The organism is Pseudomonas sp. GW821-FHT03C07 (assembly GCF_059420925.1).
This window is the reverse complement of sequence record NZ_JBWKUQ010000029.1, coordinates 1-56,115: the sequence shown is the minus strand read 5'-3', so window position 1 is coordinate 56,115 and position 56,115 is coordinate 1. Positions and strand designations below refer to the sequence as shown.

General features: G+C 60.6%; 51 protein-coding genes and 2 pseudogenes (1 of these 53 only partly in view). 21 read left to right on the top strand and 32 right to left on the bottom strand.

Translation table 11 applies throughout. The features are described from left to right. On the top strand, positions 1–611 hold the 3' portion of the coding sequence (locus tag AC07VG_RS31710) for a DMT family transporter (RefSeq protein ID WP_495001740.1). Its footprint begins 283 nt before the window's first position; only the last 611 of its 894 coding nucleotides appear in the window; its start codon lies off the left edge, out of view; its stop codon occupies positions 609–611. Between the two features lie 196 nt (positions 612–807). Here AC07VG_RS31710 and AC07VG_RS31705 read toward each other — a convergent pair whose 3' ends face one another. Beyond that, positions 808–1,596, bottom strand: a complete 789-nt coding sequence (locus AC07VG_RS31705) for an SDR family NAD(P)-dependent oxidoreductase (protein ID WP_495022462.1) — start codon at positions 1,594–1,596, stop codon at positions 808–810. Between the two features lie 102 nt (positions 1,597–1,698). Between AC07VG_RS31705 and AC07VG_RS31700 the strand changes: the two genes are divergently transcribed. Then, complete coding sequence (locus AC07VG_RS31700; RefSeq protein ID WP_495001742.1) at positions 1,699–2,259, top strand: TetR/AcrR family transcriptional regulator; 561 nt, start codon at positions 1,699–1,701, stop codon at positions 2,257–2,259. A 28-nt stretch (positions 2,260–2,287) separates the two neighbouring features. On the opposite strand, the pseudogene AC07VG_RS31695 reads toward AC07VG_RS31700, so the two are convergent. The 3 genes and pseudogenes from AC07VG_RS31695 to AC07VG_RS31685 form a co-directional block, all read right to left on the bottom strand. After that, positions 2,288–2,650: pseudogene (locus AC07VG_RS31695) on the bottom strand (AEC family transporter); the annotation flags it as partial. A 51-nt stretch (positions 2,651–2,701) separates the two neighbouring features. After that, the gene (gene ada / locus AC07VG_RS31690; RefSeq protein WP_495001743.1) at positions 2,702–3,766 is read right to left on the bottom strand and encodes a bifunctional DNA-binding transcriptional regulator/O6-methylguanine-DNA methyltransferase Ada; all 1,065 of its coding nucleotides are present in this window, start codon (positions 3,764–3,766) and stop codon (positions 2,702–2,704) included. Between the two features lie 105 nt (positions 3,767–3,871). Then, positions 3,872–4,573, bottom strand: coding sequence for a 2OG-Fe(II) oxygenase (locus AC07VG_RS31685; RefSeq protein ID WP_495022461.1), 702 nt, complete (start codon positions 4,571–4,573; stop codon positions 3,872–3,874). Between the two features lie 199 nt (positions 4,574–4,772). Here AC07VG_RS31685 and AC07VG_RS31680 point away from each other — a divergent pair, with 199 nt between their 5' ends. After that, entirely contained in the window at positions 4,773–5,372 is a 600-nt protein-coding gene (locus AC07VG_RS31680; RefSeq protein WP_495001745.1) for a flavin reductase family protein, read from the top strand. 1 nt (position 5,373) lies between these two features. Here the strand turns inward: AC07VG_RS31680 and AC07VG_RS31675 are convergent, their stop codons facing one another. Together AC07VG_RS31675 and ftrA are read right to left on the bottom strand one after the other, a co-directional pair. Next, positions 5,374–6,015 carry a LysE family translocator gene (locus AC07VG_RS31675; protein ID WP_495001746.1) on the bottom strand — a complete coding sequence of 214 codons (642 nt, stop codon included), beginning with the start codon at positions 6,013–6,015 and terminating at the stop codon, positions 5,374–5,376. Between the two features lie 22 nt (positions 6,016–6,037). Beyond that, a complete protein-coding gene (ftrA, locus tag AC07VG_RS31670) occupies positions 6,038–7,006 on the bottom strand; it encodes a transcriptional regulator FtrA (protein ID WP_495001747.1) in 969 nt (322 codons plus the stop codon). A 99-nt stretch (positions 7,007–7,105) separates the two neighbouring features. Between ftrA and AC07VG_RS31665 the strand changes: the two genes are divergently transcribed. Beyond that, positions 7,106–7,540: a rhodanese-like domain-containing protein gene (locus tag AC07VG_RS31665; protein ID WP_495022460.1), complete on the top strand. Its 435-nt coding sequence runs from the start codon at positions 7,106–7,108 to the stop codon at positions 7,538–7,540. A gap of 142 nt (positions 7,541–7,682) precedes the next feature. Here the strand turns inward: AC07VG_RS31665 and AC07VG_RS31660 are convergent, their stop codons facing one another. From AC07VG_RS31660 to AC07VG_RS31620, 9 genes are all read right to left on the bottom strand, one after another. Beyond that, positions 7,683–7,994 (bottom strand): hypothetical protein, encoded by a 312-nt coding sequence (locus tag AC07VG_RS31660; RefSeq protein WP_495022459.1) that lies wholly within the window; start codon positions 7,992–7,994, stop codon positions 7,683–7,685. Positions 7,995–8,173: 179 nt separating this feature from the next. Then, positions 8,174–8,557 carry a hypothetical protein gene (locus tag AC07VG_RS31655; protein ID WP_495001750.1) on the bottom strand — a complete coding sequence of 128 codons (384 nt, stop codon included), beginning with the start codon at positions 8,555–8,557 and terminating at the stop codon, positions 8,174–8,176. Further along, complete coding sequence (locus AC07VG_RS31650; RefSeq protein ID WP_495022458.1) at positions 8,554–13,194, bottom strand: RHS repeat-associated core domain-containing protein; 4,641 nt, start codon at positions 13,192–13,194, stop codon at positions 8,554–8,556. Before AC07VG_RS31650 ends, AC07VG_RS31655 begins: the two co-directional genes overlap by 4 nt. Beyond that, positions 13,191–13,961, bottom strand: a complete 771-nt coding sequence (locus AC07VG_RS31645; protein ID WP_495022457.1) for a DUF4123 domain-containing protein — start codon at positions 13,959–13,961, stop codon at positions 13,191–13,193. Before AC07VG_RS31645 ends, AC07VG_RS31650 begins: the two co-directional genes overlap by 4 nt. Continuing rightward, positions 13,951–15,981 (bottom strand): type VI secretion system Vgr family protein, encoded by a 2,031-nt coding sequence (locus AC07VG_RS31640; protein WP_495022456.1) that lies wholly within the window; start codon positions 15,979–15,981, stop codon positions 13,951–13,953. Before AC07VG_RS31640 ends, AC07VG_RS31645 begins: the two co-directional genes overlap by 11 nt. 140 nt (positions 15,982–16,121) lie before the next feature. Then, the gene (locus tag AC07VG_RS31635; RefSeq protein WP_495001754.1) at positions 16,122–16,637 is read right to left on the bottom strand and encodes an Hcp family type VI secretion system effector; all 516 of its coding nucleotides are present in this window, start codon (positions 16,635–16,637) and stop codon (positions 16,122–16,124) included. Positions 16,638–17,022: 385 nt separating this feature from the next. Beyond that, positions 17,023–18,441: an efflux transporter outer membrane subunit gene (locus AC07VG_RS31630; RefSeq protein WP_495001755.1), complete on the bottom strand. Its 1,419-nt coding sequence runs from the start codon at positions 18,439–18,441 to the stop codon at positions 17,023–17,025. Continuing rightward, positions 18,425–19,588 carry an efflux RND transporter periplasmic adaptor subunit gene (locus AC07VG_RS31625; RefSeq protein WP_495022455.1) on the bottom strand — a complete coding sequence of 388 codons (1,164 nt, stop codon included), beginning with the start codon at positions 19,586–19,588 and terminating at the stop codon, positions 18,425–18,427. The genes AC07VG_RS31630 and AC07VG_RS31625 overlap by 17 nt, the downstream gene beginning before the upstream one ends. Next, entirely contained in the window at positions 19,581–22,799 is a 3,219-nt protein-coding gene (locus AC07VG_RS31620) for an efflux RND transporter permease subunit (RefSeq protein ID WP_495022454.1), read from the bottom strand. Before AC07VG_RS31620 ends, AC07VG_RS31625 begins: the two co-directional genes overlap by 8 nt. A 219-nt stretch (positions 22,800–23,018) precedes the next feature. Here AC07VG_RS31620 and AC07VG_RS31615 point away from each other — a divergent pair, with 219 nt between their 5' ends. Together AC07VG_RS31615 and AC07VG_RS31610 are read left to right on the top strand one after the other, a co-directional pair. Further along, the gene (locus AC07VG_RS31615; RefSeq protein WP_495022453.1) at positions 23,019–23,423 is read left to right on the top strand and encodes a PA0061/PA0062 family lipoprotein; all 405 of its coding nucleotides are present in this window, start codon (positions 23,019–23,021) and stop codon (positions 23,421–23,423) included. 37 nt (positions 23,424–23,460) lie between these two features. After that, positions 23,461–23,871, top strand: a complete 411-nt coding sequence (locus tag AC07VG_RS31610; RefSeq protein WP_495022452.1) for a PA0061/PA0062 family lipoprotein — start codon at positions 23,461–23,463, stop codon at positions 23,869–23,871. A gap of 208 nt (positions 23,872–24,079) precedes the next feature. Here AC07VG_RS31610 and AC07VG_RS31605 read toward each other — a convergent pair whose 3' ends face one another. From AC07VG_RS31605 to AC07VG_RS31595, 3 genes are read right to left on the bottom strand one after another with little or no spacing between them, the layout of a single operon-like run. Then, positions 24,080–26,092 (bottom strand): hypothetical protein, encoded by a 2,013-nt coding sequence (locus AC07VG_RS31605; protein ID WP_495022451.1) that lies wholly within the window; start codon positions 26,090–26,092, stop codon positions 24,080–24,082. Positions 26,093–26,108: 16 nt separating this feature from the next. Next, positions 26,109–27,788: an alpha-keto acid decarboxylase family protein gene (locus AC07VG_RS31600; RefSeq protein WP_495022450.1), complete on the bottom strand. Its 1,680-nt coding sequence runs from the start codon at positions 27,786–27,788 to the stop codon at positions 26,109–26,111. Then, positions 27,775–29,532, bottom strand: coding sequence for a flavin monoamine oxidase family protein (locus AC07VG_RS31595; protein WP_495022449.1), 1,758 nt, complete (start codon positions 29,530–29,532; stop codon positions 27,775–27,777). Before AC07VG_RS31595 ends, AC07VG_RS31600 begins: the two co-directional genes overlap by 14 nt. A 355-nt stretch (positions 29,533–29,887) precedes the next feature. On the opposite strand from AC07VG_RS31595, the gene AC07VG_RS31590 reads away from it, so the two are divergent. Next, positions 29,888–30,514 (top strand): hypothetical protein, encoded by a 627-nt coding sequence (locus AC07VG_RS31590; protein WP_495001763.1) that lies wholly within the window; start codon positions 29,888–29,890, stop codon positions 30,512–30,514. A gap of 16 nt (positions 30,515–30,530) precedes the next feature. On the opposite strand, the gene AC07VG_RS31585 is transcribed toward AC07VG_RS31590, so the two are convergent. Both AC07VG_RS31585 and AC07VG_RS31580 read right to left on the bottom strand, forming a co-directional pair. Then, on the bottom strand, positions 30,531–31,232 hold the full coding sequence (locus AC07VG_RS31585) for an autoinducer binding domain-containing protein (RefSeq protein WP_495022448.1): 702 nt from the start codon (positions 31,230–31,232) through the stop codon (positions 30,531–30,533). 300 nt (positions 31,233–31,532) lie between these two features. Beyond that, on the bottom strand, positions 31,533–32,138 hold the full coding sequence (locus AC07VG_RS31580) for a glutathione S-transferase (protein ID WP_495001765.1): 606 nt from the start codon (positions 32,136–32,138) through the stop codon (positions 31,533–31,535). A 140-nt stretch (positions 32,139–32,278) separates the two neighbouring features. Here AC07VG_RS31580 and AC07VG_RS31575 point away from each other — a divergent pair, with 140 nt between their 5' ends. Continuing rightward, a complete protein-coding gene (locus AC07VG_RS31575) occupies positions 32,279–33,154 on the top strand; it encodes a patatin-like phospholipase family protein (RefSeq protein ID WP_495001766.1) in 876 nt (291 codons plus the stop codon). A 176-nt stretch (positions 33,155–33,330) separates the two neighbouring features. Further along, positions 33,331–34,977 carry a phospholipase D-like domain-containing protein gene (locus AC07VG_RS31570; protein ID WP_495022447.1) on the top strand — a complete coding sequence of 549 codons (1,647 nt, stop codon included), beginning with the start codon at positions 33,331–33,333 and terminating at the stop codon, positions 34,975–34,977. 144 nt (positions 34,978–35,121) lie between these two features. On the opposite strand, the gene AC07VG_RS31565 is transcribed toward AC07VG_RS31570, so the two are convergent. Continuing rightward, a complete protein-coding gene (locus AC07VG_RS31565; RefSeq protein ID WP_495001768.1) occupies positions 35,122–36,354 on the bottom strand; it encodes an NADH:flavin oxidoreductase/NADH oxidase family protein in 1,233 nt (410 codons plus the stop codon). A 78-nt stretch (positions 36,355–36,432) separates the two neighbouring features. On the opposite strand from AC07VG_RS31565, the gene AC07VG_RS31560 reads away from it, so the two are divergent. Further along, the gene (locus tag AC07VG_RS31560; protein WP_495001769.1) at positions 36,433–36,858 is read left to right on the top strand and encodes a MerR family transcriptional regulator; all 426 of its coding nucleotides are present in this window, start codon (positions 36,433–36,435) and stop codon (positions 36,856–36,858) included. Between the two features lie 70 nt (positions 36,859–36,928). Here AC07VG_RS31560 and AC07VG_RS31555 read toward each other — a convergent pair whose 3' ends face one another. Next, on the bottom strand, positions 36,929–38,467 hold the full coding sequence (locus AC07VG_RS31555) for an MFS transporter (protein WP_495001770.1): 1,539 nt from the start codon (positions 38,465–38,467) through the stop codon (positions 36,929–36,931). Next, on the bottom strand, positions 38,464–38,634 hold the full coding sequence (locus AC07VG_RS31550) for a hypothetical protein (protein WP_495001771.1): 171 nt from the start codon (positions 38,632–38,634) through the stop codon (positions 38,464–38,466). The genes AC07VG_RS31555 and AC07VG_RS31550 overlap by 4 nt, the downstream gene beginning before the upstream one ends. A gap of 103 nt (positions 38,635–38,737) precedes the next feature. On the opposite strand from AC07VG_RS31550, the gene AC07VG_RS31545 reads away from it, so the two are divergent. Together AC07VG_RS31545 and AC07VG_RS31540 are read left to right on the top strand one after the other, a co-directional pair. Further along, entirely contained in the window at positions 38,738–39,622 is an 885-nt protein-coding gene (locus AC07VG_RS31545; protein WP_495001772.1) for a LysR family transcriptional regulator, read from the top strand. A 276-nt stretch (positions 39,623–39,898) separates the two neighbouring features. Further along, complete coding sequence (locus AC07VG_RS31540) at positions 39,899–41,980, top strand: putative bifunctional diguanylate cyclase/phosphodiesterase (protein WP_495001773.1); 2,082 nt, start codon at positions 39,899–39,901, stop codon at positions 41,978–41,980. On the opposite strand, the gene AC07VG_RS31535 is transcribed toward AC07VG_RS31540, so the two are convergent. The 3 genes from AC07VG_RS31535 to AC07VG_RS31525 all read right to left on the bottom strand — a co-directional run bounded on the left by AC07VG_RS31535 (position 41,977) and on the right by AC07VG_RS31525 (position 44,186). Then, entirely contained in the window at positions 41,977–43,422 is a 1,446-nt protein-coding gene (locus AC07VG_RS31535) for a DHA2 family efflux MFS transporter permease subunit (protein WP_495001774.1), read from the bottom strand. The genes AC07VG_RS31540 and AC07VG_RS31535 overlap by 4 nt on opposite strands. A gap of 88 nt (positions 43,423–43,510) precedes the next feature. Continuing rightward, positions 43,511–43,693, bottom strand: coding sequence for an ATP-binding protein (locus tag AC07VG_RS31530; protein ID WP_495022446.1), 183 nt, complete (start codon positions 43,691–43,693; stop codon positions 43,511–43,513). A 22-nt stretch (positions 43,694–43,715) separates the two neighbouring features. Then, positions 43,716–44,186 (bottom strand): FAD/FMN-containing dehydrogenase, encoded by a 471-nt coding sequence (locus AC07VG_RS31525; protein ID WP_495001776.1) that lies wholly within the window; start codon positions 44,184–44,186, stop codon positions 43,716–43,718. Positions 44,187–44,724: 538 nt separating this feature from the next. On the opposite strand from AC07VG_RS31525, the gene AC07VG_RS31520 reads away from it, so the two are divergent. The 5 genes from AC07VG_RS31520 to AC07VG_RS31500 all read left to right on the top strand — a co-directional run bounded on the left by AC07VG_RS31520 (position 44,725) and on the right by AC07VG_RS31500 (position 48,959). Beyond that, positions 44,725–44,979, top strand: coding sequence for a hypothetical protein (locus AC07VG_RS31520; RefSeq protein WP_495022445.1), 255 nt, complete (start codon positions 44,725–44,727; stop codon positions 44,977–44,979). Further along, a complete protein-coding gene (locus AC07VG_RS31515) occupies positions 44,960–46,654 on the top strand; it encodes a ParB family protein (protein WP_495022444.1) in 1,695 nt (564 codons plus the stop codon). Before AC07VG_RS31520 ends, AC07VG_RS31515 begins: the two co-directional genes overlap by 20 nt. Before the next feature lie 486 nt (positions 46,655–47,140). Continuing rightward, a complete protein-coding gene (locus AC07VG_RS31510) occupies positions 47,141–47,980 on the top strand; it encodes a PFL_4669 family integrating conjugative element protein (protein WP_495001779.1) in 840 nt (279 codons plus the stop codon). Continuing rightward, positions 47,977–48,549 carry a DUF3158 family protein gene (locus AC07VG_RS31505; protein WP_495001780.1) on the top strand — a complete coding sequence of 191 codons (573 nt, stop codon included), beginning with the start codon at positions 47,977–47,979 and terminating at the stop codon, positions 48,547–48,549. Before AC07VG_RS31510 ends, AC07VG_RS31505 begins: the two co-directional genes overlap by 4 nt. 2 nt (positions 48,550–48,551) lie before the next feature. After that, positions 48,552–48,959, top strand: coding sequence for a single-stranded DNA-binding protein (locus AC07VG_RS31500; protein ID WP_495022443.1), 408 nt, complete (start codon positions 48,552–48,554; stop codon positions 48,957–48,959). Between the two features lie 130 nt (positions 48,960–49,089). Here the strand turns inward: AC07VG_RS31500 and AC07VG_RS31495 are convergent, their stop codons facing one another. After that, positions 49,090–49,647 (bottom strand): DUF4347 domain-containing protein, encoded by a 558-nt coding sequence (locus AC07VG_RS31495; RefSeq protein WP_495001782.1) that lies wholly within the window; start codon positions 49,645–49,647, stop codon positions 49,090–49,092. A gap of 283 nt (positions 49,648–49,930) precedes the next feature. Between AC07VG_RS31495 and AC07VG_RS31490 the strand changes: the two genes are divergently transcribed. The 4 genes from AC07VG_RS31490 (at position 49,931) to AC07VG_RS31475 (ending at position 52,089) form a co-directional block, all read left to right on the top strand. Continuing rightward, positions 49,931–50,722, top strand: a complete 792-nt coding sequence (locus tag AC07VG_RS31490) for a DNA/RNA non-specific endonuclease (RefSeq protein ID WP_495022442.1) — start codon at positions 49,931–49,933, stop codon at positions 50,720–50,722. Positions 50,723–50,872: 150 nt separating this feature from the next. Next, positions 50,873–51,262, top strand: a complete 390-nt coding sequence (locus AC07VG_RS31485; RefSeq protein WP_495022441.1) for a hypothetical protein — start codon at positions 50,873–50,875, stop codon at positions 51,260–51,262. A 38-nt stretch (positions 51,263–51,300) separates the two neighbouring features. Then, on the top strand, positions 51,301–51,510 hold the full coding sequence (locus tag AC07VG_RS31480) for a tyrosine-type recombinase/integrase (protein ID WP_495022440.1): 210 nt from the start codon (positions 51,301–51,303) through the stop codon (positions 51,508–51,510). A 312-nt stretch (positions 51,511–51,822) separates the two neighbouring features. Further along, on the top strand, positions 51,823–52,089 hold the full coding sequence (locus AC07VG_RS31475) for a hypothetical protein (protein ID WP_495022439.1): 267 nt from the start codon (positions 51,823–51,825) through the stop codon (positions 52,087–52,089). A gap of 19 nt (positions 52,090–52,108) precedes the next feature. On the opposite strand, the gene AC07VG_RS31470 is transcribed toward AC07VG_RS31475, so the two are convergent. The 5 genes and pseudogenes from AC07VG_RS31470 to AC07VG_RS31450 all read right to left on the bottom strand — a co-directional run. Further along, a complete protein-coding gene (locus AC07VG_RS31470) occupies positions 52,109–52,843 on the bottom strand; it encodes a hypothetical protein (protein WP_495022438.1) in 735 nt (244 codons plus the stop codon). Positions 52,844–53,002: 159 nt separating this feature from the next. Further along, entirely contained in the window at positions 53,003–53,680 is a 678-nt protein-coding gene (locus AC07VG_RS31465) for an HNH endonuclease (RefSeq protein ID WP_495022437.1), read from the bottom strand. A 322-nt stretch (positions 53,681–54,002) separates the two neighbouring features. Beyond that, a complete protein-coding gene (locus AC07VG_RS31460) occupies positions 54,003–54,692 on the bottom strand; it encodes an SOS response-associated peptidase family protein (RefSeq protein ID WP_495022436.1) in 690 nt (229 codons plus the stop codon). Positions 54,693–54,901: 209 nt separating this feature from the next. Next, entirely contained in the window at positions 54,902–55,195 is a 294-nt protein-coding gene (locus AC07VG_RS31455) for a hypothetical protein (RefSeq protein WP_495022435.1), read from the bottom strand. Between the two features lie 160 nt (positions 55,196–55,355). Continuing rightward, positions 55,356–55,799, bottom strand: a pseudogene (locus AC07VG_RS31450) (GNAT family N-acetyltransferase); the annotation flags it as partial. Between the last annotated feature and the right edge of the window lie 316 nt (positions 55,800–56,115).

Here is a 56,115-nt window from a genome sequence, read left to right as displayed (position 1 = left end):
CCATCGGCACGGCGGTCTACAACGTCCAGCCGTTTATGCTGGTGGGCCTGGCGGCGCTGTTTCTCGGCGAGAAGATCACTGCGCAGAAACTGTTCTGGTTGGGCCTGGCCTTTGTCGGGATGCTGGCGATTGTCAGTGCCCACGGGCAGCCGGGAGAGCACGGTGGCGAGTATCTGCTGGGCATCGGCCTGGCATTGGGGGCGGCGTTGTTGTACGCCATTGCCGCTCTGATCATCAAACGCCTGACGGGCACGCCACCGCACCTGATTGCCCTGGTCCAGGTCTGCACCGGGGTGTTGTTACTGGCGCCCTGGGCGCATATTTCGGCGTTCCCGCAACAGGTGAGTGCCTGGGGTAGCCTGCTGACCTTGGGGCTGGTCCATACCGGCGTGATGTATGTGCTGTTGTACGGTGCGATCCAGAAACTGCCAACGGCGATGACCGGGGCGTTGTCCTTTATCTACCCGATTGCGGCGATCTTCGTCGACTGGTTCGCCTTCGGTCATCAGTTGGTGTTGGTGCAGTGGCTCGGGGTGATTGCCATCCTGCTGGCCGCGGCGGGGATGCAGCAGGGCTGGACGCTGGGTTTCAAGCGGGTGCTGGTGCGCTGATGTTGCAGGAGCCGCAGTTCACCAGGCTCAGGTTTGACGCCGCACTGTAGGAGCCAGCTTGCTGGCGATGACGTCAGCAAGAGCGGTGCAAGGCTTGCGGGCCTCATCGCCAGCAAGCTGGCTCCTGCCATGAGCGTGTTGGCCGCAGTGGCCGGGTCAGGGTCAAAACGCTCTCTATTGCGCAGAGACATTGACCTCAGACGCCATTGCGATAACGCGCCGCCGACAGCACCTGCAGGTAGTTCGGCAGCATTGCCAGGCGAGCGGCTTCAAAGGCTTGCCACTGACCTTCATCGGGCAGCGGTGGAATGGTCACGGTTTCACGACGATCAAAGCCCACCAGCGCCGCATCCACCAGGTCATCGACTTCCATGACCGCCGACAGATCCTCGATCCGTTTGCCCGAGCGCTCCCAGATTTCGGTGCGGGTGGCGGCCGGGAGGACGGCCTGCACATACAAACCCTTGGCGCCGAGTTCGATATTCAGCCCTTGGCTGAAGAACAGCACAAAGGACTTGGTCGCCCCATAGACCGCCATCTGCAGTTCCGGCGCCAGGCCCACCACCGAGGCGATGTTGATGATCGAGCCCGTGCCGGCCTGGACCAGGCGTGGCGTGATGGCACTGGTCAGGCGGGCGAGGGCGGTGATGTTGAGGTTGATGACCTGGCTCACCGCATCCGGTGTCTGTTCCAGGAAAGTCCCGGCTCCGGCCATCCCTGCGTTATTGATCAGAATGCCGATAGTCGCATCGTCGCGAACCCGCGCCTCGATACGGGCCAGATCAGCGGCGTTGGTCAGGTCGGCCTGGAGCACATCCACCGAAACCCCGGTTTCCCGCCGCAGCCGTTCGGCCAGGCTGTCCATGCGCGCTTTATCCCGGGCCACCAGCACCAGAGCATGACCGCGCTTGGCGAAGCGGTCGGCATAAACGGCACCGATACCGGTGGAAGCGCCGGTGATCAGAACGGTGGGTTTGACTGTCATGACGGTAATCCTCAGCGGGTTGATTTATTCATGACAATTGTCATGTTTAACAAATATGATGGCTGTCATGTATACTGTCAAGCCTATTAGCGGAGGTTTCCAATGAAGGTCAGTCGCGAGCAGGTGGCAGAGAACCGGCGCAATATCCTTGAAGCCGCCGGTCGGCTGTTTCGGGCCAAGGGTTATGAGGCGGTCACGGTGTCGGAGGTGATGAAGGCGGCCGGGCTGACCCATGGCGGCTTCTACGGGTATTTCGCCTCGAAGGATGATCTCGTGGCTCAGTCCCTGGCCCATGTGTTTTCGACGGCGGTGCCGGCGGGCGCCGACCTGACTGCTTATGTCACGCAGTATCTGAGTGCCGCGCACCTGAAGGACTGTGCCGGCGGCTGTCCGATGGCCGGGTTGGCATCGGAAACCAGCCGCCAGGCCCCCGAGGCACGGGCGCAGATGACCGGGAGCATTCGTCGTCAGATCGAGCGCTTGGGCCAGCATATGCCCGGTGCCACGGCCGAGGAAAAGCGCCGCGCCGCCACTGGCAGTTGGGCTGCGATGGTCGGAGCCATGGTGCTGGCGCGGGTCTGTGATGACCCACTGTTGGCCGATGAGCTGCTCAGTGACACGCGCAAGTGGCTATTGGCGCAGGATGTGGCGTCCGGGGATTAGGACCTCAGTTGCCGATCACGTACAGACAGATCGACAGCGTCACCAGTGATCCCAGCGTGGAAAACAAGATGGTGCTCGACACCACCGAGAGCGCCGGTTCCAGGCCATTCTGACCGAGCACCATCACGCATAACGGAATCCCGATATAGCCGGTATTGGCGTAGGACGCGCTGAGGGCATCGATGCTTGCGTCGGCGAAATGCCCGGCCTTGCGCCAACGCAGCAACAAGGTCAGGACAAACATCGCCAAGGTGCTGAGGGTAAAGGCCAGGACAAAGCCCGGGTGCCGGATCTGTTCCCAGGTCGCCGTGGCCTTGAACAGCAATGCTGGCAGGCACAGCCAGACCACCATGCGATTGATTTCCGAGGCCGCGTTGGGTCCCAGGCGGTTCAACACACCGTGTTACCTGAGGGGGCGCCGCACACCCTGTATGGTTGCGAACTAGTGTGCCTCCCGATCAAGCAACTGCCGTTTGCGCTCAACGCCCCAGCGATACCCTGAGAGGTTACCGTCGCTGCGCACCACCCGATGACAGGGAATCGCCACGGCCAGGCAGTTGGCGCCACAGGCCTGAGCCACGGCGCGGAAGGATTTCGGCGCACCGATCATCTGCGCGATATCGGCATAACTCGCGGTACTGCCTACCGGAATATTGCGCAATGCCTGCCAGACCCGTTCCTGAAAGGCCGTGCCGCGCAGGTCCAGCGGCAGATCCAGGCCAATGGCCGGGGCTTCGATAAAGCCCACTACCTTGGCGATCAGTTGCTCGAAATCGGTGTCGCCGCCGATGAAATGGGCCTGTGGGAATTTGTCCTGCAGGTCCTTGGCCAGCACATCCGGATCATCACCGAGCAGGATCGCGCAGACACCTCGATCACTCTGGGCCACCAGGATCGCCCCCAGCGAGCACTGGCCGATGGCGAAGCGAATATCGGTGTTGGTGCCGCCGGCGCGATAGTCGCTGGGTTTCATGCCCAGAACGCCATCGGACGCTTCGTAGAAGCGGCTACTGGCGTTGAACCCGGCTTCGTACAAGGCCTCGGTGACCGAGCCGCCGCGTGCCAGCTGCGCCCGTAGTTTGCCGGCGCGGTGGGCCGTCGCGTAGGCCTTGGGCGTCAGACCGGTGACGGCCTTGAAGACCCGATGGAAGTGGAAGGGGCTCAGCCCCAGTTGTTCGGCCAGGGGATTGAGCGAGGGCGAGGTTTCAGACGCATCGATAAGCTGACAGGCCCGAGTCACCAGGGCCACGTGTTGCTCATTGATCGAGGTCTGGTCGGCGGCGGCCCGCCGGCTTGGCCGGTAACCGGCGGCCTCAGCTTGCTCGGAGGTCTCGAAGAATTCGACATTTTCCGGATTGGGCCGACGCGCGCCACTGCTCGGGCGGCAATACACACCTGTGGTCCTGACGCCGTAGACAAAGCTCCCATCGGCGCTGGCGTCTCGCGCCAGTACCGCTTGCCAGCGCGGATCATTTTCCACGGGTTGTCCCTGGAGCGAAGTTTTCATGGTGTTCTCCTGTCGGAAGATTCAGTTCTCGCTCAGCTTATGCGGGTGGCGAGACGGGAAAACTCCGAGTCTTGCGGTTGAATTCTACCGACTGTGAGCGGGATGTCAGGTGGCGTCATGAAAGATGATGCCCAGGGTATGCCGTTGGCCTGTATGCACGCGGCTGACGCCATGGCGCATATTCACGCGATAGGACCCCCGCGTGCCGTGAACCGGGCGTTGGGACACGGCAAAAATCACGGCGTCGTCTTGTTTCAGCGGGACCACCTGGGGGCGACTCTGCATACGCGGGCGCTGCTCGGTGAGAACGAACTCGCCGCCGGTAAAATCTTCTCCCGGTTGTGACAGCAGAATGGCGACTTGCAATGGAAACACCTGTTCGCCGTACAGGTCCTGGTGCAGGCAGTTGTAGTCGCCGGCTGCGTACTGCAGCAGCAAGGGCGTGGGGCGTTGCTGGCCGGCGTCATGACAACGCTGGAGCAGGGCCTGGTGTGTCTCGGGAAACGATCCGGCTATATGCATGCGCTCGTTCCAGTCATTGGCAATCGTTGCCAGAGGTGGGTAGAGCGTGGTGCGCAACTGTTGAACCAGCGCCGGGAGCGGGTAGGCGAAGTATTGGTATTCACCCTGACCGAAACCGTGGCGGGCCATGACGACCCGGGAGCGGAAAGACTCTTTGCGCGGGTACAGGGCGGCGAGTTCCAGGCATTCTTCGGGGTTTAGCAGATTGGGCAACAGGGCATTGCCTTGCTGGTCCAGGTCGCGACGGATCGCCGGCCAATCCAGTGATTGTATTCGGGTGTGCATGAGACTGCCTCCAGGCGTATCCGGTAAGGCGTGCAGTCTAGAAAGGCCGCCGAGCGCGAACACTCCGACTCTTGCGGTTGAATTGTTCAGGCAGCGGCAGACACGAAACGATGCAGTTTCTTTGGCCGAGGGGGGCTGTGTTTCCCTGGTGTGCTCCCCTAGGATGTTCCTTTTGTATTTTTGTCAGGAAACATTGCTTATGTCCGCCGTCCATCGTCTTGCCGTGCCCTTGTCCAAAGCCTATCGCCTGCTCAATCACGGTCCTACGGTGCTGGTCAGCGCTGCTCACGATGGCCAGCGCAATATCATGGCGGCGGCCTGGGCCATGCCTCTGGATTTCGACCCGCCGAAGATTGCAGTGGTGATCGACAAGTCCACCTGGACACGGCGTTTGCTGGAAGCCTCGGGGACCTTCGTGGTCAACGTGCCTTGTGTGGCCCAGGCCGATGTCGTGCAAACCGTCGGCACAACCTCCGGCCTTGAGCTGACCCAGAGTCATAGCCGTGACAAGTTCGATGCCTATGGCCTGGAAACCTTCAAGGGCGAGAAGATCGATGCGCCAATGCTGGAGGGCTGTGTTGCCTGGTTGGAGTGCCGCTTGCTGCCGGAGCCGCATAATCATGAGCAGTACGATCTGTTCCTGGCCGAAGTTATTTCAGCCCAGGCTGATTCGCGGGTATTTAGCGAAGGGCGCTGGCATTTTGCGGGGCACGATGAGTTGCGTACCTTGCACCACGTGGCCGGCGGGCACTTCTTGAAAATCGGCGACGCGGTGGACGGTGAAATCCTGCGTCCTTGACTCAGCGATTCGCCATCAGATGAGCGCCGAACAGCAGGTAGCAAGTCCCGGCAAAGCGATCCAGGCCTTTGCGGCAGCGGCTGTAGAAGGCTGACATCCGTGTACTGGCAAACACCAGGGCCACGCTGGTGTACCAGCAGAAGGACAGACCGCTCATGATCGCGACGGCCATGGCCAGCAGCGGGGCGGGTGGGGAACTGGGCATGGTGGTGGCGAAGATGGTCGCGACGAACAGTGCGGACTTGGGGTTGGTCATATTGCCCAGCAGGCCTCGGCTATAGGCCGAGAGCAGGCTGCGTTTGGGTTCGTGGAGTGTGGGTTGCTGGCCGGGATTGGTGGGTTGTTTGCGCACGAACAGCTTGATGCCGAGGTAGATCAGGTAAGCGCCACCGGCGATCTTCAGCGCCAGGTACAGCGATGGTGCGGCGGTAAACAGCGACTTGATCCCCAACCCGCCGGCCAGGCCCCAGAGAATAGTCCCGGTGGCGACACCCAGTGCGCAGACCACGCCATGCTTGCGCGAGTTACCGGCGGCGAGCTGGGCGGTGGTGAAAAAATTGGGGCCTGGCGTGACCACCGCGACGGCCCAGAGCAGGGCGAGGGAGATCAAGGGGCCTGCGTACATCAAGTTCTGGGTATCCATGGGGGAGGTGCCTCACTGGTCTTCAATGTCTGTGTGCTTGCCCGAAGCGTTCGCGATAAACCGAAGGTGGCAAACCGACCAGGCTGCGAAACGCAACCCGAAAGCTTTCGACGGAGCGATAACCGCATTGTTCGGCGATACGGTCGCTGCTTTCATTGCCACTTTCCAGTAATTCTCGGGCTCTGGCCAGTCGTTCGTGTTGCAACCAGGCTTTGGGGGTGATGCCGGTTGCCTCGCTGAAGCGTCGCAGGAAGGTACGCTCGCTCATGGCGGCTTGGCTGGCGAGTTGGCGGACCTCCAGCGGTTCATGCAGGCGTTCCCGGGCCCATTGCATGACCCGTGACAGATCATTGCGTGGCGTACGACCGACCGGCGCCGGAATGAATTGCGCCTGGCCACCGGTGCGCTGAGGCGACATGACCAGTCGCCGGGCCACGGTATTGGCTACCTGGGTGCCGAAGTCACGAGCGACCAGATGCAGGCAGGCATCGATACCGGCCGCGCTGCCAGCTGAGGTGATGATTTGCCCAGCGTCGACATACAACACATCGGGATTCACCTCGATAGCAGGGAAGCGCTCGGCGAGTTCTTCTGTGTAACGCCAATGGGTGGTCGCCTGTCGGCCATTCAACAGGCCGGCTGCAGCCAGTACGAACACCCCCGAACAAATGGAAACGATCCGCGCACCTCGGGCATGAGCCTGTTGCAAGGCCTCGATGAGTTGCGCAGGAGGTGGCTCGGTACGGCTGCGCCAGCCGGGAACGATGAGGGTTCGTGCGTCTTCAAGTTGTTCCAACCCTCCGTCGGTCAGCACCTGGATACCGCCCATGGCCCGCATCGGTCCGGGATCGACACCGACGATACGGTGCTCATACCAGGGAAAGTCGAACTCAGGGCGCGGCAAGCCGAAGATCTCCACGGCGATGCCGAATTCGAAAGTGCAGAGGCCATCGTATGCCAGGATCGCGACCAGACCGGGAAAGGAATTCATATGGCGGAAACTTACCAGTAAGTGTCTTGTGCGCCACTGTAGCGATAATGATGAACTGGATAAAGTCCTTTCACCCCCACTGATTGGAGCACCCACACCATGGTAAGCCTGGTTCGTCGTATCCCTGCCGCCCATTCGGCGATTGCCTTGAAGCATTTCAGTCTCCGCCTGACCTTGGAAACTGATTGTTCCGACGTGCATGCCAGCCAGCAGGATGGCGCGCTGGATTTCGTGCTGGTGGATGTGCGGGGTGAGTCGGCCTTTGCACAGGGGCATGTGCCCGGGGCGATCAATATGCCCCATCGGTTGATGACCGCCGAGTACCTGGCGCAATACCCGCGCGATACCTTGTTTGTGGTCTATTGCGCGGGCCCGCATTGCAACGGCGCCCACCGTGCGGCGGTGAAACTGGCTGCGCTCGAGTATCCGGTGAAGGAGATGATGGGCGGGGTGATGGGATGGCTGGATGAGGGCTTCGGCCTGGCAGGTGAGCAGGCGCTGCAACGGGAGTTAGGGGTTGCTTGTGCGTGTTGAGATTTTGGTTTGTAGTTGATGTGTGGTCCCGGTGAGCAGTCATCGGGATTTTTGCTGAGGAGTCTTTTCTGGTGCCAAATTAGTTGCAGTTATATTTTCTTGTTTTTGTGACCGAAAAATAAAATATCATCGATTTTAAATTTCAAGATTTTGGTGTCTCGCGCCATTTCATATAGAAGGCTTCCTGTTCTTCTCGGCTGTTGGTGAGGTCGTTTTCCTCGTAGTCAAAAATGTCTACTAAATCTTTTGGTGAAGACGGTTTTCCTAGTGTCAATTCATACGCTTTTATTCCAAGGGGCATTTGTGATGACATGCTCGATGGGCGAACATTTATTTTTGAGCCCTTGCAGAGAAAAGTTATATTTTGATGTTCTTTTCTGATTTTTACGAGGCATTCATAGAAATCGTCGGCGATGTAGGTTTCTTCTGGGGTGCTATTTATGATGAGTTTCATGGATGTTGTTTTGGTGTCGCATACTAAAGTTGCTATCTGCTTTTTATTGTTGATAAGTATTATGATTTTTATGATGTTCAATGTGTTTGGTGTTCAATTGAGTAAAAGGTGAGGTGTTTTTACTGATAATTCAGCCCTGCGTGGAAATGGTGCTGGCGGGCTGCTTGCCAGCAGCATGCCTAGAATGCAATTGGGTAAAGAGTGATGTGTTTTGCCGATAGTTCAACTCTCTGTGGTAGTGGAAGCGGTGAGGAGTTGGCTTCTATTAGTATTATGGACTGCTGTATTTCTAGAGCAAGGCTGTTTTCTTCGTTTGATATTATGTTCGCGGTGATTTTGGTGGTGTCACCGAAAATTTCAAATTTGTCTTTTTTTTCAATAGTCGGGTTTATGCTGGTGCCCCATATGAGGTCGTCACCTATGTCGAACTCTACGTCATATTCATCGTTTTCCTTAAGCAACTCATCAGCCCACAAAGCTATGCCGCAGCCGGCTGACGTAGAAAATGAAATCTTTTTTAGTGCTCCGTCGTGGGGCAGAATTTTTATTACTTTTATTTTCATTTTTTAGGAGCCTGAAATTGAATTCTAATCGCAGTGTTGTCGACATTCATCACGTTTTTTGATTTTTCGAGGGTCCAGGTTTCCTCATGGTAATGATGCTTGCTTGGTTTGCTATTCATTTCATGGGACCCGTATCGAATACTGCGTAGGCCATCGGATGAGACTAGCCGATCCTGATCTAGGACTCCTGTTCGAGGGTTGATATTTGTATATGGTGGTTCTCCTAGGAAGTGTTCCCACTCGGTTGTCACATCTTGAGGTTTAATTGCCTTGTTGGCAAAGACCTCCTTTACATAGCCCCTAGCGGGAGGAGTTGTCGATGTTTCGGGAACTCCAGGCTCACCTATGTTTACTGTGGTTTTTGTTAAATTATTTGTGGACTTTTGGTTCCCCTCACCAGGACAGTCACAACTCAACCCCAACGGATCCACCCACCCCGTAGGGTTGGGCGCGTACTGGTAGCTGTTCAGCCCGCCGGCCAGTTTGATCGGGTCGGGGGTGAGGTAGCGGCCGGTTTCGGGATTGTAGTAGCGATGCCGGTTGTAGTGTAAGCCGGTTTCTGTATCGAAATACTGGCCCTGGAAACGCAGCGGGTTGTCGATATCCGCTCGATCGAGGTGGGCTATCCGGCCATAGGCGTGGTAGCGCGCCGCCCAGCGGATATTGCCGGCTTCGTCCGTCAGCTCCTGCGGTGTGCCCAGGTGGTCGAGTTGGTAATGGAACGCCTCGACCTGCTCCGGCCCCTCGCCATTGAGCAGGGCCAGGGGCCGAAAGCTGTCCGGTTCGTACAGGTAGCTGCGGTAATGCGCCGGGCCGCTTTCGGCAATCAGCCGATCACCTTGCCAGAGGTATTCGGTGGTCCGGCCCGCGCAGGTCTTGGCAATCCGCCGGCCAAAGGCGTCGTAGCGGTAGCTGACCGTGCCGCCATCCGGCAGGCTGACGCCGGTCAGTCGGTGCTGACAGTCATAACGGTATTCGGTAACGAGCTGTGGCTCGGTTCCGTTGCGTTCACGGATCAGATTGCCAAAGGCGTCGTAGTCGAAATGGCTATGACCGCGGAACAGCAGGCGATTACCACGGGTGCGCGCCATGCGCGGACTGTCGCCCAGCAGGTTGCCGGCGGGGTCGTGAACGAAACGTTCGCAAGGATCGCCACGGACTTCGCTCAGTCGATCCAGCGGGTCGTACTGGTAACGGCGCAGGCCGTGGCGGCTGTCGTCGATACTCGCCAGATTGCCGTTGGCTTCATAGGCGTAGAAACGCTGGTAACGCCCGCTATTGTCCTGGCTGAGGTTGTGTTTCAGCAGCCGCCCTTGTTCGTCGTAACGGTAATGGCTGAGCAGTTGGCCCTGTTGGCGCAGGCGCTCGCGTCCGGCTTCGAAGCGGTGGCGGGTCAGGTGTCGGCCATTGAGGTCGACGCCGATCAATCGACCACCCGGCAGGTAGCGATAATCGATCAGGTTGCCGTCCGGCAAACGGCAGTGAATCAACTGGCCTACGGCATCGTAGCGATAGCGCTGGGTTGCCCAGCCCTGGTGCTCGCTGGTCAGGTGGTCCTGGTTGTCGTAGCCGTAGGTCAGCGGCCAGTGTCCGTCATCGACACTGACCAGACGGCCCAGTCCATCGTAGTGATAGTGGACCTTGCTACCATCGGCGAGGTTCTTGAGCAGCAGGCGTCCGGCGCTGTCGCGCTGGTAGGCGGTGACGAGCTCACTGCCGTCGTCGCCGAACTCTTTTTTCTCCAGCAGGTGGCCGTTAAGGTCGTAGGTGTAGCCGGTGCGCCGCCCGTCGAAGCCGGTTTCCTCGCGGATCAGGCCATTGGCGTAATAGTCGAGACGGTAATGCTCGCCACGCTCGTTTTCGATTTCGCTGAGCAGCAGCCGGGCATTGTCATAGCGATAGCGCAGTTGGCTGCCGTCGGGGTTAAGGCGCCGACTGACCTGGTGCAAGTCGTCCGCGTATTCATAACGGGTCACCCGTCCCAGCTCATCGATCTCGGCAGTGATCTTGCCGTAGGCGTTGTAGCTGAAGCGGCGCCTGGCCCCGCCGGGCATTTCAACCTGGGTCAGGCGGCCAATGGCGTCCCACGTGTAGTGGGTGATGGCGCCGTCCGCTGCCTGGCGGCTGGTTTGTCGGCCTTGCTCGTCGTAGCCGTATTTCAGCAGGCTGCCGTCGGGCAGTCGTTCCTCCAGCAGATGGCCGAGTCGGTCCCAGGTGAGGGTGTGTCGGCTGCCATCCGGATGACGGATCTCGCTCAGCAGGCCCCGGCGGCCGTATTCATACTCGGTGACGTGGCCAGAAGGGTCGGTGGAGCGGGTGATATCGCCCTGGGGATTGCGCGCATATTTCCAGCGCGCCGGGCCACGTTGCACGTTGCACAGGTGACCGTTGTGATACTCGTAGAAGGTCGGCTCGTCTTCGGGCGGAATAACGGCCAGCAGCCGGCCGGCGTCGCTGTAGCGATATTCGGTGACAGCGCCCAGGGCGTCCTTTTCGACAATCAGACGACCTTGGGCGTCATAGGCCTTGTGTTGCTCGGCGCCATCGGCATCGACCTTGCGGATCAGCCGCGCCCGCTCATCGTGGGCAAAGATTTCTTCGCTACCATCGATGTGATGGGCGGTAACACTGCCGTCGTCGTCCCAGGTGTAGCGGCTGTCCATCTGCGCAAAACTGGCCCAGTGGCGTACGCAGCGGGCCAGCTTGCCCACGCCTTGCCACTCCCAGTAGAACGCGGCTCCGCCGGCCAACTGACGTTCGCGAATGACGTGATGTTCGTCATAGGCATAGCGCTCGCACTCGTCGACGGCATTGGCGGCTTCGATCAGGCGCCCCTGGTCGTCGTAGCGATAGCGCACCAGCGTGCGCAACGTCTGCCAGCCCTCGGCGAGATAAGTGGCGGCCTGTTCCTGCTGGTACTCGATCGCGACGATACGGCTACGGTCGTAACGCAACAGCAGGGCGCGTCCGAGGCCGTTGTCCAGGCGCTGGATACGGCCTTCGGCGTCATGGCTGATGCTCAGCCGATTGCCATATCGGTCACTGAGGGAGAACAGCCGGGCGCCGTGGCGGTCGTACCTGAAGTGATAGAACCAGGGCGTGTCGCCGGCCTGGGTCAGGATCAGTTCATCGGGCGCATCGCCCAGGTAGATCGCCGCTTCGCTCAGGCTGTTGTGGATGGCCGGCCGTTGGGTACTGGGGCGAGGGAAGCGTATGGAGCGGTTTTCCTGGTCGGTCCAGATAACCTCGTCGTCGTCGAACCTCAGGCTGTGGGCCAACCCATGGCTCCAGCCCGGACCGAGGCCCTGGCGGGTTTCAACGGCACTGGTGCGATACAGCCGGCTCCAGGAAAACGACAGCGGCCCGTCCAGCTCGCCATCGACCAGGGTCAGCAGTTCTTCGCCGGTGACCATCGACACCGGGCAACCGTGGGTCTGGGTCTTGTCCGCGCGTTCGGCGCTCTGGCCATTGGGATTACCGGCTTGCCGAGGAACGTCGTCGAGGTGTTCGGTCTGGCGCAGCGTGGCGTTCTTGCGCCCGTCCCAGCGCATTTGCAGGACACCCTGTTTCTGCGCGCCCGCCACACCTCGAGCCGCCACGGCCTTGTAACGACCGACATAACCCATGAAGTTATCGAGCAGGCTGAAGAGGCCCTGGATGAACCGGGTGCCGGCTTCCACCATCTGGCTGCCGTACTTCTTCAGGCGCAGCGCCAGATAGGCAACGCCAGCGCCCGCCGCCGCGACGGTAAGCACCAACCCCAGAAGCAAGTCGATCAGCACGGAGACCAGGGTGCTCGCCACGACATGCGCGGTGTCCCCGGCCAGCTGGCTCGGCGGCAGCGCCGCGAGCCAGATCGCGGCGCTGCGTAACAGCAGAAAGAGCGCGGCTTCGTCGCTGGCCAGCAACAGGGCCTTTTCCATCACGGCCGGGGCCCGTCGCGCGAGGTCGGCCAACGCCTGGGCACTGCTGCCCAGACGGTCGACATAGGCGAGGGGATCCTTGAGGATGTCGAACAGCAGCTCGATCCCTTCCCAGACACCCTTGATCGCTTCCCAACTGCCGCTGGCCAGACCTTCACCGACGGCCAGTAGTGCCGTCGAGGTGGTCTGTGATGACCATTGCGGTTTGAAGCCACTCCATTCGCGCCGCAACCAGGTTTCCAGGTCCCGGGTCAGGTCCGCGTAGGCGGCGAACAGGGCGTCGACCTGCTCGGGGGGGACGCCGCCCTGTACCCGCACCCGATAGAACTGACCCGGCTGGCCCTGGAAGCTACCCTTGCCCTGAGCGTCGAGTAGGATCGAGGTCGAAGGACCACCGTCGACGGGGATGACGTCGACCAGCAGGTCGCCCACTGGAATCTCATGGACCGACTCGAACAGACTCTCGATGCTCAGCACGCCGCTGGCGGGGCACTGTGCAACGTTGGACAGGAAGTCGCGGTCCTGGAGACCGACGACCTTGCGGCTGTCGCCGAAGCGGATGACCCGGTCCATGCCCAGCAGTGAAGGCAGGTCCGCCGCATGGCTGACCTGGTCCAGCGCTTGGGCATACCAGCTGCGGGTCTGCTGGTGATAGAGCGTCAGGCTGTCCTTGAAGCCGTCGAGTTGTGTTTCGATGTAGTCGATGCGATTCATCGGTTGGCCTCCCTGGCCAGAAACTCCCCGACCGTCAGTTCCCGGGTGAGGTAGGTGAGCAGGGCACCCTGCCGGCTCGGGCCGGGCGCCGAACGCTCCAGGAAACGGGCGATCTTGTGTCGCAGATGGGGGATGGGCACGGCGTCATACAGCGCCGGGTGGTCTTCGCTCAGCCACTGCAGGCTGTTGTCGATCAGGGTTTCGGGGCTCGCCCCGGACAGGTGTTCCAGCAGCAACGGCGGAACCTCCCACCAGGGAAAGGTCCTGGCTTCGCGCCTGATCGCGGTGGCGAGCGTTCGCGCCTGGCCATTGATGAGGTAGCGACTCAGGCCCGGCAGCAGTTCACCAGCCTCGGCGCGGAGACAGTCGAGGGTCGGTAGCCATTGGCGGCCGTCCCAGAAACGAAAGAACACCGGGTTGCCCGTCGGCAGCTTCACCTGGGTCAGCCCGCGCAGGTGCGCCATGAGCTGTTCCGGGGTGTTCGACGACACCGCAAGCCAGCCCCAATCCTGGTAGCCGGTGTCGGCAATCCACGACAGAAACGGGCTTTGTGCCGTGAGTTCGAGGAGATGAGGCATCACCTCAAACCAATCGGCATAAGGTGTGTCCCTCCAGATCGGCAGGGGCGCCAGCGGGCTGCCGATCCTGCGCAAGGCGGCCAGCGGCTTGGCCTCGCTGGCGTCGCTGAGTACCAGGTAGAGGCGCTCGTGAGGGGCAAGCGGGACCTGGGCCAGCCAGCGCTCGGGTGTCAGGAGGTCAGCGCTCACAGACACCTGCCTTGCACTTTTCGCACTCTTCGCAGAACGCCGCGCCACGTAGCAGGGTGGTCAGTTGCGCCATGGACAAAGGCGCTGTGGGGAGAGGGCGCTCAACGGCCTGGAACAGACCGGGCAGCAGGGCGGCAACCCGGGTGCCGACACCCGGCGTCGCCCCAGCGTCTGTGTTCGGTTCCGGGCTCAGGGTAATACCGCCGCCATCGATCCTGATAAAGCTGCCACCGACCTTGAGGGTCAGTTCGCTGCCGGCTTCGATCACCACCCGGGCACCACTTTTGAGGTGGATCTCCTCAGCGGCCTGGAGGAGATAGCTGTTGCCGAGCCGTACATGCCGGCTCTGGCCGATATTCAGGTGATCGTCGGCGCGTATATCGGTCTTGCGATCGGCCAGGGTGGTGCGATGCTCATCGGCCTTGAGTTCGCGGTAGCTGTTGGCGGTCACGCTGTCGTGACGCTCATGACCGACCTGGATGAACTGGTCGTGTTCGACCATCTGTTGCCAGTCACGCTGGGCGTGCAGGTAGATCTGCTCCTGGCCCTTGCGGTCCTCGATACGCAGCTCGTTGAAGCCGCCGCCACCGGGTGAACTGAGGGTTTTAAAGACGCTCCGGGTCTTGTGCGCCGGCAGTTCGTGGGGCGGTCGATTGCGGGCGTGGTGCAAGCAACCGGTAATCAGCGGCTGATCCGGGTCGCCCTCGAGAAAGCTCACCAGCACTTCCATGCCGACACGGGGGATACTCACTGCGCCATGGCCGTTTCCGGCCCAGGCCGAGGCGACCCTCAGCCAGCCACTGCTGGAATCGCTCTGGGTCGCGGCCCGATCCCAGTGAAACTGCACCTTGATCCGGCCATGGGCATCGCAATGGATTTCCTCGCCCGGCGGGCCCGTGACCACGGCGGTCTGGCTGCCATCGATGCGTGGTTTCAGATGGCCCGGCGTGGGGCGAAAAGGTGCGTCGGCGGGCAGGGCACGGAAGCTGTTTCGATAGCCCTGCCGGAAGCCGTCCGCCTTGTCGGCAATGTCGGCGAGCTCTTCCAGGACTTGCGGTTGCCGGCCTTCGTGGTTGATTTCGGTCAACAGCCAGAGGGCATTCCAGGCGGTGTGCGGGTGCTCGGTGAGTGTCAGCAGATGGCCGCTCGACAGGGTCGGAATATCGCTTTGGCCCTGGGCCTGACGGAATGTGCAGCGGTGTCTCTCCAGGGCTCGTTGCGCCCGTTGTTTGCCGTGCTGCGGGTCGATACCGCGCGTTGGGAATGCGTAGTCCTCCAGATCTGGCAGCTGTTCGCCGCGCCTGATCTGTTCAAGCGGGCGACCGGGATTCGCGAAGTCGTAATCCCGCCGTGCGACGCCGCTGCTGCGGGTTTCCAGGCGCACGTTGAAGTGCTTGATAACCGTGGTCGGGGCTGCCAGGCCACTGTCCGTTTGATAACGCCGAGGCGCTTGTGTGGGGAAAAACGCCTGGTCGTCGCCGAACACCAGGGTGTGGCTGCCGGGGTCATGCTGGAAGTGAAAATGCAGCCCTTCTTCCTCGCACAGGCGCTGGATGAAGTGCAGGTCGGACTCCCGGTATTGCACGCAGTATTCCCGCGCCGGGTAGTGGCCACTGAGATGGAAGCGGTAGTGATTGCTGAACAGGCCATGGTCGTGCAGCACCTGCGCGATGATTTGCGGAGTACTGAGGTGCTGGAAGATGCGTTGGTTGATGCGATGTTCGAGGTCGGCAAGGCGTGGGCGCAGGCAGACCTGGTAATGCGTCAGGCGCCGGCCACGTGCACCCTGGGCGACACGATAGAGCTGCCCGTGGATACCCGCGCCCGAGGGGCAGAGTCTGAGAAAGGCTTGCTTGTGCAGTAGGCTTTGCAGATCGAGATCCCGCTCGCCCACCAGCTCCAGATCGAAGCTGAAGGACTGGTTAAGGGCTTCACGGCCGCTGAAGGCGGCGACCTGCAGCGAGTGTTCGAAGTCCTCGATCATCAGGCTGAAGCGAGGTTGATTGGCCGGCGCTGGCATGGATTCCTCCTTGGAAAACGCTTTGGCGTGAAATCAGGGCCGTACGAACCCTTCGCCAAGGCCGAAGCCGCGGCGTGCCAAAAGGTTTGAGGGAACGGTGGAAGGCGCCGTCGGCCAGGCCGAACGGCGCCAAAGGGCAATCAGATCACCGGGGAGCGCCAGTCATCGAAGGCGGAGGTGCCCGCCACTTCGTGGGTCCAGGTGATCTTGCGGTAGCTGAAGAACACGTCTTCCAGATGGGTGAAATGCGCCTGGTTCGGGTCCTGGCAGTTGGGCATGCGCGATTTCACGTCGACGACGATGGCGTCTTCCAGTTCGATGGTGAAATAGTGCTCCTGGGTGCCGGAGGAGGAGGTGCGGTACCACTCCAGACGGCATTTGGTCAGTTTTTCCCCGCTGGTCAGGGCGCTGAAAATCAGCGGCGAGGACTTGTCGAAGACCTTGCTGATCATCAGCGGTTGGTGCACACGCTGGCCGGTCGGTTGCCCGGACTGCGGGTCGCGGGGAATGGTGACGTCGTGGGCGAAACCCTGGACCAGGATCTGGTCTTCATGACCCTCCTGGTAGATGTTTCCGACCGAGTCCTGGGTAAAGGTACCCGCGGTGATCAGGCCTTGCTTGGTGCCTTGCAGGGTCAGGTAGGCTGGTGTTGGCATGAATGAATTCCTTGTCCAAAGAGGTACTGTTTGCCATCAAGGGAAACTCGATGGGTTCGCAGGTCTACAGATCAAGAGTTGTGCCTGTTTTTATTTATTGTTTAAAAACAGTAAGTTATTTGATGTTTCTCGAAGTGTTCTAGGATTTTAGAGTGTTTTTTCTGGAAAACTGCGCAAGGTATTGCACATGGGCGGGCAGGAAGTTGCCTGCTGGGTTGGACGCCTTGTGTGGCGGGTATTGTGGGTTGGGAGGAGGCGTTTTTAACGCCAGGGATGGGGCAAAAGTTGCGCACTCGGGAACGGAGTCTCACGTGCACCGCGAAACCTGTAGGAGCCAGCAAGCCGGATCCTACAAGGGCGCGTGTTCAGCCTGGGAACGGGGCCTTCAGCCCTCGGCGCTCCAACCGCCACCCAAGGCGGTCATCAGGCCGATACTGGCCTGCAACTGGCGGGTCTGCAGCGCCTGCAACTGCCGCTGCGTCTGCAATGCCGCCGTTTGCGCCGTCACCACGTCCAGGTAGTTCACCGCCCCGGCCTGGTAGCTGTTCATCGCCAGGGTCTGGGTGTTCTGCGCGGCATTCACCGCTGCCTGCTCATCCTCGGCCTCGCGCTGCAAGTCGCGCAGTTGCGCCAGGTTGTCCTCGACTTCGCGCACCGCGCGCAGGACCTGGCCGCGGTAATGGGCCGAGGCCTCGTCGAACTCGGCCTTGGCCTGATGCTCCTGGGCATCGAGGCGACCGCCGTCGAAAATCGGTAGGTTGACCAGCGGCCCAAGTGCCCAATAACGATTGCCCGTCGACAGCAGGCTGCCGCTGCCCTGGGTCTGGCCGCCGAGCAGGCCGGTCAGGCTGAAGTCCGGGTACCAGGCGGCCTTGGCTACGCCGATTCCGGCATTGGCGGCAAACACCCGGCGTTCCGCCGCGGCGATATCTGGGCGACGTTGCAGCAGGCCGCTGGGCAGGGCGCCGGGCACCTTGGGAATCGTCAGGATCGCCTGGGTCGGCGGCAACTGGAAGTCGCTGGCCGGTTCGCCCACCAATTCGGCAATCGCGTGTTCGGCCAGGTTGCGTTGGCCGTGCACTTCGTCCAGCTGCGCCTGCGCCTCGGCCAGTTGGCTCTGGGCGCGGGTCAGGTCAAGTTCCGAGGCAATCTGGCCCTGGTAGCGATCACGGGTCAGTTGCAGCGCCTGGGTGTAGTCCTCCAGGGAACTGGTGAGAATCCGGCTCTGGGCATCGAGGCCATTGAGCTGGACATACAAGGTCGCCAACTGCTGTTGCAGGCTCAGGCGCGCCACCGCCAGGTCGTCGCCGGAGGCCTGGGCCTGAGCGTCGCCAGCGGCCACCTGGTTGCGAATCCGCCCCCACAGGTCGAGGTCGAAGTTCAGCGCAAAGCCCGCGGTATTGCTGTTGTACACCGCCGGCTGGGTGCTGCCGCGCAACGGGCGATTGTCCGATTGGCGCTGACGCAGGGGTTGCGCACTGGCACTGATCTGCGGGAACAGCCCAGCGTGCAGCTGGCTCGCGTAGGCCTGGGCGCCGTCATAGTGCGCCAGGGCGGCGGCCAGGTCCGGGTTGGCCTTGAGCAGGCGCTGTTGCAGGTCGTTGAGAGGCGCGTCGTGGAACAGCGACCACCATTGTTGTGACAAGTGGTCGCCCGGTTGTGCCAGGTGCCACGGACCGTCGCTGGTCTGCTCGCGATAGTGCTGCGGCAAGTCGAGTTGCGGCGGCTGGTAGGTCGGTGCCAGGGAGCAGCCCTGCAAGGTCGCGATCAAGAGCCAGGCGCTGCGCTTAAGCCTTGGGGACATGTTGGCCTCCGGCTTCGGCGAGTTTGACCGGGTCGCCTTCGCGCAGGGCGTCCGGCGGGTTGTCGATCACGGTGTCGGCGGGTTTCAGGCCCTGGTCGATGACCAGGCGCTCGCCCAGGTCCAGGCCGATGTGGATGTCGCGCAGATGCACATGGGACTGGGTGTCCAACACGGCCACCTGGGTGCCCTGGGCCCGGAAGATCAGGGCGCTGGCCGGAATGCTGACGCCATGGGTGTCTGCCGGGATCGGCAGGGTCGCCTCGGCGTAGTCGCCCGGCAGCAGGACGTTGTCCGGGTTCTCGGCGACGAACTGCGCCAGCAGGGTGCCGGAGCGCGAGTCGATGGCGGTGGAGTTGCCCAGCAGTTTGGCGTTGAACTGTTGACCCGGATGTTCCGGTACCGTCAGTTTCACCTCGAGACCGGGACGGATCACGCTGGCGTAGTTCTGCGGGATGGGCACGTAGAGCCGTAGCTGATGGGTGTCGGCAATGTCGAAGAGCTCCGGATCGCTGTCGTTGTCGGCCTTGATCAACTGGCCGATATCGGTGTTGCGGGCGGTGATGGTGCCGGCGAAGGGCGCGCGAATGATCTTGTAGGCTTCCAGGGCCGACAGCCGCGCGTAGTCGGCGGCGGCGGCTTCGACATTGGCCTTGGCCGCGGCGGCGTTGGAGCTTTTTTCATCGGCTTCCTGGCGCGACACCGAATGGGTCGCCACCAGGTTCTGCCAACGGCTGGCGGTGGTCTCGGCCAGGCGCGCATTGGCCTGTTCCTGCACCAGGTGGGCGTGGGCCTGGGCGAGCTGTTGGTCGAGGTCCGGGCTGTCGATTTCGGCGAGTATCTGGCCGGCCTGGACCTGGCTGCCGATGTCGGTTTTCCAGTCTTTCAGGTAGCCGCTGACCCGTGCATGGATCGGTGCCTTGCTCCAGGCTTCCAGGTGGGCCGGCAGGCGCAGGGTATCGCCGGCGGCGTTCTGTGCCGGCTTGAAGACACTGACCATGGGCACGGCGGCGGTTTCGGTCCAGGCGGTCACGGCTTTTTCATGGCGGGTTCGCGCGGCAATCCCGTTGGCGACCAGCAAGGCGGCCAGGGTCAGCCCGCCGATGCCCATGTAGAGCAGGCGTTTGCTCGAGGGTTTGCGATCAGTCATGGGTGTGTTCTCCAGCTACGGCGCGAATAGGTTGGCGGCCATGCACCAGGCTGAACACCACGGGGACGAACAGCAGGGTGGCAGTGGTCGCCAGGATCAGACCGCCGATTACGGCGCGTCCGAGAGGGGCGTTCTGTTCTTCGGAAAGGGCCAGCGGCAACATGCCGATGATCATCGCCAGGGCGGTCATGCAGACCGGGCGGAAACGGGTATAGCCGGCTTCCAGAGCGGCCTTCAGGGCATCGCCGTGTTCGGCCAGGCGCTCGCGGCAGAAGCTCACCACCAGGATCGAGTTGGCGGTGGCCACGCCCATGCACAGGATGGCCCCGGTCAGGGCCGGCACCGACAGCGAGGTGCCGCTCAGGAACAGCATCCAGACGATTCCGGCCAGGGCCGCGGGCAGGGCGGTGATGATCACGAACGGATCGACCCAGGACTGGAAGTTGACCACGATCAGGAGGTAGATCAGCACCACCGCGCCGAGCAGGCCGAAGCTCAGGCCGCCAAAGGCTTCATGCAGGGCGTCGATCTGGCCGTGCAGGCTGACAATCGCGCCCTTGGGCCGCAAGGACGAGGCCTCGTCGAGGATCTTCTGGATGTCATGGGCCACCGCGCCGAGGTCGCGGCCTTGCACGCTGGCGTAGATGTCCAGGGTCGGCTGGATGTTGTAGTGGGTGACCACCGCCGGGCTCTGCACCCGATTGATGGTCGCCAGGCCACCAAGGATCTGCGACTGGCCGTTGCTGCCGGTGACCGGCAGCGCTTCCAGTGACGGCAGGCTGTCCAGGCGGTATTGCGGGGTAGCCGCGACCACGCCATAGGACACGCCGTTGGCCGGGTTGAGCCAGAAGGTCGGTGCCACCTGGGAGCTGCCCGCCAACGAGGCGACCATGCTGTTGGTGACGTCACGCTCGGTAATGCCCAGGCCTTTGGCGCGCATGCGGTCAACCTTCACCTCCAGCGACGGGTAGCCGACCGATTGCTGGATCCGCAGGTCGGCGATCCCCGGTACATGTTGCAGGCGTCGTTGCAGTTCCAGGGCGAAGACGCGGTTTTCCTCGGCGCTGCGTCCGGAGATTTTCACGTCCAGCGGGGCCGGTGCGCCGAAGTTGAGGATCTGGCTGCTGATGTCTGCCGGGAGGAAGGCGAACTGGCTGCCGGGGAAGCTTTCCGGCAAGGCCGTGCGCAGCTTTTTCACATAGTCGGCGGTGGGCTGGTGATCGGCCTTGAGGGTGACCTGGATATCGCCGTCCTGCGGGCCGATGGTGCCGCTGCTGCTATAGGCCATGTCGATACCGCTCAATGGAATACCGATGTTGTCGACGATGTTGTCCAGTTCCTCGGCGGGAATCACCTCGCGGATCCGCGCTTCGATACGGTCGAAGGTGGCGGTGCTTTCTTCGATTCGCGTACCCAGTGGCAGGCGTACGTGCAGGGCCAGGGCACCGGCGTCGGTGGCGGGGAAGAAGTCTTCGCCCAGGCTCGGCAGCAGGCTGAAGGACGCCAGCACGCAGGCCAGGAAACCCAGCAGGAAACGCTTGCGGCAACCCAGCGCGAGTTGCAGCAGGCCGTGGTAGACGTCGCGCACCGTGGAAAAGCCGCGCTCGAAACCCTGCTGGAAATTCAGCACGCCTTGCAGCAGGCGATTGCGTGGCTTGCGGTGCTGTTCGCCTTCGTGATGGTTGATGAATTCATCCTCGGGATGATGACCGCTACCGCCCTCGACCACATGGGGCTTGAGCAGGAACATCGCCAGGGTCGGTACCAGGGTCCGCGAGAGGATAAAGGAGCTGGCCATGGCGAAGATCACCGCCAGCGCCATCGGCCGGAACAGGAAGCCGGCGATGCCCTGGAGCATGAACATCGGCACGAACACGATGCAGATACACAGCAGCGAGACAAAGGCCGGGCCGACGATCTGTTTCGCGCCGTCGAGGATCGCGTCGTTGACCGCCTTGCCCTGTTCCAGGTGCCAGTTGATGTTCTCGATGGTCACCGTCGCATCGTCCACCAGGATCCCCACCGCCAGCGCCAGACCACCCAGGGTCATGACGTTGAGGGTCTGGCCGGTGGCGGCCAGCAGGGCGATGGCCGAGAGGACTGCCAGCGGAATCGAGGCGGCGATGATCAGGGTCGAACGCCAGCTGCCGAGGAACAGCAGGATCATCGCACTGGTGAGCAGCGCGGCGATGATGCCTTCGCGGGCGACGCTGCCCACCGACTGCTTGACGAACACCGAGGCGTCGCCGAGCAGCGAGGTCTTGAGCTCCGGCGGCAGGGTTTCGTTGATCAGCGGCAGCATGTTGCGGATGCCGTCGACGATCGACAGGGTGGAGATGTTGCCGTTCTTCATCGCTGGCATCAGCACCGCGCGTCGGCCGTCGACCCGCACGATGTTGGTTTGCGGCGGCGAGCCGTCACGCACGTGGGCCACCTGGCCGATGGTGATCAGGGCGCCGTCGACGGTCTTGATCGGCAGGTCGTTGAGTTCTTCGATGATTTTCGGGCTGTTGTTCAACAGCACGGTGTATTCGTAGGGGCCGAGTTTGGCGGTACCCACCGGAATGATCTGGTTCTGCGCGGCCAGGGCATTGCCCACATCCTGCGCCGAGAGGCCCTTGGCGGCCAGCGCCTGGGGATCGAGGTCGAGGGTGATCTGGCGTTGCTTGCCGCCCATCGGGGTTGGAATCGCCAGGCCTGGAACGGCGGTCAGCGGCAGGCGGATGTTGTTCTGCACCAGGTCGCGGATCTTCGCTTCCGACAGCGTCGGGCTGGAAAACGCCATCTGCAGGATCGGCACCGTCGAGGCGCTGTAGTTGAGGATCAGCGGCGGGGTGATCCCCGGCGGCATCTGTTTGAGTACGGTCTGCGAGACCGCGGTCACCTGGGCGTTGGCGGTGCGGATGTCCACACCCGGCTGAAAGAAGATCTTGACGATGCCCATGCCCGGCAGCGATTGCGACTCGATATGTTCGATGTCGTTGACCGTGGAGCTCAGGGAGCGTTCGTAGGTGTAGATCACCCGGCCAGCCATGTCCTCGGGGGACAGGCCGGTGTATTGCCAGACCACCGCGACCACCGGGATACCGATGTCGGGAAACACGTCGGTGGGGGTACGCAGGGCCGCCAGCGGCCCGATGATACAGATGAATATCGCCAACACGATAAACGTGTAGGGCTTGAGCAGTGCGGTCTTTACCAGCCCGAGCATGCCTGAACCTCCGGGGAGTGGAATTGCAAACACCGGCAGTCTTGCGTCTGGAACTTAACGTTTGGCTTTCACCAACATGAAGGATCTTTTAGATAAGTACTGAAAATCCCTTCATGTGTGTTCATTTGTACAAACGCCTCTATTTCACCACTCTTGGCCTCGATTAGACGGGTTTTCCGTCCAGCGATATAGCACTTGAATATGAGAGGAATTCATTCAATGACACTTAAGCCGCTGATGCTGATTTCGACCCTTGGACTGGTTTGCCTGCTGTCCGCCTGTGCGGCGCCAGTGCCCAAGGCTGATCCGGGCGAAGCCTGGATCGGCCTGGGACAGGCGTCGAGCGATGACCTGCTGGCAGAGCGTGTGGATGGCAAGCGCGTCGACGACGGCCGCTACTTTGAAGTGGCGCCGGGCAAGCACGATCTGAAAGTGCTCCTGGTCCAGGGCGCCAACGGTAATACCGAGCAGCCCGAGTGCACCGGCCAGGTGGAATACGACCAGTTCAAGGCTGGCAAGCGCTATCACCTGGTGGAGTCGGGATCCGGCGTCGATGTGGGCGCCGAGCTGGTGAACGACCACGGCGTGACGGTGGCCCAGTCCAGGAAGTTTTCCTGCATTTAACCGCTGACAGACTTTTTCATCTTTAAGGTAGAACACCATGACATTCAAACCCTTGATGCTGATTCCAACCCTGGGCCTGGCTTTTCTGCTCTCCGCATGTGCCGGCCCGATGCCGAAGGCGGATCCGAGCGAGGCCTGGATCGGTCTGCAAGATGAGGCGCCGAGCGACATGCTTGCCGAGAAGGTCGATGGCCGGAAAATCGATGACGGGCGTTTCTTCGAAGTGCCACCCGGTGCGCACAAACTGGACGTGATGTTGGTGGAGACGCCCTGGGGCGATGGCAACCAGCAGGACTGCTCGGGCGAAGTCAGCTACAACCAGTTCAAGGCCGGCGAGCACTACCAGTTGGTGGAGTCGAGCCTGGGTCAGGAAATCAACGCGCGGCTGATGGATTCCCATGGCAAGCAAGTCGCCGAGACCGGCGACTTCCAGTGCATGCCGGGCTAAGCCGGGTTCCGGGCTTGGCAGCGATGGCGATAGTGGATTCACTGCTGTCATCGCCGGCAAGCCAGCTCCTACATAGGTCCGTGTTTCACTGCAAACTATCGTAGAGCCTGGTCCCTTGCAGGAGCCTGGCTTGCCAGCGAAGAGGCCCTTGATGGCGCCAAAAGCTTCGCGGGCAAGCCCTGCTCCAATTACAGAACGGTGTGAGCAATTATTGTGTGGTGAAGCCTGACGGCGCGGCGCTGATGGTCGCGTTGCGCCAGGCGCTGTGCAGCTGTTCGTCGAGCAGCGCCGGGACCTTCTTGTCCGGCTGCTGTTGCAAGCTGAGCTTCAGCCCGTTGAGCGAACGACCGCTGAGGCGATTGCCCGCCAGGTCTTCACGGAAAACCCTTTCCGCTTCGGCCGCCTTGCCCTGGGCCAACAATGCGTAGCCCAGGGATTCGCGCAGGGTGTAATACCAGTCCGGTGGCTCGTTATAGTTCAGGGCATCCTGGATGGCGACCGCCTTGCGCCAGGCGCCGATGATCTGCTCCTGGTTATCGCCCTGGAGTGACTTGAGATCGGTGGCCAAGGCCTGCGACGGATCCTTGCCGAATACCTTCGCGGCGGTTTCCCGCAATGACGCCAGATCAAGCTTGCCATGGCTGCTGTCCTGGGCCTTGTTCAGCAGGATCAGATTGGCGATGCGGAACAATTCCGTCGCCTTATTGTTGCCGTAGTTCAGATCCGGTGTGGCTTTCAAGGTGTCCGTCACCGCCTGCCAATAGCCCTTGAGCGCATCGTTGCTCGCCGCGTTGTCCAGCCCGTCCCGGGCCAGTTGTCGATAGGCCTTGGCATAGGCGGCCATGACCCGGGTGTACGGCGCGGTCAGTGGCTGCCAATCCTTGTCGGCCTGGGTGCAGGTGTCGTTGATGGCCTTCAAGCCCTGCTCGATCTTCGGTTCGATACGCTCCAGCGCGGCCCAGTCCTGAAAGCGCACGGCGAAGTAATAGGGCACGGCATAGAAATAGTCGGACTTGGTGCGGATCTCGCCGGGGTACTGCTGGCAGAGAAACGCCAGGGCCGAATACTGCGTGGTGTTTTCCACCAGTTCCTCGGCCATGTTCATGGCTTCGTTCTGGCGACCCTCGATGGACAGGGTCCAGATCAGGAAGTGAATGTTGTGGCCCAGGTAGTGCAGCGGGTAGGGGCTCTGCGGGTCGACCTGATGGGCGTAGGCGCGATCCACCGAGACCGCCGTGTAGTTGGCGATGCTGGCCAGGGCGTTATTGCCGGTACGCTGGTAGATGTGCGAGGCCATGTGCACCAGATGGCCGATGGCCGGGTTCTGGTCGCGGAAGCGATTGGCCATGGGCAGCCCGCTGTCGGGGAACGGCGACTCCTCGATGGCATGAATATAGAAGTGATTGGCGCCGGTGTGCAGCTTGTCCTGCACCAGCACGCGGTTGAGCACTTGCAGCGCTTCATAGGCTGCTGGCGTCGGGTGGACCTGATCGGAGACCGCGGCTTCGCCATCCCACCACTTCCAGGGGGTGAGATTGAGCAGCGCGTCGGCGTAGAGGGTGGCGGCATCGAGGTCGTCGAAATAGGTCTGCGACAGTTCTTTCATGGCGTCGGCGTAGTGCTGTTTACCTTTGTCGTCGAGGCTGACCTTGCCGTCCTTGAGGGTGTAGGCGCTCAGGAACGCCTTGGCGTAATCGACTTCACGCTGCAATTGTCGTTCGCTGAAAGCGGCCTTGGCGGCCGGGTCCTTGAAGCGGGCATTGGCGTGTTCCAGGGCGATCTGCGCCGAGCGATAGGCAAGCTGGTCGCAACCAGGGGTGGCGTCGCTGTTGATATTGGAGTTGGCCGACAGGGCGATGCCCCAATAGGGCATGGCCGAGCCCTCGTCGAACCGGCTGGCCTGGTAGAAAGCACGGATCGCTTCGGAGAAGTTGAAGCCGTATTGCAGGGCGATGCCCTGGCTATAAAACGCCTCGACCTGATCGGCGTCCTTCAGGCTGACCATGGGGTAGCGTGTGCCGCCCAGGCCCGAGAGCAACTGGCCCTGGTCGGTGTCTTTCTGGCTGACGCATTGGTGCAGGACTTCGAGGTACGGGGTGTCGGGTGAGACCGGGGTGAAACGCTTCGGACCTTCGGCCGTTTCGGCTCCGTGGGTATGGGCCTGGGCCACGGACAGGCCGGTGAGCAGCAGGGCAGCGACAGCAAGACGCAATACAGCCATGTAATGATTGCTCCTTTCAGGATGCGAGTCGTTCGATCTGCGGCGCCAGGTCTTTTTGCGGGATGACCACCTGGACCAGTACGGTCTCGTCGATCACCAGCAGTTTGAGCAGCAGTTCGCGCAACTCACCCAGGGTCGAAACCTTGTAGCCCTTGGCGCCGAAGCCCTGGGCCAGGGCCAGGTAATCCCAACTGGGCAGGATGTCGAACGGCGCGAACTCGCCATGTTCCTTGAACGCATTGATATTCACGAAAGCCTGCTCGATGGCGTAGACCTCGTTGCTCATGACGAACACCACGGCGTTCACGCGATTGCGCACCAGGGTCGACAGCGACTGACACATCATCATGAAGCCGCCGTCGCCGGCGACCACCAGAGGCCGACGCTGGCCGCCCATGGCCACGCCCAGGGCGCAACCGGTCTCATGACCAAGGGAACCCCAGATGGCATCGGCGACAAAGCTGTTTTCCGGCATGCCCATGATATTACTGGCGGCGTACAGCGCCGAGCTTTCGCCGAGGATCAGCGCGCTGTTGTCCCACAGGCGTTGCTCCCGGGCAAAATCGCTCAGGGTGTCGAGGAACCGCTCATAACTCAGGGGCGTGTCGTTGGCGCTGGTCCTGAGTAGTGGCGAGAGGGGCTCGCGTGGCCGCAAGGGCAGTGGGAAATCGTCGTCCAGGCCCAGTGCGCTGGTCAGCGCGGTCAGGTACTGCGGCAGCGGAACATGGGGGTAATACTGCAGCCCGGTGCGGGCCAACTGGGCGTTGACCAGGATGATCTGGCCGAAATCCTTTTTCAGCAATTGCAGGTAGTCGTCGGTGAAGATAACCCCGATGGCCAGGATGCAGTCGGTCTGGTCCACCAGCTCCTGGGTCCACAGGCGTGAGGCGGTGCCCGCATAGGTGCCGATGAATTGCGGGTGGTTTTCGTCGACAACGGTCTTGGCTTCCAATGAGGTGGTGAATGACAGGCCGCTGGCTTCGATCAGGTGCAGCGCTTGCTTTTGCAAACCGAAACGGGCGATCTCGATACCGAGCATGATCAACGGTTTTTTCGCTTCGCGCAGGCGTTGCACCGAGGTCTCGACCGCGGCGTCCAGCGACAGCAGATCGCAGGCGGCCGGCACGGCAGACAGTTCGCCGACAGGTTCCTCGCAGGGTTCACCCCAGACGTTTTGCCAGGCTTCCAGGTAGATCGGCCGGCGCTGGCTGATGGCGGCGACCAGCGCCCGATCGATCAGGGCCGGTGCGGTGCGGCTGTCGTCCAGCAGTTCGCAGGCGACGGTGATGTTCTCGAACACCTTGCGCCCAACTTCCAGGTCGCCGGTGGAGTGGTGGAACAGGACGTCCGCGGACCAGATGATCTGGCGGTTTTTCGCCGACGGACTGGCACTGATGACCACCACCGGGTTGCGCTCGACATAGGCGCCGGCAATGGCATTCACCGCGCTGAAGGTGCCGACACCGTATTGCAGCGACACGGCGCCGATTCCGGCATAGCGGGCGTAGCCGTCGGCAGCGTAGGCGGCACTCATTTCATTGACTTCGCCGACCGGCTGGATATCGGTGGATTTTTCCAGGGCGTCCATGAATCCCGACACATAATCGCCGGGGACCTGGAACACCTTGCGGACCCCCAGTTGAAGGAGCCGCGCCAGCAGGTAGTCAGCGACAGTAAAGTCTCTACGTATTGCCATGGTCGATCCCCTTATAGGCAAATTGAGTCACTTCATTGAGGGTGTCTACGCAGTCCTTGCAGGCCGGACGCTGGCCCGGTTGCAGGGTACAGCCGTCGGGTGTCGGCACCGGTAGCAGGGCGTAGTGCTTGGATAACCAGGTCGGACGCTTGAGCCCGAAGAAGTCCTGGAGTGTCGACTCGGCCACGGTCAGGGCGCCTTCGACCCAGCCCTGGCCATAAGAGTAGGCCTCGCCAACGATATGGATCTGCTGATTTTCCACCGGCCGGCGCATGCGGCAGATGATCTGGTCGAGTCGGTAATTGGCCTTCCATTCATGCCAGCCGCCGCCGTACGGGTCGGCATCCCAGGCGTGATAGACCGCCGAGTAGGGGCGCGGCAGTTCCACCTGGTCGTGGACCTGGGTGACCTGCATCTGTGCCACCCGGACCATTTCATCGCTGACGGTGAACTGGGTCCTGGGCACCACCGGCTCGCTCTTGAGCAGCCCGGCCAGGTTGCTGGGCGTGTGGCCAACGAATGGCGCACCGCCTTCCAGGCCTTTCCAGAACGGTACGGTGCCGATGTCGTTGTAGGAGGCCATCAGCAACGAGTTGAGCGTCGATTCGCCACCTTTCTGTTCGCATTCGGTGCCCATGTAGTAGATCTGCCGCACTGGCAGGTCGGTGACCGAGCGCCCGGCCACCAGTCCGAGCGCGCGCCACCAGGGCTGCTCATAGGCGAGGAAGAGCTTGAAGGCCGATTGCACCAGCACCGAACCGAGATTGTCCTTGAGCCACGGGTCGCTGAAGAACGGCGAGTCGATCAGTTCCAGGGAACGGCGTGGCATGGCCAGGATGATTTTCTTCGCCTTGACCACGGACTGGCCGCCGATGTCGTGGGTGCTGCCGTCCACCGTGGTGGTGGCCTGGAAGTGCAGGCGGTAGGGGAAGTCGGTGTCCTTGGCGAAGCTGATGGCGGTCAGCCGCTGGTTCATGTGCACCCGTTGCTTGCCTGGCAATTGTCCCGGCAGCTTGGCGAACTTCGCCGCGAGGGTCAGGGGCAGGCTCTGGAAACCTTTGCTCAGGGTCAGGAACTCGGTAGTGTCCTTGTACTCGGTGGCCGGCAGTTGGGTCACGGCGCTGGCATTGGCGACGTTGGCGTCATAACCGCCGGCGTCTTTCATGAACTGGTAACCCTCGTTGCTCATCACCCGGTAGAGCAGGTCCCAGAAACCGTACCGCCAGATTTCCTTGCCGAACACCGTGACCTGCATCTGCTGGCACAGGCTGAGCTTGTCGAAGCCCGGGTACACGTAGTTCATCACTTTGACCTGCAGGTCCTCGGGGCAGAAGCCGCGCTCGGACCAGGCCAGGTCGTAGGGGATCTTCTCCGGGGCTTCGACGAAGTCGCGATAGCGAAAGCGCTTGCCGCGCAGGTAAAACAGGTTGTTCTTCGAGTAGACCGGCTTGGGCGCGCCCATGGGGAAATCCTGGCTGGGCAGCTTGAGGTGCTTGACCAGGCTGTCGACGACCACATGGCCGTCGGGCCCCGGGATGTAGCGCATGCCGCCGACCTCGGCGACCACATTGGGCAGCCCCGGCAGATGGATACTGAACAGGCGTCCGCCGATTCGCTCACCGTATTCGAACAGGGCAATGTTCTGCGTATCGCCATGGACCTGTTGCAGACGCCAGGCGCTGTAGCAGCCTGAGACACCACCACCGACCACGGCCACGTCAAGTTCCAGTTCTTGCGACTTCATGGCGAACTCCATTTCGAGGAGAGTGACTGAGGATTCGGAACGCGACCAAGTATTGTCGAGTTTTGTCGAAATGCCAGTTTGCCACTACGGCTTTTCGAATGGGCCGAGTCCTGACCGATCAATTGAAACCTTAGCCGCGATCGGGCGTTCTGGCGCCGCTGAATCGGCCGTCCTCTCAGGCGGGAGGTGTTTTCCAGGTCAATCGAAGTCAGGGTGGTCGGGTTGATTTTCCGGGAATGACCCTTCTCTGATTAAACGTTTTAAACCGGATAAGTTTTAGTAATTGTTTCTGTTTGGTCGATAAAATCAACGGCGTGGTAACTTTCACACGATGTTTGGCAAGGAATGTGACTGAATGGATCTCTCATTGTTAATGCCTCATCGTCAAATGGATGTGGAGGTAGGATCAGGGGCGCGTCTGAGAGCGCTTCTCAAAGAGTGTCATTTGACGGCAACGGATTTCGCACTCTATTGTGGTGTTAAGGCCCAGCATGTGAATAATTGGTTTAATCGGGGGGTGCCGTTGCGGCGGCAAGAAGCGATTGCCGCTTTGTTGTCGGTCAATGTTCGCTGGCTGCGTGAGGGGCGGGGGCTCAAGTACCCGGAGCGGGTCGATAAAAAACAGCCGGTCGATCAGGTCGTTTGTGACAAAGTGTCCTGGAGAACCGAAGTAAAGAGTGCGCCTGTCTGTTGGGTGCGTATGGTCGGCGATAATATGGGCGGGAGAGTTCCAGGAGGAGCGCTTGTTGCTTTTGAACCTTCGCTGACGAAGATTGAAGAAAAAACCGTGTGTGTGTTTATGTTGGATGGCGTACAGCGGGTAGACTACCTTTATCCTGAACCGAATGGGAGTCTGGGTCTACATCGCTACAGCGACGCCAATACATCAAAAAACAATAATACCCTGGTGGAGGCTTCGCCGCCGATCGTTGAAGTGTGCGGGCGGGTGTTGGGATGGGTGATGCTCGATGCGCTTGAGTGACGGTCCGTGAAGGCTTTCAAATCAGCCCGTACAGGGCTGCCCTCGCTACCGCGGCGGTCTTGTTGGCAGCCCCTAGCTTCCTGATGGCGGTGCCAATGTGGAAATTCACCGTACGCTCGCTCAACTGAAGCAGTTGAGCGATTTGCCCCACTGTCTTTCCGAGGGCGGACCATCTGAGCACCTCGATTTCTCGGGGTGAGAGTTTGTGGGGGCTGTCGATAGGCGATTGTAGGTCAGTCATGATGATGTGCAATAAATTGCACAACCAGATGGCATGGTTCGATTTTTCATGGAACTCTTCAAGTGAAAGTGCCGGGGTCGCTCGCGCGACACTTAGAATGCTTTTTCGACTGCGGGCGTCATGGGTGGATTGGGACAGTCCGTGTATCAGGCCATGGTTTTTTTGTTGCACTCTAAAGTCGGGTTGCTTGAGAAAAGCTTCGTCCGACCAGAGCAGGGGGAGCAATGAATTCTGGCCGTGCAGGGTAATCGGATCTATCGCCTGGAAATAACGTTGTTGATAGAGCGTGTTCCAGGCGGGGGGATAGTTGTTGTGTGATTGGGCAGCGCCGTACAAGGGCGAGGGTGATGGGTAGAAGGTGTAAGCGTAGTGCTCAAAACCAAGTTGCTGAATCAGGGTTTCTGTCACCGCGAATAGTGTTTCAGTGTCCTTGATATAAGGCAGGTCTCGTAATAATTGGTCTTTCCAGTACTTCATTGTTGTGCCTTGGGTTAGAGAAAGGTACGGATTTGAAGGCCTGAAGTTTAGATAAAAACGAGGTCTATACAAGCCGGGTTGTTGATTTTCGGAAGAGGCTGAGTGTTGGCGTTTATAAGCAAACGTTTTTCAGCTATTTGGCGCATGAAATGTTGACTGCTGGTTTTCTGGGAGACAGCCGTTTCATACGATAGGAGGGGGCAGATTTGAGTCCGATGATTGGAGTCGGTCGCGGCGGTAGACCGTCAGGTAGACGCTACCGCCGACAGGATGAACGGCTGCGGGAGAGCGCGAGGGGGATCAGGTTGCCGGGGTACTGGCGAAAATCTCCAGGCGCTCGGCATAGGCGGTAAAGTGTTCCAGGTGCGGATAGTGTGTCGCTGGACATTGCTCGGGGAGCATCATCTTGCTGAAGCTCCAGGCAACCGCCAGGCTGATGCCTTCCTGACGAATCGTACCGTCCTGCGGCAGCGGCTGGCGCGCCAGTTCGTGCTCGATTTGCGTGTAGGCGGCGTGCAGTTGGCCGGTGACCCGTTCCAACCAGGGACCGTGCTGCTTTTCTGCCGGGCGCAGGTTCTTCTCGTAGACGATCTGCACCGATTTCTCGCAGGCGGCCAGGGCCAGTCCGATCAGCCGCAGCCCGCGTACTTGCTCGGCCAGGTTGGCATAGGACGGGCCAGGGCCGGCGATCAGCGCCAGATACTCGAGAATCAGCCCGGAGTCCATCAACACTTCACCGCTGTCGCAGACCAGGGTCGGGGCCTTGACCACCGGGTTGATCTGCGCAAAGCGCTCGAAGTCACGAAACACCGAGACCGACTGGTGTTCGAAGGCAATACCCAGGTGCTTGAGGGTGATGGCGACCCGGCGCACGTAGGGAGAGTCCAGCATACCGATAAGCTTCATTGATCTTGTCCTTTTGATACGGTGAAGAAACCTTGGTCGTTCTATTGAGTCCTGGCGAATACTAGTTGGCTATCGAGTTGAGTTTCAAGCCGCCAGCTATGCTCCTGTATGACCGTCATTGGGTACGAGCGAGGCCTGCCATGCACGCTGTCAAAACTGCCCTTGTGCTTGCTGGCGGCGGTAGCCTCGGCGCGGTCCAGGTGGGCATGCTCAAGGCTCTGGTGGAGGCCGGGGTGAGCTTCGATCTGGTGATCGGCGCCTCGGTCGGTGCCATCAACGGCGCCTACTTCGCCGCGCGCCCCACCGCGCAGGGTGTGGCGGAGCTGGCGGACTTCTGGCGCAACTTGCGCAAGGGCGATGTGTTTCCCTTGTCGTTGCTCGACACCCTCGGGGCGCTGTTCAATCGGCGCGGCTTTCTATTGCAGGCCACGGCGCTGGAACGACTGGTCAAGCGCGCCTTGCCCGTGGCACGGATCGAGGACACGGTCCTGCCGCTGCATATCGTTACCACCAACCTGCTGACGGGGGCCGAAGAGCTGTTGTCCAGCGGCAGCGTGGAGCAGGCGCTGCTGGCCAGCGCGGCGATCCCGCTGGTTTTTCCTTGTGTGAGGATTGGTGACAAGCTGTTGATCGACGGTGGTGTGGCGAGTAATACACCGATTGCCAGCGCGGTCGACCTGGGGGCCAGCCGCATCGTGGTGGTGCCGACGGGCTTCGGTTGCGCCTGCCCACAACCGCCCGCCGGCCTGGTGGCCTTGGCGCTGCACACGTTGAACCTGATGAGCATGCGGCAATTGGTGCGCGATATCGAACTCTACGCGCACCGGGCGGGTATTCACGTGGTGGCACCTTTGTGTCCCTTGGGGATCTCGGTCTTTGACTTCAGCCAGACCGATGCCTTGTTGCAGCGCGCCTATGAGCAAACCCGCGCCTGGATCGAAGAGGGCGGGCTGGTTCGTACCGGTGTACCCGATTCATTGCAGGCTCACACTCATCCCTCGGCGCATGGGCACTGAGGCCACTCAAGTAGCGGGTTGAGCCAGACGGTAATTCGCCGCTTGTCGTTGATCAAGGTCGAGGGTTGAAACGCTTGATGGAAAATTTCATGGCGCAAATCAGCCTGTGAAGTGCCCAGCGTGATAAAAATTCGCTACGCTCGAACCCCTCAGCGAACTTCCCAAGGATGTGATGCATGCGCGTACTTCAGAGCAATACCCAGGACGATTTTCGGGTCAAGGCCTACGCCGGGACCAGTGGCGTGTTACTGGCCATCGACCTTGCCGAATCGCGGCGGGCCGGCCTGCTCGGTTTTGCCATCGAACGCCAGGAGGGCACCCAGCCGTGGGAGTTCCTGTTCAACAGCCTGACGTTCCCTGGCAAGGCGCACACCTTCCCCCAGTACCACGCGACCCCGAGCAATCTGGCGCCTTTGCAGAAATTCCGTTGGGCCGACTACAACGTCGAGCCCGGAAGCACCTGCAACTATCGGGTGCACCTGGCCTATGGCACGCCCGACGCACCGCAACTGGGTGAATCGCTGGCGGTGACGGTGACCACCGACAATGGTCTGCCCAAGGGCCAGCGGGTGATCTTCAACCGTGCGGTGGCGGCCAGTCAGGGTTTCGAGCGCAAGTTTCCCGACCTGGACAAACTGATCAGTACCCAGAAAAACCTGCCCATCGAAGCCTGGCCCGATGCGGCGCGCCTGTGGTTGGAAAACGGTCTGCTGGAAGAACTGCTCGGTTTTATCGCCCGGGCGACGGATGTGCAGTGGGGCCTGGATATCGCCATCTATGAGTATCAGTTAAAGGCGATTGTCGATGCGGTGAACGCGGCGCAGCAGCGCGGTGTGCGGATTCGCGTGCTGTACCACGCCAAGGTCGGTGATGAGGACACCACCCTGAACGAGCAGAGCCTGGCGCCGATTCCGGCCGAGAGCAAACGCGGGCGGGTCACCAGCAATATCTTCCACGACAAGTTCATTGTTCTCAGCCAGCGCGATGCCGGCGGCGAGTACCGGCCTGAAGCGGTGCTCTGTGGCAGTACCAACTTCACCGCCAACGGCGTGTATCGCCAGGCCAACGTGGTGCATGTGCTCGATGACAGCCGCCTGGCCAGCGAGTACACCCAGGTCTTCGAGGAAATCTGGGCGGCCCCGGCGGATGTGGCGGCGACCCGCAAGTGGATCACCCAGAATAATCCCATGGACCCGAGCCAGCCGCTGTTCGCCGGGTTTTCCCCGCGTACCGGGCAGGGCGATCTGAAAGAGTTCGTGCAGATCATCAGCGCGGCGCAAAAGGACGTGCTGTTCGCCACGGCCTTCGCCTTGCCCCAGGAAATCCTCGACGCCCTGCTCGGCAAGCCGCATGACGATGTGTTGCGCTTCGGCCTGCAGAATACCGCCAGCAGCATCTCGGGCATCCACGCCGACCGTACCGACGATTTTGTTGCCACGGCCTTGCTCAATACCGGTCTGGAGGGTTGGATCAAGGAAGGGCTGCTGGGCCAGAAGGGCAACCTGCTGGTGCATACCAAGGCGATCGTCACCGACTTCACCACGGATGCGCCGACCATTATCAGTGGCAGCCACAACCTCAGCGTTGGGGCCAGTGACGGCAACGACGAGAACTACCTGGTGATCCGTGGCGATGTCGATCTGGCCGACCGTTATGGCCTGGAGATTCTGCGTTTCTACGAGCACTACCGGTTTCGCTATTACGCGAAGAAGCTGGAGCTCAAGCAGGTCCAGCCGCTGTCACCGGACAACAGCTGGAGCGACGGGTATTACCAGGATGGCGATCTGAAAATGCTGTCGCGCTTGCGCTTTGCCGGGCGCTGAAATCCCGTCCGGGAAGCCGGGTGCAGGGCCTGCATAACGCTGCGTTACCTGTAGGCGGTGGCTTGCCGGCGATAGCGTCTGATCGGGCGATGCAAGGCTCACGGGCCTTATCGCCAGCAAGCCGGCTCCTACTAGGGCGTGCGGTCAGGTGGCGAGATGCTTCATCGCCGCGCGATACTGCTTCGTCCGCCGGCCGATAAACAGCCGATCCAGCACCAGCGCCCACACCGCCGAGACTTCGGGGTGAGGGCGTTGGCCCTTGCTCAAACGCCGCAGCTGGAACTTGACCACCGCCATGCTCGCCAAGGCCGCTAGCGGCTTTTTCTTCCAGTGGATCGGTGGCAATTGCGGATGGCTGTTCCGGCCTTCGCGCCAGTGCCGGGGCAGGTGCGGCTCCACGGCCAGCGCGGTGCCGATACCGGCCATGGCGATGCCGCTGTCCAGCACCTGCTCGACGATGGGCAAGCGTCGAATGCCTCCAGTGACCATCACCGGCATGGTCGCGACCTTCGCCAGCGCGCCGGCCATCTCCATGAAATAGGCTTCCCGCGCCAAGGTGCGACCGTCCCGTGCTTCGCCCTGCATGGCCGGAGCCTCGTAGCTGCCACCCGAGAGTTCGACCAGGTCCACTGGCAAATCGTTGAGCCATTCGATCACTTGGCGCGCATCGTCAGCGTCGAAGCCGCCACGCTGGAAGTCCGCCGAGTTGAGTTTGACCGCCACGCAAAAATCCGCTGAGACAACTGCCCGGACCGCCGCGACCACCGACAGCAACAAGCGTGCGCGATTTTCCAGCGAGCCGCCCCAACGGTCGTTGCGCTGGTTGCTCAGCGGCGAGAGGAACTGGCTGATCAGGTAACCGTGAGCGGCGTGGATCTGCACACCGCTGAAGCCTGCTTGCTCGGCGAGGCGGGCACTGTTGGCGAAGCGCCCGATCACCTCTTCGATATCCGCTTCGCTCATGGGCCGCGGTTCGGCGAACATCTTCGAGAACCCGCCCAGGTCCAGCGCCACGGCGGACGGTGCCCAGGCGATCTGGCCAAGGTTGGCCATGGTCTGGCGCCCTGGGTGGTTGATCTGCATCCAGAACTGCGCGCCCTTGGCCCGGCCAATGGCGGCCCACTGGCGAAATTTCTCCAGGTGCCGTTCATCTTCCAGCACCACGCCGCCCGGGCCGGTCATGGCGCGGCGGTCGATCATCACATTGCCGGTCAGCAGCAACCCCGGCTCGCCGTCGGTCCAGGCACGGTAGAGTTCCATCAACTGAGCGGAGGGCGCGTTATCCAGGTCAGCCATGTTCTCTTCCATGGCGGCCTTGGCGATGCGATTCGGGATCTGTACGCCATTGGGCAAGAGCAGTGCTTGAAAGGGTGACATGCTTGACTCCGGGGTAGTGGGGAGTTCAGGCTAAGCTTAAACCTAACTTTAATGTCAAGCGTCCGTTCGAGGCCTCTTATGAAAATCGGTGAACTGGCCCTGCGCAGCGGCCTGGCGGCTTCGAAGATCCGGTTCTACGAAGCCCAGGGATTGATTCGCAAGGTACAGCGTCAGGCCAATGGTTACCGTGAGTACCCGGCCGAGGTGTTGCAGACGTTGTCGATCATCCAGTGCGCGCAACAGGCAGGTTTCAGCCTCGAGGAACTGCGGGCGTTGGTGCCGGTGGCCGAGACCGGGGGGGTGGGGCATGAGGTCATGGTCGACAGCCTGGAGCGCAAGATCGATCAGATCGAAGCCATGCAGGCGCGTCTGGCTCATAGCAAGTTGCAGTTGCTGGGGATCGTCAACAGTATCCGCAACCGGCCCGAAGGGACCAGTTGTACGGAAAACACCGAGCGGGTATTGGCGTCGATACAGTCGCCTCCATCGCGCCCGCCCTTGTAGGCGAGTTTCAATTCTCATTGCTGCAAGAGTCGCTGAAGGCCTGGTAGCGCAGGGCGAGCCCCGCGCGGATTTATTCCCTGGCCAATGAATAGGATCGGCTGACCGGCAGGGGATGGCGCATCAAATTGCCCACCACCAACGCCCCCGACAATGCCAGCAACCCCGCGACCCAGAGCACCGTGCCAAAGCCGCCGACAAAGGCTGCACGAGCCAAAGGCTGGACCATCTGGCGCGCTGACTCCGGCAGTGTTGCCATGGCTGCCGGCATGTCGCCGGCGACCACCCGCGAGGCAATCGCCTGGGCCTGATCGAGCCAGGGGGCGGCGTGCGCGGCGAGGCTGGCCTGGAGCAATTGCTCGGTATGGCTGGCCAGCAAGGCCCCCAACACACCAATGGTCAGCATGATCGCGCTGAAGCGCATGGTGGTGCTCATGCCCGAAGCCATGCCGGCTCGTTCCCGCGGCACGCAGGCCATGATGTTCTTCTGGGTGTCGCCGTTGAGCAGCCCGGCGCCGGCACCGGTCACGGTAATTGCCAGGGCGAACGGCAGATAGGCGCCACTGCCGACCGCCCATGCACTGAGCAGGTTGCCGCAACCGACCAGGGTCAGGCCGCTTGCCATCATTGTCGCCGGGGCAAAGCGTGAGGCCAGGTGAATACCGATGCGCGGGCAGATCAGCATGGCCAGGGCGAACGGCAGCATGCCCAGGCCTGAAGTCACGGCGGAAAAACCCAGGCCGTTTTGCAGGTAGAACGGCAGCAGGGTCATCATCACCTGGGCGCAGCCGGCATAGGCGAACATCCCCAGCAGGGCACCGATAAAGCGCGGGTGACGGAACAGTTGCAGGTCGACCATCGGCCGTTGCTGTATCCGCTCGACGAACACGAACAGTCCCAGCAGCGCGGCGCCACCCAACAGTCGGGCGTAGGTCAGCGGGTTGTTCCAGCCGATGCGATTGGCTTCGATCAAACCCCAGATCAGGCACAGCAGCGCGCCGCTGAAGGCCAGGCTGCCCCAGGGATCGAGGCGCGCCGCCTGGCTGTCCCGGGACTCCGGCACGGCGTGACGGACCATCGCCATCAACAACAGGCCCACCGGCAGGTTGAGGTAGAAGGTCCATCGCCAGCCCAGGTACTGGGTAATCAACCCGCCAAGCGTTGGCGCGGCGGTCATCGCCACGCCCATGCAGGCGCCCCAGAATGCCCAGGCCTTGGCCCGCTCGGCCTCATCGTGAAAGACATGGCCGATGGAGGCGAGGGCGGAGGTCAGCAGCAGCGCGGCGCCGATGCCCTTGATGGCGCGGGCGATATCGAGGAACAGGCTGTCGGGGGCCGCGCCGCAACCCAGCGAGGCGAGGATGAACAGGGTCAGGCCCCAGAGCAGGGTTTTGCGCCGGCCGAAGCGGTCGGCGATGTTCCCTGCCGGTAGCAGCAGGGCGGCGAAGGCCAGCATGTAGGCACTGACGACCCATTCGATATCGGCGAAGTTGGCCCCCAGGTCACGGGCAATGCTCGGCAGGGTGACGGCGACGATGTTGGTGTCGAGGACAATCAGCGAGCAGACGCCGGAGGCGGTCAGCAGCGTCACGCGCGGGCTGGCCCGGCTCATGGCTGGGCCTGCGACGGCAGGGCGGCGATGGCGTCCTTGAACCGCGTGCGGGCCAGCTCCAGATCCAAGATTGCCTTGTGGGCAATGCAGGGGGATGAATCGGCTGTTGCCACCAGCGGCAGGCTCAGGCAAGCATATGGCAAAGGGTTAATGGATTTGACGGGCATGCTGCAAGCTCTCTACTGTGGCGGTAGAAGCAGCTTATCGTGGGTCGCGCGTGGCTTTGTTAGGTGGGCTTCAGCACTTCATTACCTTTGAGCTAATGCTTGTATGGAGATTCGTCATTTCCGTTATTTCCTGGCGGTGGCCCGGCATCGCAATTTCACCCGTGCCGCCGAGCAGCTGGATATCGCGCCGCCGACCCTGAGTCGACAGATCCAGGACATGGAGGCGGCCCTCGGCACCCGGCTGTTTTTGCGCGGGCAGCGCGAAGTCACTCTCACGGAAGCCGGTGCGGCGCTGCTGCCGGAAGCCGAGGCGACGGTGCGTCAGTTCGAGTTCGCCCAGCGCAATGCGCAGCGGGCCGGGCGTGGTGAGGTGGGGCATATCGAACTCGGTTATGTGGCGTCGGCGGTGTACTCCGGGGTGTTGCAGCGTCAGGTCAAGGCCTTCAGCCGGGAGTTCGCCGAGGTCAGTCTGGCGGTGCGGGAAAGCCCGATGGCGGTGTTGCCGGGACTGATCGCCGAGGGCCGTTTCGATATCGGTTACGTGCGCTCGCCGATGTCCTTGCCCGAGGGCGTGGACGCGGTGCGCCTGAATGCCGAGGGGTTTGTGCTGGCCGTGGCGGACGATGCCTGGTTGTGCCGCTTGAAACAGATCGGCGCCGAACATTTGCAGAACGAAACCTTTATTCTCCCGGAGCAGATCAGCGGTACCCTGCAGGTCGCCGCCCAGGGCGGTTATGCGCCGAAGCTGGGGCCACAGCCCGGAGGGCTGGTGGCGGTGATCGCGGCGGTGTCCCTGGGCCAGGGCGTGGCGGTGGTGCCCGAGTCGGTGATCGGCCATGTGAACCTGCCGAATGTGCTGTATCGGCCGATCCATGGTTGCGCGGCGAGTTCCTGGTTGTCGCTGATATATCGACGCTTCGAAAAAGCTCCGGCGGTGGCGCGTTATATCGACCGGGTCAAACGTGAATTTCCCGGAGAGGGGGCTTGATCGAGCCTGAAGGCCGGAGCGACTCCCCCCATGATCGACTATCATCGGTGAAGCGACCGGCACGGTAAATAATATCGTTGCGGTCGGACCTGCCATCACCCATAAAGCATGCCGTTGGTCGGTCTTCCAGGGGTATTGACCTGTACGGCGAGCGGGTCCTCCTGAATAATGGCCAGTAGCCAATACTCCACCGCGCACTCGCAGGGAAGCAGGTACAATCCGCCGTTTTTTCACCGAGTCCGGGGCTTTCCCGACTCGATGTTTCAGAGACTCGTCATGCTCATTGGTAGCTATTCTCCCGTGCTGGTCTTTATTTCCCTCTGTGTGGCGATCCTGGCCTCTTATACCGCGTTGGACCTGACCGGGCGCATTGCCACGGCACGCGGTCGGGCGGTGTCCCTGTGGATGGCCGGCGGTGCCCTGGCCATGGGCGTGGGCATCTGGTCCATGCACTTTATCGGCATGCTAGCGTTCAAACTGCCCATTGCCTTGGCCTACGACGGGCCACTCACATTCCTGTCGCTGTTGATCGCGATTCTTTCCAGCGGCTTTGCCCTGTGGCTGGTCAGCCAGCCCCGCCTACCGATGGCCCAATTGGCTTTGGGTGCTCTGGTCATGGGGGCCGGCATCAGCGCCATGCATTACTGCGGCATGGCGGCGCTGAGGATGCAGCCCGGCATCGATTACGACCCGACCCTGTTCGGCGCCTCGCTGGTGATTGCCGTGGTCGCTTCCGCCGCGGCCTTGTGGATCGCCTTTCGCCTGCGGCGCAACACCCCCTATGTGCGCCTGGCCCGCAGCGGCGCCGCGGTGATCATGGGCCTGGCGATTGTCGGCATGCACTACACCGGCATGGCGGCCGCCAACTTCAGCGAGGGTAGTTTCTGCGGGGCGGTGGGCAGCGGGTTGTCCGGCACGGGCCTGGACAATCTGGTGCTGGTGACCAGCCTGGCGGTGCTGTCCATCGCGCTGTTGACCTCGCTGCTCGATGCGCGGCTCGAAGCCCGGACCGCCGTGCTGGCCAACTCGCTGAGCCAGGCGAATCAGGAACTCGTCCAGTTGGCGTTGCACGATACCCTGACCGGCTTGCCGAACCGGGTGCTGCTGGCGGACCGTATCGACCAGGCGATGCACAAGGCCACGGCCGATGGCGGCTGCTTTGCGCTGATGTTCATCGATCTGGACGGTTTCAAGCCGGTCAACGATGCGTTCGGTCACCACATGGGCGATCAATTGCTGCGTGAAGTCGCCCTGCGTCTGCGTGATGACCTGCGCAGCCAGGACACCCTGGCGCGTATTGGCGGTGATGAGTTTGTGCTGCTGGTGCAACTGGCCGAGCCGGACGATGCGCTGCAAGTGGCGTCGCGTCAGGTCAGCCTGATCTCCCGGCCTTTCCGGGTGGCCAACCACGACCTGTTGATCTCCGCGAGCCTCGGTATCGTGCTCTACCCGGGTAACGGCCAGACCGCCGAGGAATTGCTGATGAACGCCGATGCGGCGATGTATCACGCCAAGGGCGCCGGCAAGAACGGCCACAGCTTCTTCGACGTATCGATGAACAACAACGCACTCAAACAGCTTCAACTGCTGCAGGACCTGCGCCAGGCCCTGGAACAGGAGCAATTCCGCCTGTATTACCAACCCAAGTTCGATGCTCTCAAGGGCACCCCGGTCGGCGCCGAAGCGCTGTTGCGCTGGGAGCACCCGGAGGAGGGGCTGCTGCTGCCGGACAAGTTCATCACCCTGGCGGAAAAGACCGGTCTGATCATCCCCATCGGTGAATGGGTACTGAACGAGGCGTGCCGACAAATGCGCCTGTGGTATGAGCAGGGTTACCAGCATTGGCGGATCGCGGTGAATCTCTCAGCCCTGCAGTTTTGCCATGTGGGCCTGGTCGACAGCGTTGCCAGTGCTCTGGAGCGGCATCAGTTGCCGGCCAACAGCCTGACCCTGGAAATCACCGAAACCACCGCCATGAGTGACGCCGATGCGAGCATGGCGGTGCTGCAGAAACTCTCGGACATGGGCGTGGACCTGTCCATCGATGACTTCGGTACCGGCTATTCGAGCCTGATGTACCTCAAGCGCCTTCCAGCCAACGAGCTGAAGATCGACCGCGGCTTTGTCCGCGACCTGGAGCATGACAGCGACGACGCGGCGATCGTCTCGGCGATTGTCGCCCTGGGGCAGGCGCTGGGGTTGCGGATCGTCGCCGAAGGGGTGGAAACCGATATGCAGCAGAGCTTTCTCACCCGCCTGGGGTGCGACTCCCTGCAAGGCTACTTGCTGGGGCACCCCTTGCCGGCGGAGAGATTCATGGCCGATATCGATCGGCTTGAACGGCAGGCCGCGAGCTAGGCCTCGACACCGTCGAGGTGTTCACCGGTCTTGCTGCGCATCATTGTCGCGGCAAGGCCTGCACCCAGTGCGGCAAACACCGCGCCCACCAGAAAGGCGCTCTGATACCCGTCGTTGAGAGCTGACAGCGCCGGCACGCCCGCTGCGAGGTGCAGTTCGGTGCGCGCCGCGGCCAGGCTGGCCAGTGCCGCCAGCCCCAGCGCGCCGCCCATCATGAAGGCGGTGTTGACCACGCCGGAGGCCAGTCCTGATTCGGACGGTGCGACATCGTTCATCGCCGCCAGCAGCAGCGGATTGAACGCGATACCTGCGCCCAGTCCCAGCAACAGCATGCCCGGAAGGACGTGATGGAGGAAATGGCCATCGACCGGCGCCTGGGCGAACAGCAGCAAGCCGAGGGTCGCCAGGGCCAGCCCGACCGCCAGTGGCAGGCGAATGCCGAAACGCATCACCAGCCTGGCCGAGATCCCCAGGGAAAAGACCGCCATGATCAGGTTCGCGGGCAGGAACGCGAGCCCCACCTCCCAGGGCGTGTAGCCCAGCACCAACTGCATGTACAGCGCCGACAGAAAGAACCAGGCAAACATCGCGGCGGCCCAGAGCATGCCGATGATATTGGCGATGGCCAGGTTGCGCAGGCGGAACAGGCGCAGGGGCATCAGCGGCGCTTTCACCCGGGTCTCGATGACCAGAAAGAGCAGCAGCAGGCCGACGGCGATCAACAATTGGGTGAGCGTGCGTAGCGAGGTCCAGCCCATCTCGTTGCCATTGACGATGGCGTAGACCGCCAGCATCAGTGAGGCGGTCACACTGAGGGCACCGGCCACATCGAGGTTGCGGGACGGATGCTGGTTGAGGGTTTTCGAGAGCAGGCGCAGGGACAGCGCGATGACCACCACGCCGATCGGCAGGTTGACCAGGAAGATCCAGTGCCAGCTCAAGGTGCTGGTGAGCACGCCGCCGAGCAGGGCGCCCAGGCTGCCGCCACCGGCGCAGACGAAACCGTAGACGCCCATGGCCTTGGCCCGGTCGGCCGGTTCGCTGAACAGGTCCATGATCAGCGACAGGGCCACGGCGGTCACCACGGCGGCGGCCAGGCCTTGAAAGGCTCGGGCCCAGATCAGTGTTTCCTGGTTGTGGGCCAGGCCACAGGCCAGCGAGGCGAGGGTGAAGAACGCGATGCCGAGCAGGAACAGGCGTCGATGGCCGTAGAGGTCGCCTAGCCGACCACCCAACAGCAGGAAGCCGCCGAAGGTCAGCATATAGGCGTTCACCACCCAGGCCAGGGAGGTTTGCGTGAAGTGCAGGTCGGTCTGGATCGAAGGCAACGCGACGTTAACGATGGTGGTGTCGAGCACGATCATCAGCACCCCGAGGCACAGGACGATCAAGGCGAGCCAGCGGTGGTCCGACCCGGCTGCGGGGGAGGCAGGTGCTGTCATGGGGGGATCTCTCGTGGGAGGGCCGGCGAGTTTAGGCCGCCGATCAAGCGCGGCTCAATAGAGAGAGTGTAGGGAGGTTGTGAAGGGGTCAGGGCGATGGGCTGATGATCGGAGAGTGGATATCGCAGGCCGTGCCGCCCAGCGCATCCGAGCTGACCGTAACATCACTACCATGGGCCCTGGCGATTTCACGAACGATAAACACCTCCAGCCCGATGCTGCCCATGTCGCTGTCGTCTGCGGTGTTGTGGGTCTTCAGTTCTAACAGCATGGCCTTCAATGCGTGCAAGCCATTATGGATTTGCCACGGTATCCAGTGCTGTGCGCAAGTCGGCGGCGCTGGCGAATTCGTGTTGTGCAACCAGCCGGCCATTGTCCAACTGCAACCACAGTACCTTCTCCTCAGCGCCTGGGTAACGGGGCGCCACGCGGTTTTCGCGGTCGAGCAAAACGCGGTAGTTGTAGTCACGCATGGCGGGGATGGCGAAGAGTTTGCTGACCAAAGCAGGCATGCGCTGGATATCGGCCACGAATACGCTATGCCGCGCCTCCAGGAAACCTTTGGGCTTGTCCTGTAAGGCGGCCTTGACCAGCTTTGCGCCGTCCATCGTGCGGGCGACCAGCAGAATCTGGGTGCTCTCATCCAGGCTGTAGGGCCGGTCATATTGATCAAGCAAGGTCCAGGGGGCCAGGCGTTCGCCGATCTCTGTCGCCTGAACCAGAACCGGTAGCAGGCTCAACAACAACGCAATTGCAACTCTCACTGCTCATGACCTCGTAGTTCAGATTGTATTGATCGGCATTGTGCAGTGGCGGGACTCATCACGTTTCACGCAACCACATCATCCATGAAGTCGCCTGTAGCAACCTCGGGCATCAGGATAGCAAGGTGGGTTGTGCACGTCCGAGTCTTGTGCCCGTGAGGCCCGGGATTGCACTGCATCAAACGTCAGCGCCTGAGGTGCAGGCGGGTGTTGTGTTGCTTTTTCGCGTCAGTGACCGCAGCGACATTCCCCTCAAAGGAACGGATATATAAGTGAGCGTCCCACCGTGTGTGCTTGTTTTTCCCTTTTGATGAGGTGCCTTTACTGACAGAGAACCCTGAGGAAATGAACTAAAAATCTAAAGCGCCATTACGAAATGGATCCGATGAGGCGCGCGATGGCACTCATTCGCGGTGGGTGCGGATTCGGATCTTGCAGGAGGAAAGTTCGGTGGGATGGCTGAGTCATCGCATCGACAAGGCGAAGTAGAAGGGCGGTCGGCGCTGTGGGCGATCGCTACAACAGGGAGAATGCACAAATGGATTTGGGTCTTGATGAGCGTCTCGATGACACCTGCACGGTGCTGTTCCAGCTCAGCAGAGAGTTGTTGGACCGCCGTGATTTTTTGTACGAGCTGGCTTGTCGCCTGGAGGGCTGGGGAGGGGTTGAGGTACTGCGTATTCAGCTCGAGGGGTACAGTTATGAGTCTCAATCCGATCTTGAAGACTTGGCAGAGGCTTTCGAGGACGTTGAGGGGCGACAAGGAGAGGGCGATGACAGCGCGATTACCTGATCCCGTTGTCGACACCCCGATGATTGTGACGTTGGACGAGCTGCGGGCCTATGAATACGACCCTAGGGTGAGTCGCAACCCACTGTATGACGAGATACGGGCCTCGATCCTCAGCCGTGGTTTGGATGCACCACCGCCCATCACCCGTCGGCCAGAAGAGGCACACTTCATCATCCGCAACGGCGGTAATACGCGGTTGGCGATTCTCAATGACCTCTGGCAGGAAACCCGAGACGAGCAGTTCTTTCGTATTCACTGCTTCTTTCGCCCCTGGCCGGCCCGGGGGGAAATCGTTGCCCTGGCAGGGCACTTGACGGAGAGCGATCTGCACGGTGGGCTGACCTTTATCGAGCGGGCGCTGGGTGTGGAGCGACTGAAGGCGTTCTATGAACAGGAGCTGGAGGCGTCGCTTTCCCAGCGTGAGTTGGCCAAACGTCTCATGGCCGATGGTTACCCGGTTTCGCAGTCCCACATCAGCAAGATGCAGGACACGGTGCGCTATTTGCTGCCGGCCATTCCCAATACGTTGTATGCAGGCTTGGGTAAGCCCCAGATCGAAAAGCTGGCCGCGCTGCGCCGTTCGAGTGAAAGAGCCTGGTTGAAGCACGCGAGGGCAGCGTTTCAACCAATGGATCATGGGCCACTGTTCAAGGAAACCCTCGCCCTGTTTGACCAGGGGAACTTCAACTACGAGCGTTTCCAGGATGAGTTGCTGCACAAGATGGGGCAGTTGCTGGGACAGGATTACAACACGCTAAAACTGGACTTCCTCGAACCTGAACGGCAGGTACCGCAACAGCATTCGTTGGGGCTCCCCCTGGCGTCTCCTACGTTACCGCCTCCGTTGATGGCCGGGCTAGGGTTGGTCACTGACCAGGTTCCTGGGCCGTCAGGGGGGCTGGCGTCGGACAATCCCGTGAGGGTTGGCGAAGTGGTTCCGCCTGAGCCTTTGGGCGAGCCGGAGCTCCCTGGTGGGCTTCCGTTCACGCTCGCGGCAGAGGAGCAGCCTACAGCTCTTCAGAGCCATATAGGCTCGACCATACCGCAACAGCTGCCATCCACTGATGTGATCGGGCTTCTGCAGGTCAGCGACGAAGGTGATGCGATAGCCGATGTCGAGCCTATCCCCGAACCGTTCGTTGCGGTGCAGGTGGATGAATCCGATGGGGTGATGGACTGTGATGAGCTCCAAGGCGTTGTCGATGATCCTGAGGGTTTGCGCCGGGAGATTTTTAGTTTGGTGCAGGACATCGCCGATGAGGTGGCACTGGCGCCTGAGTCTTTCTGCGCGAGCGACCAGGGCATCGGTTTTCGGTGTGTCCGTCCGGTGGACTGGGGCAATGATTCGTTTACTGTCGCACCAGAGGGGCTCACGCCTCAGGCGTGCATTCTCCTCAATCTCTTGGAGGGGTTGAGCGACGGTTGTGGACTGGCGTCAGGGCCAGGACCACTCAGGGGCAACGTTAATCTGGCGTTGCCCTTAGAAATGCCCAGTGACCGATTTGCGGTCAAGCTCGGGCAATTACTACTGGGCGGTTTGCCGCTTGGCGATCAACCGGCATCGAGAGCTGAGCGTCTCAGCGATGCCGCCTTGATCAAGCTGTTCCGGGTCATACGCTTGGCTCGGCGCCTTATTGAACGACAGGAAGATCGGCCTGTGAGTCAGGTCATTTGATAACCATGGAATGGTGAAGGTACAGGTGCTCCCTTTGAATCTGGCAGTCATCTTTCAAGTATTGGACAACATCAAAAATGGCGAGCTGCATAACCTACGGGACATACGCTCCGTTCTGGAGGTGGCCATGCTGATGACTGTGCGTGAGCCAACGCTAAACCTGGCGATGGTCTTGAGCGTCAATTTAACGGGGAGTTGGTGTCCGGTCTGGTAGGGGTAAGTCCACCTCGTTCATCCTGGCAAGTGGGGGCAGAGTGGCTGAGGGGGCGTTCTCCAGGTGATTCCACTGGAATCATACTGGCAGGGCGCTACTGTATTTTCAGCCGGCTCAGTAGGTGGCTCGCTTGCGTCATTCCTGTTTTTTTCAGCATTTTTTCTCGCTCTTCGCCCGCTAAAACGAATGGTCCGTAAACCTGTTTGTCGACTGACGTCTCGCCTGTTCCTGATGACACTGATGCCCTGACCTCAAGCTATCAGGAGTCTTCCATGTCCAATCCATTTCCACTCACTCTCGGTCCTTTGCGCAGTGCCATGGAGCTGACGCTTCACACTCACTACGCTGCCCGCATTTGGCAAGGCAGACCCGCTGGTGAAGAGAAGAGCGGCATCATCAGCCTCAACGGTTTCGTCGGCTTGATGAACAAGATCAAACGTGGAGCCGAGCGGGATGACCCCTATGCCGACTTCTGGATGATCCGAATCCACGAGAAGCTCAAGGACTCGAAAGACGCCTTGACCCTGATTAAGGATCAACTGGATGAGCTGATGGGCTGTCTGCCCACTGCCATTCGCGTAGGCGACAACCTCAATGTTCTCCCTGTCACGGTGCCGCTCTACATCAACACCCAGTTGGGTTTCTTGGCCGTGTACCTGCTGATCGACTACGACAACATCGTTCGCCGGTTGCTGCAGGCTCACCACACGGCTTTGATGGGCCGTCGGGACATGGAACGCTGGATCAATACGGGCGGGCATGTATTGCGCAGCCTGTTTGGCTTGGCTCAGGAGTTCAAGTTTTCCGGGGCTACCCGCGAGGATTTCATTGCCAACAATGCCGCGGCGCGTGAAGCCCGGGAGCGGTTTGGGGAGTTGCCGGCGGATGTGCTGGCGGGCACGCGGCGCTCTGAATTTGCACCTCAGATTATTCGGCGTCGGGTGAGCGATGAGAGGCCGGCAGTGGTCGTTGAAGAAGAGATTGAGGACGAGGCTGAGATCGAGGACGAGGCTGAGGTTGGGGACGATGCGGGGGAGAGCCCGGTGTTTTCGGTGCCTGGCTTGGTTGATAAAAGTGATGGGCTGCGAGCGCCTGGGAGGGTGATGCGATGAGTATTTCAGGAGATGCTTTTGGTGGTGATCACTCGGCAGCGCCGAGGGATGGTGCAAAACACACGGCCTTCCAGCCACTGCAACACACTGCCTTCCAGGCGTTGGAACACACAGCCTTCCTTAAAGGGCTTTTAAAGCCTTTTAAGGGTAAGGGGGAGCTGGTCGAATTCGGGGATGCGTGCAGTCAACTGACGGACAGCCTGATCGAGTTGGCCATCCAGGGTGTGCTGGCCCAAGCGGAGCGTTATCCGTTCACGTTGTTGCCTATTCGATTGACGAGACAGCCCACCGGAGCGGGTACGGTGTTCCTGCGTTGGAGTCGAGTGGACCGCAGCAAGATGGGTGTGGACCTGTGGGCGGAGTTGATTCGCGATGAGCGCACCTCCATCAATTTGGTGCCCGAGCTTTATGCGCTAGAGCTTCAGCGGATCGTGATCAATATGCAGATCAGTCTGACCCACAGCATCAGTCGCCAGGCGTTCCTGTGCGCTTGCAAGGTGGAGACTGCCGATGAGGTTTACCGTCAGCGAATGGATCAAGACGTCAGTCATCACACGGAGGGGAACTGACCATGGCCAGCAATTTTTGGGGTGAGGGCAACATCGGCACGAAGCCTGAGTTCAAGGAAATCCCCAACGGCAACAATGAGCCTTACCGGCTGCTTCGGCTGAATGTGTACTTCGACAATCCGATTCCGAAAAGCGATGGCGAGTACGAGGATCGAGGTGGCTACTGGGCCGGTGTTGAGGTCTGGCACAAGGACGCTGAACGCTATTCCGAGCTCTATTGCAAAGGAATGCGGGTTCTGGTCACAGGGCGAATGCTCATGGACAAGTGGGAGGATGATAAAGGCATCGAATGCCGAGCAATGAAGGTCCAGGCCAGTCGCGTGGGGATTTTGCCGCATCGTGTTGAGAGCATTGCCATGGCGGTGCAGGAGCGTCCTTTGCCTGTTTCTGAGGCTGATGAGCCGGAATGAAGGCGCAGACTTTGGCTGGAGGGCAGTGGCTCCTTGTAAGAGCCGCTGCCGCTTCAATCAGTCTCCTGTTTGATCGGTGCTCGCCAGTTCACGGAGAGCACATCGCGTCGGTCTTGCGGCAAGGTTGACCTCACCAATATTGGTAGCGACTCCCGCGTTTTGTGACTTCCACCGGGTAGCTCCCCTTCGTACTCTCCCATACACCACCTCCGTTGACGGTGACGTTGACCGTTTCATCCCCCACCGTGTTGACTTGGACCTCGTTGTCGGCCGCGCGGACCGTGGCGTCTGTCGTCGCTGACATGGCCATCACGAAGGTCTTCCCGTGCTCGCCCCCGGCCACGGAGCAAGAAATAAGTGAGATCACGGCACCGTCCGCGAGGTAGGGCTTGATCGTCGCACCGAAGGTGGCGGGGTGAGTGTGCCGCGCATGGCCGGTCTCGTAAGAGATGTCACAACCCGGCGCATTGGACTCCTCGTGGCCAGAGATGGTGAGAAAGGCCGCGTGTGCGCCGTGCGTGCCAATCATCAGCAAGTTGACTGGCTGGGCCTCGATAAGGGCGGCGAGGAGGGTCGCAGGGTTGGCGTTGGCCGCCACGGCGGTGAAGGTGCTTGCAGAGAAGCGCTTTCGCATCACCTGGACGCAGTTCAAGTTGTCGTCGCTCGCAAAGTAAACCACGTTTGGCATGAAGGATCCCTCCTCAGGATTCTTCATCCTGGGCATGGGGGCTATCGTGCGTCAAGCCACTTTCCCTGGGTCGTCAGTTGCTCGTCGTTGTGATTCCACTGGAATCACAGTGAACTCCTGCTGGCCGATGAGCATTGCAGGAGGAGGGCAGTTTTTGTCGGGGCGATAATCGGGGAGACAGGGCGGGACTCGAAACAGTGCGCAATAGATGCGAATAGAGGTGCGGTCTGGCTGTGGCCTACTATCAGCGCTTCATCCTCAGTTCACGTCATAGGGACATGTCATGCGAACGAATCGACTCCTGGGTACGCTGTGTTTCTCATTCTTGGTCATGTCGGGCTGCCAGAGCCCTACGCAAGAAACGCTTCGGTCGCCGGCTCCCGTTGCAGCCGCTGTCACGTCGAACATCATCACGCTCGACAAGGGCGGCTTCGTGCTGACGTATGACTGTACCAATCACACTGCATTGCGTTATCAGTATGTGCTGACTGCTGATACCGGATCGGTGCCGCGCCCCTCGTCGTTTCGTCTGGATCCGGATCTGCCCAGTGGCTGTGGCCAGCAGTCCAGTGCGGCGACTTACTCCAGTGTCAGTGGTTGGGACCGGGGACATCTCGTGACCTCCAACCACATGGATTACGATGAGATGTATATTCGTCGTGCCAACTACATGACGAACATCGTGCCGCAGGTGGGCACCTTCAACCGCGGTATCTGGAAGCAGGCGGAGGAGGTTGCCGAGTGTTATCGGGATTTGGCGACGGTTCACGTCTATGGCGGTGTGGTTTACAGCGATCCGTCGAATGACTATTTCGTGGCCTCCCACGGTATCCGCACGCCTGACTATTTCTGGAAAACTGTCATCACCACGAATGTGGCCGGGGAGACGCAGGCCATCAGTTGGTACATTCCCAATCAGGCTAGCCTGGGCAATCTGGACACATACATCCGCAGCATCAATGAACTCGAAGCTGAGGTCGGTGCAGAGAAAGTGAACATTCCGGTGTCCGCCAGTGTGAAGGCGCAAAAGCCGGCGGCCACGTGGCCCAAGCCGATCGGGTGTGATCTCAGCTAGCAGAGGGAATTGCGTTAGGGGGCGGTGGTAGAAGGCTTCACGTCCCCTGGCAGGCAGCGTAGGCTCCTCATCAGTTTCATCCAAGTTTCACCGGAGGGCTACTCCCCATCATCGTGACGATGTACTTTCGCCAGGCTATGTCATTTCTGCGTGCTGGCCCTCACCCTGTTTTTCATCAGTCTGATAAAAGCCCGATACCCTATGGACTTTCACCATTTAAAACGCCTGATTCAGGGGGAGACGGGAGATACGTCTCCAGTTGAGTTTCTCATCGAGGTACTGGAAGCCTCCGTTGAGCTGGTGTCGATTCCAGAGAATGAGTTCTGCTGGTCATATTGGGCCGATACGGAAGACGCAACAGCGGAGCTGGAAGGCTTGATCCGTTTACTGAAAGCCGGGGTTCTGCCCGAAAGGATAAGCGTTGCTGTTCTGTTTGCCCCCACAGGTCCGCTGCAAGAGGTCAGTATGAGCAGCGGATGGGCGAATACCTATCTGAAGGTCGCCGAAAAATACGATGAGGCTGAAGCGTTGTTGTGGTGAGGGTGTGTCATTTTTTTGTGAGGCTAGGAGGTCGGTGCGTGCCGCGGATCTTGCGTAGGGTCTTGGCGCGCAGCGGCGTCAACGTGGTGCCCCTCAGTGGCCATTCGTTGCGCCGCGGTTTCGCCACCTGTGCCAGCCGCAGTGACTGGAGCTTGAAGGCGCTGATGGATTACGTTGGCTGGCGCGACATCAGTTTGGCAATGCGCTACGTTGAAACGGACCTTCCGTTCGGTGAGTGGCGCGGGTGAGTTCTGACAACCCGTGAAAGAAAGCTTCGGCGGGGGCGATGGAGGGCTGTTGCGCGCACTCCCCACTGCGTGAAACGGTTGAACAGGTGCGTCGGGGATGCTACAGATAAGTGATCGACTGTCACTGAGGGAGCTGCGATGAACAGCACGTTCGCACAACTATTTTGGCGCGGTGCTAGGGAAGCGCCCCGGCTTTATTTCGCTCCTGTGCTTGGGGTGATCCGAGAGGTCCGGGCGGAATGGCGACGGATCGAGCAAGCCTGGGAGCGTGCCTGATTGCCGCGAGCAAGCGTTCGACGCGCAGGGCTGATCATGCTGGTGCTGTGTAATGGGAGTGCTGCTGCCGCAGCGCCGCCTCCTTATGACTACCGGATTTTTCAGCGCAAGTTCGATTCCGTGTACCGACTGCCCGCCGACTGCTATCCGCTGCACATGACCTGGTCGCAGATGGCTTGCTCGGACGATAAAGTCGCTGCAGCCAGGCGGTTTAGCCGGGAGTGGGGCATGGGCTCCTATTGGAACGGGCGCTCCGTGATCGACAATCCCCAGGCGGATGAGCGCGTCAATGCACGCTGGTAAAACCACGGTCTATGGCGATTTACTCTTGGTCCGGTTGACGCGACGGGTGTTGAAGTGACGTTGAGGATTGGAAATGAATGCCCGCGTTGAACTCTTCTGGCGTCAGCAGCAGCGCAATGTCGCTCAGATCGCCAATCTCAAGTTTCAGCGGCTCGACCGGGCGGTCAGTGGGGGCCACGCGGATCCGAAACTCCTGCTGAGCGGCGAATCGCTTCCTTTTGTGGAAGCCAAATTCGGCGTCAGGAAATTTGGCATCTGGCGCCCGGTCATCAAAGTAGCTGACCAAACCATAGGTGTAAGGCAATTTTTGAGACGCCAGTGCCTTGGTGCAACGCGCCATAAATTCCGTTGGGTTAAGCAGGACTACGCAGTGAGCACCTAATGCATGGCATTCTGCCGGGATCTTCAGCGACTCCCGGAAGTCAGCCAGGTTCGTCTCGTCGATGGTTTGATAGCTGCCACTGTGCACCGCATACATGCAAAGGACATTGTTATCCAGCAATGCGTGGCTATGGACCAGCATTGGGCCTGCGAGCTCGCTGATTGGAATCTCGATACCGCCAATGGTGAGTTTGCCGATTTCGCTTGGTTGGTAGTGCCCGATCAGCCCCTCGTAGGCATCACCGCGTAGCTCGCCGTGGTCTTCGTATTCCTCAGCGAAGTAGCGCAAGGTGTTCAGGTAGAGGGAGCCGTTCAGGAATTGCTCGGCATAGCGTTTTGATTCAAAGATCTTCAACAGGGTGTAGAGCGTCATCGTTCTGATCCCGTCTATGGAATGGCTGAGCCTGAGTTATGGGAGGGTGCCGCTATACATCCGAGGAGCAACGTTGTGCAAAACGTAGTGTTGCTGCTGACGCCTTGATACTCGGAAAAGACGGCCGGTTTCAATTGGCCCTCGAGGTTGGTGGGACTTTTAGTAGAGTTCACAGCGCGTGTGCATGAGGTTTGAGGAGAATTGTACGGCCCTGCTTAACGCCAAGGTGTCGTGACGCGGACTCTTTAGCAGCGACGGCTCGTAGGTGGAACGTAAACCGGCTAGACGGTACAGCTCCCTGCAGTGATCGGCGCCCATGCGCTGATTGCATGGCTCGCAGAGGGTTACTAGGTTCCGGAAGCTGGTTTCTCCGCCTTGGGAATAAGGGCGCACGTGTTGGAGCGTCAGGTTGTTTGTGCTGGTGCAGAGCACGCACTGGTTGTTGTCGCGGTCTAGAATGCGCTGTTTGAACTTGCCACGGAACGTGCGCTTACGAATCGAAGGCGCGGCGATTTCCATATCGGTGAACGAGCCATAGGGTGAGGTCAAGCATTCGCGACGCTTCAGCCAGTGGGCCATATGGCTTCGCGCGAACTGGGAGTCGGCGATACCCCATCCTTGGGTACAGGTCCAGTCATAAAACGTTCTTTCGTCAGTGATGATGAGATAGCTGTGGCCTAGCGCGTCTAGTGCGCTTTCACAACGCTCTCGAATTACCTCGGAAGGAATCCTGACTTCTACGCCTTGGTCGCCGGGCTTGCTACCGTAGGTGAAGGTCGAGAAATAGCCATAGCCTCCACATACTAGCTTTAAATCAAAGATATATGATGGTGTCACGGGCGTTACCTTGGACACAGAAAAAGAGCCATGATAAGGGGGGGTGATGGCTTTTTGGTATTTCTTCGGTTACTCCATCCAGGTGCTCGTCAGGAGGGATCTACGATCGTGTGGATGGTCCAGGCGTAACCGGATCGTTGTCGTTAAAGAGGTTCTGGCGAGTTCCCAAGTGATTGCAGGGGATGATTGGCACCTGTCGAGGCAATTCATTCACGCCAAACCGACGGTTATGCGAGACCACGTTATTTTTTGCTAGCGGAAGGCTCGGATTGAGGTGTCCCCTATGGGGCGAAGTGCTGGGGATTTCTCAGGCGATCTCAGTTCAACTCAACGGAAGTATCAGCTCCGCTCCCTGATTTTTGACGTTCCCTACAGCTGTGCCCACGGGATACCACTCGAACGCATCGACGGGCAGGCACAGGTTTTTCGCTATATCTTCTGCGCGTGCTGGCGGGAGTTCGGGGTCGATCCACTCCCTGGCGTGTTCCGGCGCCAGTACCAAGGGGCGCCGGTCGTGAATGTCGACCATGCCTTGATCGCTGGCGGCGGTGATGATGACAAAGCCATCGCCCTCGTGAGGTTCAAGCCCAGGGTGAACCTGGGCCAGGGCTGCAAAGAACATCGGCGCCTGGCTCTTCAACCGAATAAAGTACGGTTGCTTCTTCTTCGGGTCATTGGGATCTTTCACCCACTCGTACCAACCGTCGGCGACCACCAGTGCTCGTCCTTTCGGCCAGAGCTGTTTGAAGAACTTGCCGGTGGTGACCGTCTCGACACGGGCGTTGATGGGGTCAGGTCGTTTGCCCTTGGCCCAGAAGGGCGCCCAGCCCCAGTGCACGGGGGCGATCCGCAGACCTTCTTCAACGCTGTGCAGGATCAAAACGCGGGTGGTGGGAGCAATGTTGTAGCGGGCGATGGGTTCATTGTCGTAGCCACTGATGACGTCCTGCTCGGCCTCAAGCTCGCGCAGGTAATCCGCCATGCCCTGGTACTGCGCAAATCGCCCGCACATGCTGACCACCTCCGCTTGTCGCAATCCCCCGTAATGGAATTGACCGCAAGGCTCCTACAAAGTTAACTGTATATTTGTACAGGTATTTCGGAAGTCGTGCGTCATGAGCTTTACCATTCTAGGCCCTCTTGCAGAAGGCCCCCGGGCTGCTCGGGGGATGGTCGCTTTTGGCTGAAAGCGTACGCGGTCAAATTGTAGTCAGCCAACTGTTATATGCGTTCAACACAAACTCGATACATGATATGCCGCTCAAACTCGTCTTCCGGATTCTCGTAAGCTTCAAGCTTTTCTAGGAACCCTGTCTGCTCAAGGCTATCCAGGTCCTCCAGAATCCATCCCGCGGGAAAGTCGCTGGAAACGTCTTTGCCCTGGTGCTCAACCCAGTGATACACCCCGAAGGGAAGGTAACCGAGCCACTCTGATTTGTAGGTAATCTCGCCAGATTCGCTGGCGGCCACCACGGCGTCGATTTTGCTTTTAATTGTTTTTTGACGTTCATTCATGGTGTTTTCGAACTCGGTTACTGAGTTTGCCGGTGGGGCTAGGCGCCGCGATATTTATGACAGGGCGGTGTTGTTGTCTGCGTCGGGTTGATTGCAGCCTGTCACCACCGGCTGCAATCAACCCGAAGGGGCCATCAAGTAGTAAGGGCAAGTGCCATCCCTATACTCCTGTATCACGATGGGCAGCAAACAGCGTGCAATCACGCGGCTCTGAAGACAGATTGGGGTGTACTGCGTAGCCTTGGATCTTATCTTTGAGTTGTAGCCCGGCCTGGATCAAGACCCGAGCGGACGCTTCGTTTTCGTCGTCGCAGTAGGCCCATACCTGCGTGACGCCAGTCTGCTCCAGGAGCCAGCTCTTGAGGTAGGCGACCAGTTCACGGCCATACCCTTTACCCCACTGATGGCGGACCAATCCGAAGCCGACGGATACTCCTTCTTCACTGTCGCCAAGGTTGAGAAGGCCGATGGGTACTTCAGGGCTGTCAGCTAGTGTGATAGCGAGCAGATAGGCCGTACGTTGCTCTGCGAGTTCCGCAGCGTAATGGATCATGGTAACAGTCTGGGAGGGGGCGCTATGCCGGCCCCATGGCAGATACCTGGCGACTTCCGCATTGGGAGTAGAGGATAGACGCGTCTTCCCCTCGCAATGGCCGTAACGTCAGGCGTTCGGTTTGCAATCTGTCGGGTAGCAGGAAAGGGAGCATCAGAAGGACCTCTCAAGTGTCAGGAATCGAACCTAGCGTCTGCGCTCATGTGGGCTCGACATTCACAGTCGCTCCGATGGAGCCTCCAGAAACAGATACGATGAAGTCAGCCGCTTTTTGGCAGAGAGCTGCTCGTTGGACTTGCCCCTACCAGACCGGACACCAATTCCCCGTTAAATTGATGCCGCTGCCAAACGCCTAAATTCTCTCGGC

Bases quoted from the DNA above. Each gene is read 5' to 3' on its own strand.
- AC07VG_RS31705 (WP_495022462.1), bottom strand. From the start codon at position 1,596: ATGACAGTCAAACCCACCGTTCTGATCACCGGCGCTTCCACCGGTATC.
- AC07VG_RS31700 (WP_495001742.1), top strand. From the start codon at position 1,699: ATGAAGGTCAGTCGCGAGCAGGTGGCAGAGAACCGGCGCAATATCCTT.
- ada (WP_495001743.1), bottom strand. From the start codon at position 3,766: ATGAAAACTTCGCTCCAGGGACAACCCGTGGAAAATGATCCGCGCTGG.
- AC07VG_RS31685 (WP_495022461.1), bottom strand. From the start codon at position 4,573: ATGCACACCCGAATACAATCACTGGATTGGCCGGCGATCCGTCGCGAC.
- AC07VG_RS31680 (WP_495001745.1), top strand. From the start codon at position 4,773: ATGTCCGCCGTCCATCGTCTTGCCGTGCCCTTGTCCAAAGCCTATCGC.
- AC07VG_RS31675 (WP_495001746.1), bottom strand. From the start codon at position 6,015: ATGGATACCCAGAACTTGATGTACGCAGGCCCCTTGATCTCCCTCGCC.
- ftrA (WP_495001747.1), bottom strand. From the start codon at position 7,006: ATGAATTCCTTTCCCGGTCTGGTCGCGATCCTGGCATACGATGGCCTC.
- AC07VG_RS31665 (WP_495022460.1), top strand. From the start codon at position 7,106: ATGGTAAGCCTGGTTCGTCGTATCCCTGCCGCCCATTCGGCGATTGCC.
- AC07VG_RS31660 (WP_495022459.1), bottom strand. From the start codon at position 7,994: ATGAAACTCATCATAAATAGCACCCCAGAAGAAACCTACATCGCCGAC.
- AC07VG_RS31655 (WP_495001750.1), bottom strand. From the start codon at position 8,557: ATGAAAATAAAAGTAATAAAAATTCTGCCCCACGACGGAGCACTAAAA.
- AC07VG_RS31650 (WP_495022458.1), bottom strand. From the start codon at position 13,194: ATGAATCGCATCGACTACATCGAAACACAACTCGACGGCTTCAAGGAC.
- AC07VG_RS31640 (WP_495022456.1), bottom strand. From the start codon at position 15,981: ATGCCAGCGCCGGCCAATCAACCTCGCTTCAGCCTGATGATCGAGGAC.
- AC07VG_RS31635 (WP_495001754.1), bottom strand. From the start codon at position 16,637: ATGCCAACACCAGCCTACCTGACCCTGCAAGGCACCAAGCAAGGCCTG.
- AC07VG_RS31630 (WP_495001755.1), bottom strand. From the start codon at position 18,441: ATGTCCCCAAGGCTTAAGCGCAGCGCCTGGCTCTTGATCGCGACCTTG.
- AC07VG_RS31625 (WP_495022455.1), bottom strand. From the start codon at position 19,588: ATGACTGATCGCAAACCCTCGAGCAAACGCCTGCTCTACATGGGCATC.
- AC07VG_RS31620 (WP_495022454.1), bottom strand. From the start codon at position 22,799: ATGCTCGGGCTGGTAAAGACCGCACTGCTCAAGCCCTACACGTTTATC.
- AC07VG_RS31615 (WP_495022453.1), top strand. From the start codon at position 23,019: ATGACACTTAAGCCGCTGATGCTGATTTCGACCCTTGGACTGGTTTGC.
- AC07VG_RS31610 (WP_495022452.1), top strand. From the start codon at position 23,461: ATGACATTCAAACCCTTGATGCTGATTCCAACCCTGGGCCTGGCTTTT.
- AC07VG_RS31605 (WP_495022451.1), bottom strand. From the start codon at position 26,092: ATGGCTGTATTGCGTCTTGCTGTCGCTGCCCTGCTGCTCACCGGCCTG.
- AC07VG_RS31600 (WP_495022450.1), bottom strand. From the start codon at position 27,788: ATGGCAATACGTAGAGACTTTACTGTCGCTGACTACCTGCTGGCGCGG.
- AC07VG_RS31595 (WP_495022449.1), bottom strand. From the start codon at position 29,532: ATGAAGTCGCAAGAACTGGAACTTGACGTGGCCGTGGTCGGTGGTGGT.
- AC07VG_RS31590 (WP_495001763.1), top strand. From the start codon at position 29,888: ATGGATCTCTCATTGTTAATGCCTCATCGTCAAATGGATGTGGAGGTA.
- AC07VG_RS31585 (WP_495022448.1), bottom strand. From the start codon at position 31,232: ATGAAGTACTGGAAAGACCAATTATTACGAGACCTGCCTTATATCAAG.
- AC07VG_RS31580 (WP_495001765.1), bottom strand. From the start codon at position 32,138: ATGAAGCTTATCGGTATGCTGGACTCTCCCTACGTGCGCCGGGTCGCC.
- AC07VG_RS31575 (WP_495001766.1), top strand. From the start codon at position 32,279: ATGCACGCTGTCAAAACTGCCCTTGTGCTTGCTGGCGGCGGTAGCCTC.
- AC07VG_RS31570 (WP_495022447.1), top strand. From the start codon at position 33,331: ATGCGCGTACTTCAGAGCAATACCCAGGACGATTTTCGGGTCAAGGCC.
- AC07VG_RS31565 (WP_495001768.1), bottom strand. From the start codon at position 36,354: ATGTCACCCTTTCAAGCACTGCTCTTGCCCAATGGCGTACAGATCCCG.
- AC07VG_RS31560 (WP_495001769.1), top strand. From the start codon at position 36,433: ATGAAAATCGGTGAACTGGCCCTGCGCAGCGGCCTGGCGGCTTCGAAG.
- AC07VG_RS31555 (WP_495001770.1), bottom strand. From the start codon at position 38,467: ATGAGCCGGGCCAGCCCGCGCGTGACGCTGCTGACCGCCTCCGGCGTC.
- AC07VG_RS31550 (WP_495001771.1), bottom strand. From the start codon at position 38,634: ATGCCCGTCAAATCCATTAACCCTTTGCCATATGCTTGCCTGAGCCTG.
- AC07VG_RS31545 (WP_495001772.1), top strand. From the start codon at position 38,738: ATGGAGATTCGTCATTTCCGTTATTTCCTGGCGGTGGCCCGGCATCGC.
- AC07VG_RS31540 (WP_495001773.1), top strand. From the start codon at position 39,899: ATGCTCATTGGTAGCTATTCTCCCGTGCTGGTCTTTATTTCCCTCTGT.
- AC07VG_RS31535 (WP_495001774.1), bottom strand. From the start codon at position 43,422: ATGACAGCACCTGCCTCCCCCGCAGCCGGGTCGGACCACCGCTGGCTC.
- AC07VG_RS31530 (WP_495022446.1), bottom strand. From the start codon at position 43,693: ATGCTGTTAGAACTGAAGACCCACAACACCGCAGACGACAGCGACATG.
- AC07VG_RS31520 (WP_495022445.1), top strand. From the start codon at position 44,725: ATGGATTTGGGTCTTGATGAGCGTCTCGATGACACCTGCACGGTGCTG.
- AC07VG_RS31515 (WP_495022444.1), top strand. From the start codon at position 44,960: ATGACAGCGCGATTACCTGATCCCGTTGTCGACACCCCGATGATTGTG.
- AC07VG_RS31510 (WP_495001779.1), top strand. From the start codon at position 47,141: ATGTCCAATCCATTTCCACTCACTCTCGGTCCTTTGCGCAGTGCCATG.
- AC07VG_RS31505 (WP_495001780.1), top strand. From the start codon at position 47,977: ATGAGTATTTCAGGAGATGCTTTTGGTGGTGATCACTCGGCAGCGCCG.
- AC07VG_RS31500 (WP_495022443.1), top strand. From the start codon at position 48,552: ATGGCCAGCAATTTTTGGGGTGAGGGCAACATCGGCACGAAGCCTGAG.
- AC07VG_RS31495 (WP_495001782.1), bottom strand. From the start codon at position 49,647: ATGCCAAACGTGGTTTACTTTGCGAGCGACGACAACTTGAACTGCGTC.
- AC07VG_RS31490 (WP_495022442.1), top strand. From the start codon at position 49,931: ATGCGAACGAATCGACTCCTGGGTACGCTGTGTTTCTCATTCTTGGTC.
- AC07VG_RS31475 (WP_495022439.1), top strand. From the start codon at position 51,823: ATGCTGGTGCTGTGTAATGGGAGTGCTGCTGCCGCAGCGCCGCCTCCT.
- AC07VG_RS31470 (WP_495022438.1), bottom strand. From the start codon at position 52,843: ATGACGCTCTACACCCTGTTGAAGATCTTTGAATCAAAACGCTATGCC.
- AC07VG_RS31460 (WP_495022436.1), bottom strand. From the start codon at position 54,692: ATGTGCGGGCGATTTGCGCAGTACCAGGGCATGGCGGATTACCTGCGC.
- AC07VG_RS31455 (WP_495022435.1), bottom strand. From the start codon at position 55,195: ATGAATGAACGTCAAAAAACAATTAAAAGCAAAATCGACGCCGTGGTG.